This is a genomic window from Martinezella multihospitum (assembly GCF_900094585.1).
Taxonomy (GTDB): Bacteria; Pseudomonadota; Alphaproteobacteria; order Rhizobiales; family Rhizobiaceae; genus Rhizobium; species Rhizobium multihospitium.
This window is the reverse complement of the sequence record NZ_FMAG01000009.1, coordinates 110942-167708: the sequence shown is the minus strand read 5'-3', so window position 1 is coordinate 167708 and position 56767 is coordinate 110942. Positions and strand designations below refer to the sequence as shown.

The following is a 56767-nucleotide window of genomic DNA, read 5'->3' as shown; positions in this document are numbered from 1 at the left end:
ACATGATGACCTCCCCAACCGCACTATTCGCGCGCCGGTAATTGCGGAATTTTCACTTTATCATATGATGACGAAAAAACGAAAGAAAGGGAGCGAAAACCATGTTCCTGTCCGGGCGTCAGACAGAGATCCTCGAAATCGCCAAGGCGGAGGGGCGAGTGCTTGTGGAGGAGCTGGCGATGCGCTTCTCGGTCACGCCGCAGACCATCCGCAAGGATCTGAACGATCTCTGCGACGGGCGCGTACTCTCGCGCGTGCATGGCGGCGCCATCTTTCCCGGCGGAACCGAGAACGTGAAATATGAGGCGAGACGTTCCATCGCCGCGCCCGAAAAACATGCGATCGGCCGTGCTGCGGCAAGCCTGATCCCCAACAACAGCTCGCTTTTCATCAATATCGGCACGACGACGGAAGCCGTTGGCGAGGCACTTCTTGGCCATCACGAACTGATGGTCATCACCAATAATATCAATGTCGCCAATAAGTTACGAATTTTCCCATCCATCGAAGTCGTGATTTCCGGCGGTGTCGTGCGCGGCTCGGATGGCGGTATCGTCGGCGAGGCGGCCGTCGATTTCATCAAGCAGTTCAAGGTTGATTATGCCGTCATCGGCGCCTCCGCTATCGATCCCGACGGCGCGCTTCTGGATTTCGATTTTCGCGAAGTGAAAGTGGCGCAAGCCATCATCGCCAATGCGCGGCACGTCATCCTCGTCGCCGACAGCACCAAGTTCGAACGAACAGCCCCGGTTCGCATCGGCCATCTATCGCAGGTTCATACGTTCGTAACAGACGAATGTAGTATCGAATCCGTGCGCTCCATCGCCGCGGAACATGACGTGCATCTCGTGGAAACCTCTCGCAAGTCAGCCTGATCGGCGCACTTTCTGTCAAGAAACGTTCGTTTGACATTCGTATCTGTTTCGCTTTAGATGGATTAGTTTCGATTTCCATCTTCAGGGGATGGCTGACCTTTGCGGAGGGGCGGGTGAGCGAGCAGGTCTACGACATTTTCGTTATCGGCGGCGGTATCAATGGCTGCGGGATTGCCCGCGACGCCACCGGGCGCGGCTACAAGGTCGCGCTTGCCGAGATGAACGACTTCGCCTCCGGCACGTCGTCAGGCGCCACCAAGCTCATTCATGGCGGCCTGCGCTACCTCGAACACTACGAATTCCGTCTCGTGCGCGAATCGCTGATGGAGCGCGAAGTGCTCTGGGCGATGGCGCCGCATATCATCTGGCCGATGCGCTTCGTCCTGCCCTATCACAAGGGCGGCATCCGCCCGGCCTGGCTGATCCGCCTCGGCCTTTTCCTCTACGATCACCTCGGCGGACGAAAGCTGCTGCCACCGACCGCAACGCTGGACATGAAGAAGGATCCGGCCGGCAAACCACTGAAGGCGCTCTTCACCAAGGCTTTCGAATATTCCGATGGCTGGGTGGACGATGCCCGCATGGTCGTGCTGAACGCCCGCGACGCAGCCGACCGAGGCGCGACGATCATGCCGCGGACGAAGGTGGTCTCGGCCCGGCGCGAGGGCGCCCTATGGGTAATCGAAACGGAGAATACGATCAGCGGCGAAAAGCGCGAGTTTCGCTCGCGCATGCTCGTCAACGCCGCCGGCCCGTGGGTCGATCATGTCCTGTCCGATACCTTCGGCAAGAACCAGGTGCACAATGTCCGCCTCGTCCAGGGCAGCCACATCATCGTCCGCAAGAAGTTCGATGACCCGCGCGCCTATTTCTTCCAGAATCCGGACAACCGCATTATCTTCGCCATTCCCTACGAGCAGGATTTCACGCTCATCGGCACTACGGATCGCGACTACAAGGACGATCCGAAGGACGTGAAGATCAGCGAAGAAGAAACCGCCTATCTCTGCAATGCCGCCAGCGAATATTTCAAGGAGCCGGTACGGCCCGAAGACATCGTCTGGACCTATTCAGCCGTGCGCCCGCTCTATGACGACGGCGCATCGAAAGCGCAGGAAGCCACACGCGATTACGTGCTGAAGATCGAAGGCGAAGAAGGCCAGGCACCGCTGCTCAATGTCTTCGGCGGCAAGCTCACCACCTATCGACGTCTCAGCGAGCATGCGCTGGAAAAGATCGGCGAAGCGATCAGCCTCAAGGGCACGCCCTGGACCGCCGGGAGCTCGCTGCCGGGCGGCGACTTTCCCGTTCGCGGCTACGATGCCGAAGTTTCCAAGCTGAAGTCGCGCTATCCCTTCCTCGCCGATCTGCATGCCCGCCGCCTCGTCCGCCGCTATGGGACACGCGCCGCCATGATCCTTGGCGATGCCAAGACGATCGCCGATCTCGGTCGCTGTTTCGGAAGCGATCTCTATGAAGCGGAAGTGCGGTATCTGATCGAACAGGAATGGGCGCACGATGCCGCCGACATTCTCTGGCGCCGCTCGAAGAAGGGCCTCTATCTGTCAAAGGAAGAGGCCGCAGCGCTCGAAAGCTACATGGCCGACAGCCACGTCCACGCCTGAACGCTCGATTCACTCTCCGGGGTCGAGCAGCCGCGGGCCTACACCCTCTTCGGAAAGAGCATCCCAGGGATTGCGCAAAGGACAGCTATCCAGCGAAAGACAGCCGCAGCCGATGCAGCTGTCCAGTTGATCGCGAAGTCCCTGCAGACGCTTGATACGGGCGTCGAGATCATCCTTCCACAGTTCCGAAAGCGCCTTCCAGTCGGATGCCGTTGGCGTGCGCCCTTGCGGCAGCGATTGAAGAGCCGCCTGAACTTCGGCAAGCGGGATGCCGACCCTTTGCGCTACCTTGATGACAGCAACCCGCCGCAGGACTTCGCGAGGATAACGCCGCTGGTTGCCGCGGCTGCGATGGCTCTCTATCAGGCCTTTCGACTCGTAGAAATGCAGTGCTGAAACCGCGACACCGCTTCGCGCAGCCACCTCGCCGACCGTCAGCAGCTTCGAAAATTGACCAGGATCGATTTTTCCCATTTTTGCTATTGACCTCAACTCTGCTTGAGGTTTTATAACCCTGGCTCCGAACCGCGTAAAGCAGGAGCAAGACATGACAGAAAGAACCCGGCTGGCGATCATTTACGGCAGCACGCGCCCCGGCCGGCTGTGCGACCGGGTGGTCAACTGGGTCGCCCGCGAATTGGCACATTATCCGCTTATCGACATCGACCTGATCGATCCCCTCGAATTCGATCTGCCGTTCGCGCATAATCGCGAGCATCCCGGTGTCGCCGCGCTTTCACAGCGGCTTTCGGATGCCGACGCCTTCATTGTCGTCACGCCTGAATACAATCACAGCTTTACGGCCTCGCTGAAATTCGTGCTCGATCTCGTCTATGAACCCTGGCACGGCAAGCCCGTGGCCTTCGTTTCCTATGGCGGCATCTCCGGCGGCCTGCGCGCCGTGGAACAGTTACGGCTCGTCTTTGCCGAACTACATGCCGTGACTGTTCGCGATACGGTGAGCTTCGCCAATCCGTGGGGCAAGTTCGCCGAAGACGGTACGCTGGAAAATCCGATCGATGCCCGGAAATCGCTGGTGCTTATGATCGCCAGGTTGAACTGGTGGAGCAACGCGTTGAAACCGGCTCGCGAGACACGCCCCTATCGCTCCGCCGCCGCCTGATCCGCTCCGCGAAACACGAATCCGGCCTCTCGTTTCTGGCAGGTGCGAGAGAGCGGTTCGACGCCCGGATTTCGCACCACGCGTCCGGGCGTCATTGATTGCCTTTCGGCATGTGCCTTGCCGAAGCCCTCGCAATGACCTAACGCAATGTTGAGGAAGTTTCGGCGGATTGGGTATGGAAAGCAGCAATCGCCTGGGAGGAGCGGATTTCATGCGCGCTGTCGCATGCCTGATGGTGCTTGTTCACCATCTCGTGCTCCGAATGAATTTCTACAAGATCCCACCGGATCTGGACATGACCTTCATGATCGCGCGCTTCGGCAACCACGGCGTCTCGGTCTTCTTCGTCCTCAGCGGCTTTCTTCTTGCCCGCCCCTTCTGGCTAGCGCTGGATAGAGCCCAACCTTTACCTTCGCTAAAGATCTATGCCATGCGCCGCGCCGCACGCATCCTGCCGGGTTTCTGGTTTGCCCTGACGGTCGGCTTCCTGATCAGCTTCACGATCTATGGCTTTCCGCTGGATGCAGAACTGGTCGGCCGCTACGTCGCCGGCTTCTTCCTGATGAGCCAATGGCACTGGCGCACCTTTTTCCCGGTGCAGGGCGATGGGCCTCTATGGTCGATACCCTTTGAGACGACCTGCTATGTTCTCTTGCCGATCGGCTTCCTGCTGTTGTTTCATCCGAAACTGAGATCGCGCTCCATGCTTATCAGCCGTCTGCTCTGGATCGGCATCATCGCGCTTGCACTTGTCGGCCACTGGCTTGTCGTCACCTATCTTCCGACTGATAATGTCGGACGGGGATGGCAATATGGCTTCCAAGGCGGCGCCAAGGAATGGATGCCGCGCTTCAACCCGATCGGCTTCTTTGCGATATTCGCGATCGGCGCGCTCGCCGCCGGCATCCAGACACTCATCACAGCCCGCCGCTCGGTAATCTATGACATCATCGGCGCGATCGCGATCGCCATGGGTGCGTGGCAGCTGCCGCAGTCCATCGGCGGTGCGGCGGAAGGCTATGCCCGGCTCGGCATTCCCTATCAATTCCCGCCGCTTCCCCTCGCGGTCGCGATCGCACTTTGCGCGCTTCCCCAATCGCTGCTGCTGGCAAAGCTGCTCGACAATCCCGTGAGCCGTTATATCGCCACCGTCTCCTTCGGCGTCTACATCTGGCAGGATATTGTACTCACCTTGATGCCGCAGCTCTTCCCCTCCTCCTTCGGCGCAGGCTCGGACGACGTGCTGGGCGGTTGGATGGTCTCAAGCCTCATCGCAACCGCCATCATTTTTGCCATCGGCACGCTGAGCTATGTGCTGCTCGAACGCCCCGTCATTCAGTGGGCGCGGACACGGGAAAGCAAAGTCATGCGACCCGCCACGGCGTGACGGATCGTAAAAAGAAGCAGCGCCGACGAGAATTGCTGATGCATTCTAGATACGCGTCGCCTTCAGACGTTCCTCATCGAGAACGATGCCGAGGCCAGGCGCCGTGCCGAGATCCAGCCAGCCGGCCTCATGCTTGAGCGGCGAGGCCATTGGATAATCGCGCCGGGTTTCGCTCCACTCCGGATTGTCGTAAGGGTATTCGAGCCAGGCAGCATCCGCGACGCCGGCTGTCAGGTGCGCATTGGCGAGAACCCCGATCCCGTTCGTCCAGGAATGCGGCGTGAACTGCACGCCGGCCTCGCGCGCCTGATAGGCCAGCCGCCGGCAACCGGTAATGCCGCCGACAAGCGCGACATCGGGCTGGATGACATCGAAAGCGCGCTCTTCGATGATGTCACGGAACTCGTAGAGCTCGCGCGTCATCTCGCCGCCGACGATTCTGATCGACGTTGCCTGCTTCAATTCCTTCATGCCCTTGCGGTCCGAGCGGTAAAGCGGCTCTTCCATCCAGTAGACGCCGAGCCGCTCCAATTCCCTGGCGACAGCAAGCGCATCCTTGAAGGTCCAGGGCAAAGTCGTATCCCATGGCATGCGCCAACCCTGGTTGCAATCGACCATCAGCTCCAGCCGATCGCCGACGCGGGCACGGATCGCCTCCAGCGCCTTGACATCCTCGCGCCAGCCGCCACGCCCGCCCGAAGAGGAGGAGAAGCGCACCTTCATGGCCGGGAAGCCTTCGTCGATATAGCGCTCGGCCTGATCGGCCATGGCGGAGGGCTCGCGCAGCACGCCGGAGGAAGCATAGAGCCGCACGCGGCTGGCGCGGCCGCCGAGCATCCGCCAGACCGGCTCGCCGGTGATTTTGCCTGAGAGATCCCACAGCGCCAGATCCATCGGCCAGCAGCGGCCATAATGGAAGTTGATGTGCGAGAGCACCTCATAATGCCGCTCAAGGTGTCGAGGGTCCTGACCAATGAACAGATCCTCGTGGCCTTCGAAACCCTTCATCAGGTCGCCGGAGCCGATGCCCTCACGGCCCTCATCATCCCTGACGCGCACGATGGTCGCATCGAAATGCTTGCGCGGACGCCCATCCCAACTCGCCTTGAACGCCGGATCGAGCGGCAGGCGGTGATGGGTGATTTCGATGGAAACGATCTTGCTCATTGTGGCTCCCCTTTATCCTCCAGGCCTGACCCTTCAAACAGGGTCATGCCGATCTCAATCTATCAGCCGAACTGCTGCCAGATCGTCTTGTAATCGCAATATTTGTCGATCGCATGCACCGAGCGGTCGCGGCCGAAGCCGGACTGCTTGAAGCCGCCGAAGGGCGTTGCGAAGTTCGACATGTCATAGGTGTTGATCCACACCGTACCCGCATGGATCTCTTCGGAAAAGCGATGAGCGCGATCCATGTCCCTGGTAAAGACGGCGCCGGCAAGGCCATAGATCGTGTCGTTGGTGATCTTCAGCGCCTCCTCTTCGGTATCGAAGGGAATGGCTGCCAGAACCGGGCCAAAGATTTCTTGCCGTGCCAGACTCATGTCGTTGGTCATGTCGACGAAGACGCCCGGCGACACATAATAGCCACCGGTTTCGCTCAAGACGCGCTCGGCGCCGAAAGCGCGGCGCGCACCTTCCTTCTCGCCGGCTGCAATCATCGCCAGCACCTTGTTCATATGCTCTTCCTCGATCAGCGCGCCGATTTGAGCCGAAGGGTCGAGCGGATGCTTGAGCACGATATCAGAACGGGTCACCGCCTCGATCTTCGCAATCAGCTTATCTTGCACCGAACGCTGCACGATCAGGCGCGTCGAGGCATGGCAGGTCTCGCCGGAATTGTAGAAGCAGCCCCAGGCAGCCGCGACGGCCGCAGCATCGAGATCGGCGTCTTCGAAGACGACCAGCGGCGACTTGCCGCCGAGCTCCAGTGCCACGCGCTTGACGTTCGATTGCGCCGCATAGCCCATGATCAGCTTGCCGACCTCGGTGGAGCCGGTGAATGCGATCATGTCGACATCCATGTGCAGTGCCAGCGGCTTGCCGGTTTCTTCGCCGTAACCCGTGACGACGTTGAAGACGCCGGCGGGAAGGCCCGCTTCGATCGCGAGTTCAGCGAGGCGGATCGCCGAAAGCGACGACTGTTCGGCCGGCTTCAGCACGACGGAATTGCCGGCGGCGATTGCCGGTCCCAGCTTCCAGGCATCGATGATCATCGGATAGTTCCAGGGCGTGATCGCTCCGATGACCCCGAGCGGCACTTTACGGACCAGCGCGCGGGCATTCGGGCCGGTCGGCGCAATCTCGTCATACATCTTGTCGATCATTTCGCCGTAGAACTGGATGCCATCGGCGCAAAGGCGCACATCGACGCCGAGCGACGCCATGACCGGCTTGCCGACATCGATCGTCTCGAGCATGGCCAGCTCGTCGCCATGGGCGCGAATGAGGTCGGCCCACTTCAACATGATCTTCTTCTTTTCCAGCGGCTCCTTCTTGCGCCAGACCCCGCTTTCGAAGGCGGCGCGGGCCGAGGCGACGGCGGCATCGACGTCGGCGGCATTGCCGCGTGCGAGTTCGGCACCGGGCTTGCCGTCCATCGGCCGGATGCGGGTGAAGGTTTGGCCGGAGGAGGCGGCACGATGGGCGCCGTCGATGAAGTGACGTCCTTCGGGCTTCAGGCCGGAGAGAATGCTTTCCCAATAGTCGCGCGTGTAGCTCTTGGTCATCTCAAATTCCTTTCGGCAGCGCCATGACGGCGGCTGCAAAGCGGTCGATATCGGCATCCGTCACGTCGCGGATCGTCGAGCGCCGCATGGGCTGGTTTTCAGGCGCACGCATCTCGCGGGCAAGGTCGCTTTCATCAAACGGCTTGAAGGCGGCCGGCAGCGACCGCACGATGCCGCAGCGATCCATCCAGTCGGAGACGAAGGCGGGAAGCTCGGCGGCAGTTTCGACGCCGCAAGCCTTGGCCGCCGCATTGAGATCGGCGGTATCGGCTTCAACGAGCCACGACAGCGTCGCTTCAAAGCCGAGCGCCGTTGCAAGACCATGATGGACCGGGCCGAGGCCGGCGAGAGCATGGCTGACATTATGTGCGATCGCCGTGCCGCAATTGTCGATGGCAATGCCGCCGAAGCAGGAACCGAGCAGCACGTCGCCCCGCGCCGCCATATCGTCAGGATACTTGACAGCCGTTTCCAGCGCACCAGTCAGAAGCCTCAATGCGTGATGCGCGTAGAACTGCGCGCCACGATGTGCATTGCGGTTCGTCGCTGCTTCGAAGGCATGGATGAAGGCATCGAAGCCGCACCATGCCGTGAGGCTGGCGGGCAGGGTCTTCGTCAGCGCCGGATCGAGGATGACGAGATCGGCCTTCGTTTCCGGCCCCCAGATCCAGAGCTTCTTGCCCTCAGGGCCGGCGAAGATATTCGTCGCCGAGGTCTCCGAACCGGTGCCGGCCGTGGTCGGGATCATGATCTTCTTCAGCGGGTTCTTCGGCAGCGGATTGGCGGCCAGCGCATAATGCATCGGGTCCTCGCCCGAGGCGATGCAGCAGGCAACGATCTTGCCAATATCGAGCGCCGAGCCGCCGCCGATACCGATCACCATATCGGCGCCCTGCCCGGCTGCGATTGCCGCATGCAGATGCGCAAGCTTCGGTTCACCGGCAAAGTCGGAAAAAACCTGCGTCTTCACGCCCGCTTCGGCAAGATCGGCGCTGACCTTGGCGGCAAGGCCCGACTGCGCCAGGAAAGCATCGATGACAAGCAGAACGGTGCTGACGCCATCGAAGGATTTGACCGCAGCGGCAAGGCCGGAGAGCGAACCCTCGCCGAAATGAATGTCTGGGATGGCGGAAATGGAAAAGGACACGAGGGATACCCTTGGAAAAGCAGCTGATATGATGCCTGCGATCCTGCATCACAATTTCAGATCTTCAAATCCGGGCAATTATCGGGAATATTGATGATCTGAAATTATGGAGAGCCCATGCTCGAGAAAATACCGCTGGAAGCCTTTCGCGTGTTCGACGCGGCCGCGCGCGCGATGAACTTTTCCCGCGCCGGTCGGGAACTGAACATCACCCAGGCCGCCGTCAGCCGCCGCATCAAGGGGCTGGAAGATCATCTGGGCGCAACGCTCTTTACCCGGCGCGGCCGAAATCTGGCGCTGACGCCGGATGGCGAGCGGCTGTTCCAGCGCGTGCGTGCCACGCTGGAATATCTGGAAGAAAGCCTGGAGCCCTTTCGCGCCGGAACCGGTGAAATCATCTCGATCGCGGCAAGCGGCTCGATCTCGCATCTCTGGCTCGGACAGCGGCTCAGGGATTTTGGCAAGGAGAGCCCCGGCATCTCCGTGCGCCTGCTGACGACGGATGTGCACTCCGAACTTGCCTCGGAGAACAACGATCTCATCATCATCTATTCCACCGGCGAACATCCGCGCTGGAACCTGACGCCGCTTTTGAAGGAAGTACTGGTGCCGATCGCCTCGCCGGAATACCTGGCAGTCCGCGGCCTCGACCCGCAGGCGCTGACGGCGGTCGAGATCGCCAGGCTTGATCTCATCGATTACGAACGCGCCAACGCCCACTGGATCAGCTTCCGCCAATGGTTCGGCCGCGTCGGCGACCCCTTGAAGGGCAAGCCGCTGCGACCGCGTCTGTCCTTCTCGACCTATATCATGGCGGTGGAGGCCGCACTCCGGGGCGAAGGTATCGCGCTCGGCAGTTTAGGCCTCATCGAGGAATACCTGCAGTCCGGAGCGCTCGTTACCGTCGGCAGGGACCGCGTCGAGAGTGGCTTTGGATACTATCTTGGCGCACCGCGCTTTCGCGCGCTGTCTCCGGAGGCAGCTCAGCTGTACCGATTTTTACTACAAGGACAGCAGGGTTGAGGCGACTTGGGGGGATCGCCTCAACGCCTTCGCTTCGAGAAATGACAGATGCGGTCGCTCACCACCCGTCCTCGTGGTTCGAGGCTGCAGCCCCATTCGACAAGCGCATGGGGCTTTCGCACCTCACCATGAGGACTGATCTTGCGTGCCTCACCTTGAGGCTCTTGCGTACCACGCCATAGGGCTCGCTCCACCTCATGGTGAGGTGCAGCGCCATTAAGCGGAGCGACAACGGTGATGCCTCGAACCACGAGGTGGCCCCGGTTTGCTCCGCATGTTACTCAGCCCTATCATTGCTCCGCCTTCACCCTGAAGTAAGCGGCCGAAGCCGATGGGCAATCGATGGCCCTGGGGCCATCAAACAAAAAAGCGGCCCACAAGGACCGCTTTCATCTCATTCACGACTCTTGGACCACATCAATCCTGCGGGATCGAGCCGCGCAGATGCGAGAGTTCCATGATGAAATGCTCCAGGCGCGACTTGTGCTCGTGATGCTCGGCATCTTCGAGTTCGGCCTTGGCGGCGTTGATGCGGCGGTCCAACTCGTCGCGGCTCATGTCCTCGACCGGAACGGCGGATTCGGCGAGCAGCGTGCAACCGGTCGGCAGGATATCGGCAAAACCGCCGAAAACGACGTAGTCCTGCTTCTTGCCCGAAGCCGAATGCACCTTCACGACACCAGGCTTGATGGTGGTCATGGTCGGCGCATGATGAGCCATGACGGTCATCTCGCCTTCGCTCGCTGGGATGACGACATCGATGACCTGTTCCGACAGCAGCAGGCGCTCCGGAGAAACCAGTTCGAAATTGAAATTGTCAGCCATGGCCCGTCACTTCTCGATTGTCTTATTCGCAAGGCAAGGGCGCGCGGGCAAAGCCGCGCGCCGATGGATTGGCCTGATTAGGCAGCCAGCTTCTTGGCCTTTTCGATCGCTTCGTCGATCGAGCCGACCATGTAGAAGGCAGCTTCCGGCAGATGGTCGTATTCGCCGTTGACGAGACCCTTGAAGCCCTTGATCGTGTCTTCGAGCGCGACGAGCTTGCCCGGCGAACCGGTGAAGACTTCGGCGACGAAGAACGGCTGCGACAAGAAGCGCTCGATCTTGCGGGCGCGGGCAACCGAGAGCTTGTCGTCTTCGGAAAGTTCGTCCATGCCCAGGATGGCGATGATGTCCTGCAGGGCCTTGTAGCGCTGCAGCGTCGACTGAACCTTACGAGCGATTTCGTAATGCTCTTCGCCGACAACCATCGGGTCGAGCATGCGCGAGGTGGAGTCGAGCGGGTCAACGGCCGGGTAGATACCCTTTTCAGCGATCGAGCGCGACAGAACCGTCGTTGCATCCAGGTGGGCGAACGAGGTTGCCGGTGCCGGGTCGGTCAAGTCGTCGGCGGGAACGTAAATGGCCTGAACCGAGGTGATCGAGCCCGTCGTCGTCGTGGTGATGCGTTCCTGCATCTGGCCCATGTCGGTTGCGAGCGTCGGCTGATAGCCCACGGCCGAAGGAATACGACCGAGCAGAGCCGACACTTCCGAACCAGCCTGGGTAAAGCGGAAGATGTTGTCGACGAAGAACAGAACGTCCTGGCCTTCATCGCGGAAGTTTTCAGCAACGGTCAGACCGGTCAGAGCGACGCGAGCGCGGGCGCCCGGCGGTTCGTTCATCTGGCCGTAGACGAGCGCGGCCTTGGAGCCTTCGCCGCCGCCATGCTTGTTGACGCCCGATTCGATCATTTCGTGGTAGAGGTCGTTGCCTTCGCGGGTACGTTCACCCACGCCTGCGAACACCGAGTAACCACCGTGCGCCTTGGCGACGTTGTTGATCAGTTCCATGATGAGAACGGTCTTGCCGACGCCAGCGCCGCCGAACAGGCCGATCTTGCCGCCCTTTGCGTAAGGAGCAAGGAGGTCGACGACCTTGATGCCGGTGACGAGGATCTGCGCTTCCGTGGACTGCTCGACGTAGGATGGAGCATCCTGGTGGATGGCGCGCTTCTTCGAGGTGTTGAGCGGACCTGCTTCGTCGACCGGCTCGCCGATGACGTTCATGATACGGCCCAGCGTCTCATGTCCAACCGGAACCGAGATCGGCGCGCCCGTGTCCTTGACCGGCTGACCGCGAACCAGACCTTCGGTCGAGTCCATGGCGATCGTGCGGACGGAATTTTCGCCGAGGTGCTGTGCGACTTCGAGAACCAGACGATTGCCGTTATTGTCGGTTTCAAGCGCGTTCAGGATCGCCGGGAGTTCGCCGTCGAAAGCAACGTCCACAACGGCGCCGATAACCTGAGTAACCTTACCGACAGAACCTGCGGGGGTAGCTGCGTCAGCCATATTCTTACCCTCTTTTCCCTAACCTCAGAGCGCTTCCGCGCCCGAAATGATTTCAATCAATTCCTTGGTGATCTGTGCCTGGCGCTGACGGTTGTAGTTCAGCGTCAGCTTGTTGATCATCTCACCAGCGTTACGCGTCGCATTGTCCATCGCGCTCATCTTGGCGCCCATCTCGCCGGCGACGTTTTCGAGCAACGCGCGGAAGATCTGGACGGAGATGTTGCGCGGGATAAGGTCCGCGAGGATCGAAGCCGCATCCGGCTCATATTCGTAGACGGCGCCCTTGTGGGCCGCGTCTTCTTCGACGACGGCGGGAGCCGAAGCCGGGATGAGCTGCTGTGCCGTCGGGATCTGGCTGATCACCGACTTGAATTCGGAATAGAACAGCGTGCAGACGTCGAATTCGCCTTCTTCGAACATCTCGATGATGCGCTTGCCGATGGCGTCCGCATTGTCGAAACCGATACGCTTGACGTCGCGCAGTTCCTTGCGCTCGACGATCAACGATGCGTATTCGCGGCGAAGCACGTCATAGCCCTTCTTGCCGACGGTGAAGATCTTCACCGTCTTGCCTTCGGCCAGGAGCTTGCGGGCATGGTCACGGGCGAAACGCGAGATCTGCGAGTTGAAGCCGCCGCACAGGCCGCGTTCCGCCGTGCAGACAACGAGCAGATGCACATCGCTCTTGCCGGTTCCGGTCATCAGCAGCGGCGCGCCGTCAGCATCCGTGACGGCAGCCGAGATGTTGGCCAGAACAGCGGCCATGCGCTGCGAGTAAGGCCGGGCGGCCTCGGCCGCCTCCTGCGCACGCCGAAGCTTCGCCGCGGCGACCATTTTCATCGCCTTGGTGATCTTCTGCGTCGCCTTGACGGAGGCGATCCGGTTTTTCAGATCCTTGAGTGAAGGCATCCTTGGTCCGTCCTAGAGCTTGGGCCCGATTACGAGAAAGACTTGGCAAAGCTGTCGAGAGCAGCCGTGAGCTTGCCCTTCGTCGCGTCGCTGATGGCCTTTTCGGTGCGGATGGTGTCGAGGATGTCCTTGCCTTCCGAGCGGAGGTACGACAGGAAGCCGTGCTCGAACTTGCCGACCTGGTTGACAGGCAGCTTGTCAAGATAGCCGTTGACGCCGGCGAAGATCACCGCAACCTGCTCTTCCGTCTTCAGCGGCGAGAACTGCGGCTGCTTCAGGAGCTCGGTCAGGCGCGAACCGCGGTTCAGCAGGCGCTGCGTTGCGGCATCGAGGTCGGAACCGAACTGGGCGAAGGCGGCCATTTCGCGATACTGGGCGAGTTCGCCCTTGATCGAGCCTGCAACCTGCTTCATCGCCTTGATCTGAGCCGACGAACCGACGCGCGAAACCGACAGACCAACGTTAACGGCCGGACGGATACCCTGATAGAACAGGTCGGTTTCGAGGAAGATCTGGCCGTCGGTGATCGAGATCACGTTGGTCGGAATGAAGGCCGAAACGTCGTTGCCCTGCGTTTCGATGACCGGGAGAGCGGTGAGCGAACCAGCGCCCAGCTCGTCGTTCATCTTTGCGGCGCGCTCGAGGAGGCGCGAGTGCAGGTAGAAGACGTCGCCCGGATAGGCTTCGCGGCCCGGCGGACGGCGCAGCAGCAGCGACATCTGGCGGTAGGCAACGGCCTGCTTGGACAGGTCGTCGTAGCCGATCAGGGCGTGCTGGGCGTTGTCACGGAAATATTCGCCCATGGCGCAGCCGGCAAACGGAGCCAGGAACTGCATCGGAGCCGGATCGGAAGCGGTAGCCGCAACGATGATCGAATACTTCAGCGCGCCGCGCTCTTCGAGCACCTTGACGAACTGGGCGACGGTCGAGCGCTTCTGGCCGACGGCGACGTAGACGCAGTAGAGCTTTTCGCTGTCCGGACCGTTATCCTGAATGGACTTCTGGTTCAGGATCGTGTCGAGGATGATGGCGGTCTTGCCGGTCTGGCGGTCGCCGATGACGAGCTCGCGCTGGCCGCGGCCAACCGGGATCAGAGCATCGATAGCCTTGAGGCCGGTCGACATCGGCTCGTGAACCGACTTGCGCGGAATGATGCCCGGAGCCTTGACGTCGACGCGCGAACGGCGGGTCGCGTTGATCGGGCCCTTGCCGTCGATCGGGTTGCCGAGCGCGTCGACAACGCGGCCGAGCAGTTCCGGACCGACCGGAACGTCAACGATCGCGCCGGTGCGCTTGACGGTGTCGCCTTCCTTGATGTCGCGGTCGGAGCCGAAGATAACCACGCCGACATTGTCGGCTTCGAGGTTCAGCGCCATGCCGCGGATGCCGCCGGGGAATTCGACCATTTCGCCGGCCTGCACATTGTCCAGACCGTAGACGCGGGCGATACCGTCACCGACGGAGAGAACCTGGCCGACTTCGGAGACTTCAGCTTCCTTGCCGAAGTTTTTGATCTGATCTTTCAGAATTGCGGAAATTTCCGCGGCGCGGATATCCATCAGCCGACCTCTTTCAATGCAAGCTTAAGGGTGGAGAGTTTGGTGCGAAGGGACGTATCGATCTGACGCGAACCGACCTTGACGATCAGGCCGCCAAGGATCGACGGATCGACGGTGACTGATATCGCCACGTCCTTGCCGGTGACGCCCTTCAGCGCCGCCTTCAATTCATCTTCCTGCGCGGGGGTGAGCGCATGGGCCGAGGTGACCTCGGCGGAAATCTCGCCGCGCTGCTGGGCGGCGATGATACGGAAAGCCTTGATCATGCCCGGCAGCGCAAACAGGCGCCGGTTGCTGGCCACAAGCTTCAGAAAATTGGTGACATAGGCGCCGAAGCCGGCCTTCTTTGCCAGCGCTTCAATCGCACCGACCTGCTCTTCAGCCGAAAAGACCGGACTGAGGACGAAGCGCTTCAGATCTTCGCTTTCGTCGAGCATGGCTTGGAACCGATCGAGATCGGCGGTCACTGCCGGTACGGCACCCTCTTCAAGGGCCAATTCGAACAGCGACGAGGCATATCGTTCTGCAACGCCAGAAACATGCTGGGATGTGTCTGCCACGGGCACAAAATTCCCTGATTTCAACCCAAGAACCAGACTTCCGGATGACGGAAGCGATATGTCCTTGAATTCGTTTTGATTTCCCCCAGAAATCAGCAGGAGTGCTCTCCCGCCTCATCCGAAATTCGGGGTTCGTCTAACATAGGATATTGAGACTCGCAACACGCGTATTCGACGAATACGCCATTCGGGCGAATTTATGATGTCAAAATTCAAAAAGCATGGGGATAGCGGAGGCAAAAATGGCCGCGCCGAAGCGCTTTTTGGCTCAAAAATAGCCGAGACCATAGAGAAAAGGTAGCGCGGCCAGAATCGCCTGCACAACCAGGAGGAGAAGACTCAAAAATACGCTGCCCCGATCGGACATGAGCGACAGGATGCGACCGAACGCCGCGACGCCAAAGGAGGCGCCGAGCGCGAGATAGATCATCGGCTGCGCCAGCAGGATCGCGACCAGCCCGAAGCCGACCATGAAGCCGCCGGCCGAGCGCGCCTCGGCATAGGCTTCGGATCGCCCCTCCTTCACCTGCAGCTTGAGGAAGCGGTAGGTGTAACCCGGCGCGAACATCAGGAAGAGACCGATCAGCGCCGTGACTGCGGCCGAACAATAGGCAAGCCGCTCGCCGAATTCGGTCGGAAAATAAAGCTCCATCGGTCGCCCCCAAAATCAGCCGCGCGCAAATCAGGTCAAGTGAGACGGCCGACTTATGGCATGATCCGCGTCGCAAGGGGAAGGCGCAGTCAAGATATCTGCAACGTCAATCACAGAAAGCTTTGCGGATCGATATCGAGCTGCACCTGCACGGAGCCGCGCTCCTTCGGCGATTGCGCCAGCATGGCCCGCAGGAAGCCCTGCATGTCGGAATTGCGCCGGCCATGCACGAGCAGGCGGAAGCGATGACGCCCACGTACCAGCGCGATCGGCGCTTCGGCCGGACCCAACACCGAAATGCCCGAAACCTGCGGCGCCGCGTTGCGCATGCCGCGAGCGTGGGTCTCCGCATCCTGCCTGCTGTCGGCGGAGACAATGATCGAGGCGAGCCGGCCGAAGGGCGGCAATATCGCCCTCTCCCGCTCTGAAATCTCGCGCTCGTAAAAGGCACTGGCATCGCCCGAAACGATCGCCTGCATCACCGGATGCTGCGGCTGGTAGGTCTGCAGCAGACCGTGGCTCTTGAGACCGGTTCGCCCGGCGCGTCCCGTCACTTGCGATAGCAGCTGGAACGTCCGCTCGGCCGCACGCGGATCGCCATTCGCCAAACCAAGATCGGCATCGACGATGCCGACCAGCGTCATCAGCGGAAAATTATGACCCTTGGCGACAAGCTGCGTGCCGATGACGATATCCGCTTCGCCCTTGGCGATGGCATCGAGTTCCAGCCGCAGCCGCTTGACGCCGCCCATGATATCGGAGGAGAGCACAATCGTCCGCGCATCAGGAAAATGCCGCTCCACCTCCTCAGCGATGCGCTCGACGCCCGGCCCGCAGGCAACGAGATGGTCGAGCGTGCCGCATTCCGGGCAAGCCTCGGGCGTGCGTTCCGAATAGCCGCATTGATGGCACTGGATCTGGTTGCGAAACCGATGCTCCACAAGCCAGCTCGAACATTGCGGGCACTGGAAGCGGTGGCCACAGACGCGGCAAAGCGTCAGCGGCGCATAGCCGCGCCTGTTGAGGAACAGCAGCGCCTGCTCGCCCTTGGCGACCGTCTTGCCGATGGCGCGGATCATGACCGGCGACAGAAAGCCGCCACGCTCCGGCGCATGCCGGCGCATGTCGATCAGGTGCAGGTCGGGAAGGGCCGCATCGCCGTACCGCGTCGGCAGGTGGATAGTCGTGTAGCGCCCGCTCTGGCCGTTGACCTGGCTTTCGACCGAAGGTGTCGCCGACACCAGCACCACAGGGAAATCGCCGATGCGACCGCGCACCACGGCCATATCCCGCGCATTATAATAGACGCGATCCTCCTGCTTGTAGGCAGGATCATGCTCTTCATCGACGATGATGAGGCCCAGATCCTCGAAAGGCAGGAACAGCGCCGAACGTGCCCCGGCCACGACCCGAACCTCGCCGGTGACCGCCTGCCGCCAGACCTTTTCGCGCATCTTCGGCGCGAGATCGGAATGCCACTCGGCCGGCTTGGCGCCGAAGCGATCCTGAAATCGCTCGAGAAAGCTCGCCGTCAGCGCGATCTCCGGCAAAAGGATCAAGACCTGCTTGCCTCGCCTCAGCGTCTCGGCGATAGCCTCGAAATAAACTTCCGTCTTGCCCGACCCGGTGACGCCGTCGATCAGCGAAACAGCGAATTCGCCCTTGCGCACATCGACGAGAATCTCGTCGGCTGCTTGCCTCTGCGGCCCTTGCAGCCGGGACTCGATGAATTCCGGATCGGGCTTGGCGACGACGGGCGGCGGCGGCAGAAAAATGGTCTCGAAAATGCCCTGCGAGATCAGCCCGTCGACGACGCTGGTGGAAACGCCGGCCGCATGCGCGAGACCAAGCCGCGTCCAGGAAAGCCCGTCGGCGGCAATCTCCATCACCTTGGCGCGCGCCGGAGTCAGCCGCTCCGGCTGGCCGCCGATGAAGCGCAGGCCCTCGACCATCGGCTCGGGATCGAAGGCGGCGGGCGCCCTGAGTGCCATACGCGCCACCAGCCCCGGCGGCGACAGCGTATAGCCGGCAACCCAATCGACGAAATCACGCATATGCTTGCCGAGCGGCGGGCAATCGAACACATGGCTGATCGGCCGAAGCTTCTTCGGATCGACGCCACCGTCATCCTCACCGTCCCAGACGACGCCGATGACCTGCCGCGGCCCGAGCGGCACCTGCACCACCGAACCCGGCTCCACCGCCATGCCCTCGGGCACGGCATAGGAATAAGCCCGCGGCGCCGGCATCGGCACGAGAACGGGCACGGTACGGCTCATCACAGGCTTTGCGGGCGCCGCCTCGAAAAGCGCACCGAACAGATCGGAAGAATCTTTACTCATTGCGCCAGACCATGCCCCGGACGGGCAAAAAAGGAAACCCGGGAGTGGTGTGCGGCGGCTTGCAAAATGGGGATGGCTTCCCGATGCAGTGATTTATCCGGCCGCTATATACAGCAATGCCACCAATAACCATTGTCGGCCTGAAGAGGCCTTCCGGCCCTTTGCGATCACCTGGGTCTGAACACTTTCAATGCAAGCTTCGCCTGTCACTTGGTCGAAGTGGGCGAGGCCTGCATTAAGACCCGTTCAAGCGGGTTCGGGCATTGACCGAGCAATTTACAAATCTATCGCTCACCAGGTGAAACGAGGACCGAAAGAGCCATAGGAACCCGGTGCCGACCCGCTTGGATCTAGCTGATTATCTCGTTGGACTCTCTCTTCCCATCGCCGCCGCTCAGCCGCTTTTTCTTTGGCGTTGGCGGGATCTGTCGATCTACTCGCGGTTACGGGACCAGATCGACCGCCGGTTCCGCCGACCGTCGAGCAGGAAACAAAGAAAATAGCGGGAAAAACAATCAGCGTGCCTAACGCAACTGCCCTCTTGAGGCTGGAATAGATCGGCTGCATCGACATCCCTAATGCTCACTTTGATCTTCTGCAATAAAGAGAGAAGTTATTCGATTTTGCATCGAGTGGAAACTACAGGCTATTCGGATTTCCGTGTGATAGGCAGTAATTCAATGCCTCGGACCCACGCCGCCCTAACCTACGGTTGCCTTTTCATGGGCAAGGCGACAAATCCGTTTTTCCGTATGCAATGACGAGGCCTAAGGCTGCAAAGCACGGAGACGGGCGGTACGGAGCGGCAAGCAACCGAACACATGGCTGATTTGCCGAAGCTTCTCCGGATCGACGCCAGCATAGGCACGAGAACCCTGCGCTCATCACAGGCTTCGCAGGCGCCGCCTCGAAAAGCGCACCAAACAGGTCGAAAGAATCTTTATTCATTGCGCCAGACCATGCACCGGACGGGCAAAAAAGAAACCCGGGAGTGGTAACCGGCGGCTCGCAAAATGCGGATGGCCTGGAGGCTGCAATGAATATCCGGCTGTATTCAGCAGTGTGACCAATGACCGCTATCAGACTAAAGCAGACATTGAAGATGGGATTACGGAAAGACGGCTTCGCGCCCCATCCTCGCCGTTCCCGGGCAAGGTGAGTTGTCCCGAAAGCGGCCATCTATTCCAGATAAGGCGTCAGCACATCTTCGATCCATTTCATGAATGTGCGAACCCGGCGCGACAGATTGCTCCGATGAGCGACGACTAGGGACACGGCGATCGCCCGACGACGGAAATCGGGAAGAACTTCCACCAGCGCTCCACTCTCCAAATATTGGCCAATCCCCAGGAGTGGCGCTTGAACCAGGCCAAGGCCGGCGAGGGCAGCGGCGTCGTAGGTCTGCGCGCTGTTGACGTGTAGCGCACCCGGCAACTGAAGCGTCGCGTAACCGTCGCCGTCAGGATATTCCCATCCATAGGATTTTGCGCCCAGAATCGTCGAAAAATGAATTGTCCGATGTTCCTGACGTTGAAGATCTTCGAGCGATCGGGGGATGCCATGGTGTGCCAGATAGGCGGGGCTGGCAGCATTGGCCATCCGCAACAGGCCCAGTGGGCGGGCAATCAGCGTCTCGTCCCCGATGGGGCCAAGGCGTAATACACAGTCAAACCCTTCTTGAACCAGATCGACTTGGCGATCCGTACTCGACAGCTCCAGCTCCAACTCGGGGTGAACTGCCATGAAATCCGGCAAGGCCGGCACGATCGTTGTGCGTGCCACCTCGGTCGGAAAGTCGACCCGCAAACGCCCGCGAAGTGCCACACGGTCGTCCGCGAACATCGTGTGCAGGTCATCGACTTCAGCAAGCAGATCGCGGGCGCGGGCATGAAATGCACGTCCGTCCTCCGTCAACTGCACACTGCGCGTCGTCCGGTGCAGGAGCCTGACACCGACATCTTCTTCCAGTTTCCGGACCGCCATTGAGGCCCTGCCTTTTTGGATGCCGAGGCTATCGGCTGCGCGGGTGAAGCTGCCCATGTCCGCGACCGTTACGAATATGAGGATGGGTTCGAGATTCTGCATTTTCGTGCCTCAATATTGTTCTTCCTTGAGAGAACAGTGAGTTCCTTTCCTCGATGTTTATCATACCTGACAGACACATTAAGCTCCGAATATTGGGATCCCCCCAATCGGAGAACAACAAGTGTCCGAAATTGTGAACCTAAACCAGGTGCCTGGAATCATGACCTCGCATCGCGCCCTATGGGTCGGCCGTATGATGAGTGCGATTGTCGTTATCGCCCTGGTGGCAGATGGCGTCATTCAGCTTTTCGCGCCGGCACAGGTTGCGAGCATGTTGCAGGAAACCGGATTCGCGATGGACCTGACCCATGTCGTGGGTCCGATCATACTCGCCTGCGCCATCCTTTACGCCATTCCGACTACCGCCGTTCTCGGCGCAATCCTGGTGACGGGATTTTTGGGAGGTGCCATTTGCGCCCATGTTCGCATCGGTGAGTTCGGGTCGCCGCCGGAACTGATTTCCCTGCTTCTGGGCGCAATGACATGGGGCGGCCTCTATCTGCGCGATCCCCAAATCCGGGCCATTTTGCCGCTCATCCGTTGAACGAACAGGGGCATTGTTCTGTCCTTAAAAATCAGGAGAAAACGCATGTTTTTAGTCATGGGAATTACCGGAAAAGTCGGTGGTGCAACGGCGCGGCATCTCCTGGCGCAAGGCAAGAAGGTGCGCGCGCTCGTCCGTAATCGCGAAAAGGCGTCAAGCTGGGCGAACCGGGGTGTCGAATTGCTGGAAGGCGATTGGAATGAGACGGCCGCCATCGAGCAGGCGCTCAAAGGCGTCGAAGGAGCGTTCGTCATGCTGCCGACTGTCTGGATGCCCTCGGAAGACTACACGGAAGCCAGAGGCATGATCGCGAACTATGTCGAGGCGCTCACCAAGGCAGCGCCATCGCGGGTAGTTGCACTTTCGTCGATGGGTGCGGACAAGACCAACGGGCTTGGGATGATCACTGGCCTGTCGCTTCTGGAGCAAGGGTTTCGCAACCTGATGTCGCCAACCGCATTTGTGCGCGCAGGTGGATTTTTCGAAAACTTCCTCTACGGCTTGCAGGTCGCTCAGGGCGGAATTTTGCCAGTCTACTACAATCCGACAAACCGGCAATCGACCATGGTCGCAACGAACGACATCGGCGCTGAGGTCGCAACCCTTCTGACCGGGCCGGCCTGGTCAGGGCGGCGCGTCGTCGAGCTTGGTTCGATGGTCAGCGCGGACGAAGTCGCCGTGCAATTGGGTGAAGTCCTGAAGCTCGACGTAAAAGCCTTTGCAATCCCGCGTGCAGGTTGGGCGGAAGCATTCGAGCAACTCGGTATCCCCAAGGGCCACACCGGACCTGCCGAAGAAATGTATGAGGCTGTGAATGCGGGCTGGATGGACCTCGGAGCCGAGGGTACGGAACACGTATCGGCTACGACATCCGCACGCGAAGTCTTCGAGGCTGCACAGAACACCTACAAGGCGTAATTCCCGTACGGACCAGACACGACGGAAACTTACCCGCTTCTGCGTCGGACGCGTGCTGGGAAGCATTCAACAGCTCAAGTCAACACGAGGCGCGTCTACTCTCGCTCGATCTTCTGAATCTCAGAATAGCGGATTTTTTGTCTTAGGAAACGTCCGCTATTCGCATCTTTTCATTTCATAGCGGTCCGATTGTTCTCGGCTCCAAGTCGGTCATCTATCGTAGGCAAGCCGATGTCCGCTGACGCATACCTGCCATAAATACCCTCTTCACCGTTAGTGCCACCTGGCATCAAATTCCGTGACCATCGGAGCCTTCACAACACCCCAGACAACCTCCCGGCCTCGCGTACCCGAAGAATCGGCCAGTCGAAATCGTCATTGTTGATAACCGCATCTGCAACGAGCGCAGGCGCAGCCAGACTTTCATAGAGCGCAAAGGCCGGCCGATATCGATCGGCATAGAGCTGGCGGGTCGTCTCCGTTCCGCCCAGAAGCTTCGTGTCGCGCGCAATGCCGCGCTGCTCGGAGACGTGCTCGGAGGTTTCGACGAAGATGGCGAGGTCCCAGCCCTCGCGCAATTCCGGCCTCTGCAGAAACGTGCCGTCGACGATGAGGATTGCATCGGCTGGCGCGAATTGCGGAGCCTGCTCGATCGGCACGTCATTGTGCAGATCGAAGGAGGCCGTGCGATACCATTGATCGCCGCCCGGCCCCAAAGGCTTGAGAAGGAGTGCGTTGATGGCGGGAAGATCGCGCGCATCGTGGTAATAGCCTTCGGGAGAGTGCCGCCCGCGCGCATAGCGCTCCACCTTCGGCCGATGAAAACCATCGATCGAGGTGCGGATGATCTCCCGTCCGCTGGTCTTGAGACACTCGGCCAGTTCGTTCGCCAGCGTGGTCTTGCCCGAAGCCGTGCGGCCGTCGATCGCAACACGGATCGGCCGCGCGGAGTTGAGCTTCGCGATCATGGCAGCGAGGTCGTTCAGCAGCGCGGTTCTGTTCACAGAGGTCATTTCAAAATTCCTTTTGGGATAATTCCATGCCGTCAATATTGAGAGCGCCGCGACACGGCGGCTAATCCTCGTCCTCATCGATTTCGCCGGTCAGCCGCATGCCGTCGATCCAGGTGGAACCATCTTTGCGGATCACGCGGCGCGGCTTGGCGCCGCAGCGTTCGCGCACAGCCTCGGCCAGACGTTCGGAGTGGGTCACGATCCAGATCTGGCTGGTCTTCGCGGCCGCGGCAATCATGTCGGCAAGCGGCACCAGCATGTCGGGATGCAGGCTCGCCTCCGGCTCGTTGAGCGCGATCAGCGGCGGCAGGCGATAGGACATCAAGGCGGCGGCAAGACCAAGAAACCGGATCTGGCCATCCGAAAGCTCGCGCGGCTGAAAGACACGGTTGGGAAACTCGGGCAGTATCAGGCCGAAATCCGCAGTTTCCTGTGGCTCCGGCACCAGGAGCCGGGCGCCGCCGAGCGCTGCGGCAAGAACCTGGTCCAATTCGACGGTATCTTCGCGCGTATGGACGAGGGTTGCGAAAACGGCGGCAATATTGGCGCCATCCTCATCCAGCATCGGCGACGTCACGGCAAGGCAGGGCGCACGCAGCGGCGAGCCACGATCGGTGCGGAAGCCATGGTAGAATCGCCAGGCATCGACGGCGCGCCGGAACGTGCCGATCTCCGGAAAATAGCCGGCATCGCCCAATAGCGCGACCGCGGTTTCGGAGGTCAGGGCGTTTTCGGGATAGGCCTGCATACGGCCGCTTTCGCCGCGCACGGAAATGCCCGGGCCATCGCGCTTCATCATCGTCACCGGCCGCCGCCCCGTCTCGACGGAAAGCTCCTCGGCCTTGACTTGCGGCTCCAGTGGAAATCCGGCGGATGCCACGGGCGGCCGCATGCCCGCTTCGATCCAGTAGCGGAAGGTCGCCGCCCGCTCCATATCGAGCAGCTCGACATCGAAGCGGATACGGGCCGATTCATGCGACCGCCGCTTGCCCGACCACATGGCCGAGAACATGCCGCCTTCGCTTGATATCTCGTGCGCCAGCCTACCGCGGACCGCCGCCTGCACGAGCTGCAGGGAGCGATAGAGATTGGACTTGCCGACGCCGTTCTCGCCGATGAACAGATTGACATCGGAAAGATCCATGCGAATCGAGCGCAGGGAGCGATAATTGCGGGCAAACATGGAGCGTAGCTGCATGCCACGCGGTTTAGCCGATTCCCATATTAAAGAGAATGCGAAACCAAGGTCTCATCCTGGTTCGGAGGGACGAGCGGCGCGAAGGTTGCATTGCCGTCGGCCGCAAGATCGACGACCGTGTGTCTTTCCAGCGCCTTCGTCACCTCGTTGACGTCGCCATCCAGATGCTCGACCGGAATGAGATTGCCGACGAGGAAATCGAACCGGTCGCCGCGCTTGTTGAGCAGCTCGTGGAAGACGGTCATGTCGCGTAGCTCGGTCGACCATTTGGCGAACCAGTAGAACAGGCCGGAATTGCGCGCCGTCAAGTGTACGGGCAGGATCGGCAGATTGTATTTGCGTGCCAGACCCACCGCCGATGTCTTCCACGGCCGCTCGTTGAGCTTGCCATTCGCCCAGTAGGCGATGCGGCCGGACGGGAAGAGCACCGTGACCTTGCCCTCCGCCACGGCGCGGTTGGTGAGCTGCAACGTCTCGCGCGTCTTCGGCTTGCTTTTATATTCCTCGCGCCATTCGACCGGGATGATCATCTCCGCAAAGCGCGGGTTGACGCGCACCGCATCCCGATTGGCAAAGATCATCATGTCGGGCCGGCGCGACTTCAAGAGATCGAAGACGGCGACGCCATCGGCAATGCCTGTGGGGTGATTGCTGACGAGAATGAAGCCGCCGGAAGCCGGAATACGATCGGCATGGGTGACGCCGATATCGAGCCGCAGCAGATCGCTCATATATTCGAAGCACTGGAAGCCGGAGAGCTTGGCGACATCATCGGCGAACTCGATCGCCTTGTTGTAGCGCAGCAGCGTGTAGAGAAACGGGCGCATGAGCGGCCAGAGCGGATTGCGCACGATCTTCTGCCCGCGCTCGGCGATCAGGGTATCGACAATATGTCCGGGCTGGCCCTGAGACACCAAAGCGATCGCTTCTGCAAGTTGTCCCAGTGCAGTTATCGAGCCGCGGCGCGCCATGAAGTGTCCTGAATGGTTGGGATATATTCTATCGCAATCGAATATGATCGAAGCATGACAAGCGCCTCGCATATGGAAGGCGAACCATCCGAGATCCGGAATCGACCCATATGCAGTTTCATTGAAGTCCGGCCACTCCCCACAGCACGAAAGGAAAACGCACCGGAAGCAGCGGGAAAGTTAGCGATTCCATAACCTTCCTTCCTTCAAAGTGGCAGAAGGAATCCGAATTTCAAGGGGTTTTCCACTGAACGAATTGTTGATCATCGCCGACTCCAGGTTGATGGCGGAGCGCAGCCGCTGGCTCGACGCGCTTGGCCGGGAGCGGCGGCTCGCCGCCCATACGCTGAATGCCTATGAGCGCGATACGCGGCAATTCCTAACCTTCCTCACCGGCCATCTCGGCGGTCCGGCGACGATCGAAGATATTCATGCGCTCCGCTCCGCCGACTTTCGCGCTTTTCTGGCCGCGCGCCGCAAGGATGGTGCCGGTGCGCGTTCGCTCGGGCGCAATCTTGCCGGCCTTCGTTCGCTGTTGCGCTATCTCGAAAAGAAGGGCCTGGTGAATGCCGCGGGTGCCGCCGCGGTGCGCTCGCCGAAACAACCGAAATCGCTGCCGAAGCCCCTTTCTGACAAGCAGGCGATCACCGTCGTCAGTGACGAGGCGCAACTGCACGAGGAGCCGTGGATCGCCGCACGCGATGCGGCGGTGCTGACCCTGCTCTACGGCTGCGGCTTGCGCATTTCCGAGGCGCTGGACCTGAAGCCGCAGGATTTTCCATCAGGAGCGACATCGTTGCGCATCACCGGCAAGGGCAACAAGACCCGGCTGGTACCGTTGCTGCCGATCGTCATCGAAGCAGTCGATCAGTATCGCAAGCTCTGCCCTTATCACCTCGAAGCCGGTGACGCCCTCTTTCGCGGCGCGCGCGGCGGCAGGCTGCAGCCGGGCATCATCCAGCACGGCATGCAGAAATTGCGCGGCGCGTTCGGGCTGCCGGATACGGCAACACCGCACGCGCTCCGTCATTCCTTTGCCACCCATCTCCTGGCTGGCGGCGGTGACCTCAGAACCATCCAGGAACTGCTCGGCCACGCCAGCCTCTCGACGACACAGGTCTATACCGGCGTCGACTCCTCGCGCCTGCTCGAGGTTTACGACCGTGCCCACCCACGCGCATAAGAAAAGATTAACCTCTCGCGTTAAGGGAATTTCCGTCTCGTTCGCGTAAAGCAGAACCGTGTCCCGGCATGCCTCCCGAAAGCCGCTTTCCGGCGTTAGCGGTCATGCTCTCTGCGAACGGAAGATTCTGATGATTTCTGCCCTCGGGTCCAAGACGATGCGGTCGATGAAGCCGACGCTTGACGATATGCTGCTCTGGCTTGCAACCGCCTTTCCGCTGATACTTGCGGTGCTGTTGGTCGCGACCATGCTGACGCTGCAGCCGGCCCATGCCGAAGGCGCTGTGTCCGACAGCTGCGGCGGCAAGGATCTCATGGCCGAACTTCAAAAGAACGATCCGGCGAAATACGCCTCCATCATTGCCGCCGGCGACAAGGTGGAAAACGGCAAGGGCATCTTCTGGAAGATCGAGAAGCCCGGCCTGAAGCCGTCATGGCTGCTGGGCTCCATGCATGTTTCGGATTCACGCGTGCTCACCTTGCCGAAGGGTGCCGCAGACGCCGTCGCATCAGCCGATACGATCGTTGTCGAATCGGATGAGATCCTCGACGACAAGAAAGCCGCCGCTGCCCTCTTCGCCAATCCTTCGCTCACCATGCTCACCGACGGCTCGACCATCAGCCAGCATCTGTCGCCCGAAGACAATGCCCGGCTGGAAGCAGGTCTGAAAGCGCGCGGCATTGCGCTCGCCGCGGTTTCACGCATGCAGCCCTGGCTGATCTCGAGCTCCTTCGAGATGACGGGCTGCGAGGTTCGCCGCAAGACGGCCGGTGCGAAATTCCTCGACCAGAAGCTGGCGGGCGATGCCGCAGCCGAAGGCAAGAAGGTCGTTGGTCTCGAAACGCTGGCCGAGCAAGCCAAGGCCATGAGCGATCTGCCGATCGCGCTCCACCTGAAGTCGCTGATGCAGACGCTCGAGCTGGGCGACAAGATCAACGACGTCAACGAAACCATGACAGGCCTCTATCTCGCCGGCAATATCGGCGCGATGATCCCGATGCTGAAAGTGATCGAGCCGGACCAGAAGATCACGGACGCCGATACCGCCGCCTTCGAACAGCGCATCATCCTCGACCGCAACAAGGTCATGGCCGAGCGTGCCGCGCCTGTTCTCGACAAGGGCAACGCCTTCATCGCCGTTGGCGCGCTTCACCTCGTCGGCGACAAGGGTCTCGTGGCGCTGCTGCGCAAGCAGGGCTTTACAGTGACGGCGATGAACTGACGGCTCGCATCCGCTTGCCTAAATTGGCAAGTGTCGTCGCGACGATCAGCCGGTGGAATGGCGTGATGATTGCGAGATAGATCCGGCCGAGCAATATGTTGCGCCGGACGAGCGTCGTTGCATCGACCAGCCGGCATCCCTGTTCGTCGCTCCGCACGTCGATGACGACCCGAAAATCGAGATGCCGATCGTCGAAGCCGACGACGACCTGATTGTCGGACTTGCTGACGACGGGAAAGAAGCCGATCTTTTCCAGCTCGTCCGCCCGATGGTCGCTGCTGGCTCTCACGCCGAACAGGCCCATTGCCAAATCGCGCACGCGTATCAGCAACCGCACCCAGAACGGAAAGCGGCTGAGCATCGTTCGGGCGGCGGCAATTGCCGTCAGATCCGAGTTCGGGATCTTCAGTTCGTAGCAGTCAGCCCAATCGGCATCCGGCAATGCGGGATGCGGCATAAGGGGCTTCACCATCAAAGGCCTTGCAGACATGGTTTCATCCGCCTTTATTCGACGGCTGCAGACTACCACACATTGCAATGCTACCCGACCAACAAAAGCCGGCTGCGGCAATTTGGCCGGGAGATGATGGGCTAACGCACCGCCGATCCGCCAGCCGGCAAGATCTTCAGCCGCCAGGATGTATCGGGCTTCAGATAGGTCGTTGCGATGGCGCGGACATCCTCGGCAGTCACCGCCTCGTAGCCGCTGATGCTCCTGCGGATACGATCGAGACGCCGAGGATCTCTCTGAGCATCGCGAAGATTCTGGACCCAATAACCGTTGGTCTGCTGCGAACGCTTCACCGCTTCGATGATCGGAACCTTGGCCCGCGTCAGCTCATCGGGTGAAACGTCTCCATGACCAAGATCGGCGGCGATCTTGTCCACCAGCTCGAAGAAGTGATCCACCTTGGCGGGCGTAGTCTCGACATAGAGATAGGCAAAACCATAGCCAGGGATCGATCTCGATAGATCGACTTCGCCCTGAGGACTGTAGGTCGCTCCCTCGGCGATGCGGAACTGGTCGACCAGACGATTCTGCAGGATCGCGCCGGCGATATTGGCAGCGGCGGCTCTCGGCAGATCGGACAGGAAATCGCCAATCGGCATGGCGACGGCGGCACCGGCACTGTCACTGCGCCCGTCATGAAGGCGAACGACCGGATCGGTCGTCGGCGCGGGAAAATGCACGCCGGAACCGTCGCTCTGCTTCTCTCCGTCGCCGCGAACCGGCAAGGCGCCAAAGGTCTGCGCCGTCAAGCGAATGGCGTTATCGACTTCGACATCGCCGGCGATGATGACCTCGATCGGCCCTTTCGAAAGAGCGGGCTGCAGGAGGCCCTCGAAATCCTCCGGCTTCGCATCGATCAACTGTGTCCGGTCCGGGAATGCCCAGCGCGGATCGCCGGAATGCAAGAGACCGGAAAGATCACGCCCGACCACGCTGCCCGGCGTCGCCTGAAGCTGCGGAAGCATGTTGAGATAGGCCTGCTGCACCCGCTTGAAGACATCCGGACGATAGGCCGGATCGGAGACGTAAGCCGTCAGCAGCTGCAACTGTGTCTGCAGGTCACTCGGCCGTGTCGCGCCCTCGAATTTGAAGGCTGCGTCCTGAATGGCGAAATCGATGCCAACGGTTTTGGCTGCAAACGCCTTCTGCATGTCGTCGTAGCTGATGGCCTTGAGACCGGACAGCGGCAGCGCCGGCGCCGCCCAGATCGGCAACGGTCGATCATTCGGCAGGTCCAGCCGACCACGGCCGACTTCTGCGCGCACCAAAACCTCGTCAGCGCGATACTTGGTCGGCTTGACGGTCAGGCGGACGCCATTGGCGAAACGCACCATCGTAACGCCGAGATCATCGACCGTACGGCGTTCGACGATATCGCCCGGCTTACCGAAATCGGTGTAGGGCCATGCAACCGAAGCTGTCTGTTCCGGCGCCTTCACCGCCACGGCACGCGTGTCGGCATAGGCCTTCTCGACGGCGGCGTCCCCGCCCTCGGGCATTTGCGGGATTTGCAGAACCAGCTGCGGACCATTGCCGGCAAAGACGCGCTGAAGAGCCTGGTTGACCTCATCTGCACTCAGGTCCTTCATCGCGGCATCAAACAGCGCCAGATCTTCCGCCGGCGAGGTGAAGACCATGTTTTCGCCGACACTCCAGTTGAGCGAACCGGCAATGTCCGGGCTCGTGCGCGTCGCGGCTCCGCTCGCGGTGGCCTGCAGCGTGGAGCGATATTCGGCAATTTCGCGGTCGATCTCGCTCTGGTCGGCACCGAACTGCGCAATGCGGCGCTGCTCCTGATCGATAGCCGCAAGGGCGGTCTGCCATGTGTCGGGATCGCTATCGGCGGCAACCATCGCGACATGGGCCGATTTCAGCAGATCCTGCGCACCGGCCTGCGCGCTGACGAAAGGCGGATTGGGTTGCTGCGCCAGAAGGGATAGACGCCGGTTGAGAACGGCCAGGCCAATATCCTCCACCAACTGCGCGCGGCGCTTGGCAGCCGTATCCGGCGAAGCATCGTAGGCTCGTGTCCAGGCGAGTTGCACGCGGGTCGCGCCACCCGGCACGATGACCGTGCCGACGCGCTCTCCATGGCTTTGGAGAGTGCCGAGATCAGGGTCGGAGGGCGCAGATGCTGCGGTAGTCCAATTGCCGAACCGGTTGCGGATATCGGCTTCGATAGCGGCGGCATCGATATCGCCGACAACGATCAGGGTGGCGCCATCGGGACGATAATAGGTGCGGTAAAAATCCCGCAACAGATCGACTGGGGCGTTGCTGATAATGTCGGTTTTGCCGATGGGCGAGCGCTGCGGCACACGCTGACCCGGCAGCAGTTGAGCGAGGAAACCGGTCCCGCCACGATATTGCGGCGTGTCGCGTAGCTTCTCTTCCGAAAGGATGACACCGCGTTCGCGGTCGAAGGCGCCGGCGTCAAGCGTCAGTTCGCTCGCCGTCTCGCGCATCAACATCAGGCCGGTGGAAACCGTTTCCGGATTGGCTTCAGGCAGATCCAGAGCATAAACGGTCTCGCTATAACTCGTGGACGCATTGGTATCTGCTCCGAAGGCCAGACCGAGACGCTGCAGGGTGCGCACCATCTCGCCTTCCGGCACATGGGTCGAACCCTTGAAGGCCATATGCTCGAGGAAATGCGCCAGACCCTGCTGTTCGTCACGCTCCTGCAGCGAGCCGGCGCCGATGCGGAAGCGGATCGCCACCTGGCCGGCCGGCGTCGCATTGTGCATGACGGCATAGCGCATGCCGTTCGGCAAGATACCGAAGCGTATCCCCTGCTCCACCGGGAGGTCGCTGACCGCTTGCGGCCAGCCGGCATCAGGCGCTTCGGCGTGAACGGGAGCCGCAACGGTAGCGAGGAACGCAAGCGCGGTCGCAACGAAAAGTTTCAGAGATAGGTGAACGGCTGGGATCTGGCGTGACATGCTTGCTTTGTTGGTGAGAACGTTTGGATGATGCGATGCACGGGAGCCCCGTACATCGCATCATCAGGCAAGCATTGCAATCCCGGCGCTTGTCTCGCCGGGATCGTCCGATCTTACATGTGGATCGGCTTGAAGAAGGTCGCGAGTGCGGCTTCCTTGACGGCTTCCGACATCGTCGGGTGAGCATGGCAGGTACGGCCGAGATCTTCCGACGAACCGCCGAATTCCATCAGCACGGCAATCTCATGGATCATTTCGCCAGCGCCGAAGCCGACGATGTGACCGCCGAGAACGCGGTCCGTTTCCTTGTCGGCCAGAATCTTGACGAAACCGTCGGTCGCCAGCATGGCGCGGGCACGGCCGTTCGCGGAGAACGGGAACTTGCCGACCTTATAGGCGATGCCCGCGGCCTTCAGCTCTTCCTCGGTCTTGCCGACGGAGGCGACTTCCGGCTGTGTGTAGACGACGCTCGGAATGACGTCGTAGTTCACATGGCCGGCCTGACCAGCGAGGATTTCAGCAAGCGCCACGCCCTCGTCTTCCGCCTTGTGCGCCAGCATCGGACCCTTCACCACGTCGCCGATGGCATAGATGCCGGCGACATTGGTCTTGAAGTGACCGTCGATCTCGACGCGGCCGCGATTGTCGAGGACAACGCCGGCTTCCTCGAGGCAGAGACCTGCCGTGTACGGCTTGCGGCCGGTGGCAACGAGGACGACATCGGCATCGAGCACGACCTTGTCGCCGCCCTTGACCGGCTCGAAGGTGACCTTGGCGCCATTGCCGGTTTTTTCGACACCGACAACCTTGGCGCCGAGATGGAACTCGAGACCCTGCTTGGCGAGCATGCGCTGGAACTGCTTGGAGACTTCCCCATCCATGCCGCCGAGGATGGTGTCGAGATATTCGACGACCGTGACCTTGGAGCCGAGGCGCGACCAGACCGAGCCGAGTTCGAGGCCGATGACGCCGCCGCCGACCACGATCATCTTGCCCGGAACCTTGTCGAGCGCGATGCCGCCCGTCGACGAGATGATGACCTTCTCGTCGATCTCGAGCGGAACACCTGGAATGCCGGCAACGTCGGAGCCGGTGGCAATGACGATGTTCTTGCCTTCGATCTCGGTGACCTTGCCGTCGTCGGCGGTCACGGAAACCTTGCTGGCGGAAACGATCTTGCCGGTGCCCTGGAAGGCATCGATCTTGTTCTTCTTGAACAGGAAGGCGACGCCGTCGACATTCGACTTCACCGTCGCATCCTTGTGCGCCAGCATCTTTTCAAGATTGAGCTTCGGTGCGGCAACCTCGACGCCAAGCGCGTCCATGCCATGACCGGCATGATGGAACACTTCGGAAGCATGCAGCAGCGCCTTGGACGGAATGCAGCCGACATTGAGGCAGGTGCCGCCATAGGTCGCGCGCTTTTCGACGACCGCGACCTTCAGGCCGAGCTGCGCTGCCTTGACTGCGCAGACATAGCCGCCGGGGCCGGTTCCGATAATGATCACATCGTAGGACATGTTTTAATTTCCTTGTTTTATGTCTTTGTTAGTCAGTCGCCCGTGCCAAGGCGAGGCGGATGCCGAAGCCGACAAGCGCCGCTCCGGTGATGCGGTTGAACCATTTGCCTGACGCGATGAAGCGATCGCGCACCGGTTTGACGGTGAAGAAGGTAGAAACGCCGGCGAACCAGGCGACCAGCGCCGTCGCCATGCCGATGCCGTAGCTGAACTGGATGAGCGCCGGCGTGTCGTGATGGACGAGCGTCGAAAACAGCGACAGGAAGAACAGCACCGGCTTCGGATTGAGCGCGTTGGTAACGAAGCCCGTCGCCAGGCAGCGCCAGACGGAAACCGGCTTGCGGTCCTCCTCGGTAATCTCGACATCCCTCACCTTAAAGCCCGGCTGGCGGAAGGATTTGATGCCGAGATAGACGAGATAGGCCACGCCGGCCCATTTGATCAGGCTGAAGAGCATCAGCGACTGCGACACGATCAGGCCGAGGCCGAGAATGGTGTAGCTGATGTGGAAGAGCAGCGAAAAGCCCATGCCGAGCCCGGTCATCATGGCGGCACGGCGGCCATGCACGATGCTCTGGCGCAGGATGACGGCAAAATCGGCGCCCGGAACGACGATGAAGATGGAAAACACCGCCATCAAGCCGAGAAATTCGAGAATATACTGCATCTTATCGACCCTTTCCGATCAGCGGCCGCCGCTCACATTGAGGATGGAGCCGGTTATATAGGATGCGTGCGGGCTCAGAAGATAGAGGATGGCATCCGCTACTTCGTCCGCCGTACCGGGCCGCTGCATTGGAATAAGAGGGCTCATGTCGCGCGCCCGGTCGGGTAGTCCGCCAGACGCATGAATATCGGTATCGACGATGCCTGGGCGCACAGCATTCACGCGGATGCCCTCGGTCGCGACTTCGCGCGCCAAACCGAGCGTGAAGGTATCGATCGCGGCCTTGGATGCGGCATAGTCGACATATTGACCGGCGGAGCCAAGGATCGCAGCCATGGATGATACATTGACGATCACACCGCCCTTGCCGCCGTGCTTGGTCGACATGCGAAGCACGGCCTGACCGGCGCAAAGGATCGAACCGGTCACATTGATGCGGAACATACGATCGAGCCGCTGCGATGTCATTTCGTCGACACGCTGCACACTATCGACGATACCGGCATTGTTGACGAGCCCGTCGATCCTGCCGAAATGCGCATCGACCTTGGCGAAGATGGATTTGATATCCTCGGGCTTGCCGACATCGCCGGCAATCGCAATCGCCTCGCCGCCGGCGTCAACGATCGTCCCCACCACAGCCTCGGCGGCATCCTTGTTGGCGGCGTAATTGACCGCCACGGCCCAGCCATGCTGAGCGGCAGCGAGGCAGACCGCAGCACCGATGCCGCGGCTGCCGCCGGTCACGAGAAGAACAGGTGCGTCTTCGGTCATTGATTGCATCCTTTCAGACTAAGGACATCCCAGGGCGCGATGGTCGCCTTGCCCTTGCCCCAGAGGGACGACTTCTGGATCGACGGGCCAAGCGCCGGCAGGAACAGCCGGTCGGCCGCGCTCTCGCCTTCTCCCGGCAATGCGCGGATATGGCCTTTCAGATCCGAGGCATAGACCATGCCTTGCCACACGGTGCAGGCTCTAAGATCGGCCCCGGTCACGTCGCCCTCCGGGCATTCGAACATGATACGGCCATCAGCGCGTAGCTGATCGTCGCTGCGCATGACAACGCCTTCGGCGACAAGGGTAGTATTGCGCACGGCAAGCTTGAACTTATTGCTGACAGCAGATTCCGAATCCATGGGTTCGAAGCGCAGCTCGTAGGCATTGTCCATATCGACGTAGACGGCCTTTTCCTGCACGCATTCTTCTGCCTGGGCAAAGACGGGAGCAACCGCGCAAGTCAGCGTTACCAAGGGCATTGAGGCCAGTCGTGCCATCATGTTCTGAGCCGGCATGGTCATTCCCCTCCTGGCTCATGCCGGCCATCGGCATTCTCGGTTACGCCGAAATCGGTGAATAGCACGAGCGGTCGGCCACTGGCATCGAGCCCCCAGAAAACCGGATAGAAACCGTCGCCCCAGCCGCTCCAGAAGATCGCGACATTGCCGCGCTTGCCCGATACCGGCCGATGCATAACGTAGTTGTCGCTGTTGGCGCTCAGTTCCGGCGCAAGGACATCGTCATAATAGTTGATATCCGACGACGCCTTCTCCAGCTGGACCTGCTTTTCGCGCTCCTGGATCAGCGCGAAGGTATCGGCATCCATGTAGCAGCCGAGCCCGGCATCGACCGGATAGCCGAAGAATTCGTCACCCTTCAGCGTGTCGATATCCTGGCCGGGGATCAAAGCGAGCTCCCAGCGCACCGGATTGCCCTCGGCGAAGCGCATGCCGGCAGCGGCGATGCGGCCGAAGGCCTGATAGAGCGTGACGGGATAATCGCCAGGAGGAACAGTGCGGACAAGCGCCGGCCGGTCAGGCCCGACGAGCGGGTCGCTGGCAACGATGCGCCCGGAGGTCAATTCCACCTTGCCGATACGCAGGACATTGATCGAGCGGGCGGCGAGATCGGCGTCGCCAAGCGACGCCAGATCGAGATTGCTGCTGAGCTTGGAAATGTCGAGTTCACCCGCACTGGCGGACGATGGCACCCATGCGGCGACGGCGCACAACAATCCGCGCAGCGTCCGCATGGGCCATGTCGACATGATCCAACGCTCCCCTTAGAGATCGAGAACGAGACGTTCCGGATCTTCCAGGCTTTCCTTGACGCGCACGAGGAAGGTGACCGCTTCCTTGCCGTCGACCATGCGGTGATCGTAGGAGAGCGCCAGATACATCATCGGGCGAATGACGACCTGACCACCGATCGCGACCGGACGCTCCTGGATCTTGTGCATGCCGAGAATGCCCGACTGCGGTGCGTTCAGGATCGGCGAGGACATCAGCGAACCGTAGACACCACCATTGGTGATGGTGAACGTGCCGCCCTGCATGTCGGCCATCGACAGCGTGCCGTCGCGAGCAGCCTTCGCCAGACGGCCAAGCTCCTTCTCGACCTCTGCAATCGACATCTGGTCGGCATCACGGATAACAGGAACGACGAGGCCCTTGTCGGTGCCGACGGCCATGCCGATGTGGCAGTAGTTCTTGTAGACGATGTCGGTACCGTCGATCTCGGCGTTGACGGCAGGCAGTTCCTTCAGCGCATGGGTAACGGCCTTGGTGAAGAAGCCCATGAAGCCGAGCTTCACGCCGTGCTTCTTCTCGAAGACGTCCTTGTACTTGTTGCGCAGGTCCATGACGGCCTTCATATCCACCTCGTTATAGGTGGTGAGCATGGCGGCGGTGTTCTGCGCATCCTTGAGGCGGCGGGCAATCGTCTGGCGCAGGCGCGTCATCTTCACGCGCTCTTCGCGGCTGACGTCCTCGACAGCGGTCGGGGCGCGGGCGGCGACAGGTGCAGCCGGTGCGGCGGCAGGCGCCGAAGCAGCCTTGGCGACAGCGGCGATGACATCACCCTTCAGGACCTGGCCGCGCTTGCCGCTGCCTTCGACCTGATCGGCGGAGAGATTGTTTTCGGCAAGCAGCTTACCGGCAGCCGGTGCCGGCGGCATCGAGGAAGCCGGAGCGGACACGGCGGGCGCTGCAACCGGTGCAGCAGCGGCAGGGGCCGGTGCAGCAGGTGCGGCAGCCTGTGCAGGAGCGGCGGCAGCGCCGTTACCGGCGGAGATCTGGCCGAGCAGTGCGCCGAGGCCTACGGTTTCGCCGGCCTGGGCAACGATTTCGGAAAGCGTACCAGCAGAAGGCGCCGGAACTTCGATCGTGACCTTGTCGGTTTCAAGTTCGAGAAGCGGCTCATCAGCCTTGATGGCATCGCCGACCTTCTTGAACCAGGTGCCGACGGTCGCTTCGCTGACGGATTCGCCGAGGGTAGGAACGCGGATTTCAGTGGCCATTGTTCAAATCCTGATTTTCGTCTTTATGAGTTAGATGGAATTCCGGCGACAGAGGGCCGGGGGACGGGTGATACGCCGCGGCGCAGACACCCGGACGACATCGGCCGGCCGGGCATTTGCCTGATTGTGGCGACAGGCGGCACGTGTCTGCATGGCGGCCATCTTCTCCCCCGTCGCATCATGCGGAAGGCTGGGACGCGACGACACGACTTTCAAACGAAAACCGGTCATCGCGCAACCCCTCAACCGCCGAGCGCGTCCTCAAGGAACGCCGCAAGCTGCGACAGATGCTTGGACATCAGGCCCGTCGCCGGAGAGGCGGCGGCCGGACGGCCGGTGTAGCGAACGCGCTGATACTTGGCATCGATATGGGCAAGCACCCACTCCAGGTAAGGATCGATGAAGGACCATGCGCCCATGTTCTTTGGCTCTTCCTGGCACCAGACCATCTCCGCATTGCGGAAGCGGCTGAGCTCGTTGATGAGCGCCTTGGCCGGGAATGGATAGAGCTGTTCGATGCGCAGCAGGTAGATATCGTCGATGCCGCGCTTCTCGCGCTCTTCCAACAGATCGTAATAGACCTTGCCCGAGCAGATGACGACGCGACGGATCTTGTTGTCCTTCTGCAGCTTGATCGGGCCGTCCTTGATCAGTTCGGCATCGTCCCACAGCAGGCGATGGAAGGAGCTTTCGCCCGCCATCTCCGCAAGCGTCGATACGGCGCGCTTGTGGCGCAGCAGCGACTTCGGCGTCATCAGGATCAGCGGCTTGCGGAAGTCGCGCTTCAGCTGACGGCGCAGGATGTGGAAGTAGTTCGCCGGCGTCGTGACGTTGGCGACCTGCATGTTGTCTTCGGCGCAGAGCTGGAGATAGCGTTCCAGACGAGCGGAAGAGTGTTCCGGACCCTGACCTTCATAGCCGTGCGGCAGAAGGCAGACGAGGCCGGACATGCGCAGCCACTTGCGTTCGCCCGACGAGATGAACTGGTCGAAGACGACCTGCGCACCGTTGGCGAAGTCGCCGAACTGGGCTTCCCAGAGGGTCAGCGCGTTCGGACGAGCCAGCGAATAGCCGTACTCGAAGCCGAGAACCGCTTCTTCCGAGAGCATCGAGTTGATGACTTCGTAGCGGGCCTGCGTCGGCGAGAGATTGGCGAGCGGAATGTAGCGCTCTTCGGTCTCCTGATCGTAGAGGACCGAATGACGCTGCGAGAAGGTGCCGCGTTCGCAGTCCTGGCCGGACAGGCGAATCTTGTGGCCCTCGACGACGAGCGAACCGAAGGCCAGGGCTTCCGCCATGGCCCAATCGATGCCCTCGCCGGTCTGCACCATGTTGGCGCGGTTTTCCATGAAGCGCTGGATGGTGCGGTGCGCATGGAAGCCAGACGGGATTTCCGACAGCTTGCGGCCGATTTCCTTCAGCGACTTCATCGGCACGGCGGTCTTGCCACGGCGCTGCTCATCGGCGTTGTCGGCCGTATGCAGACCGGACCACTCGCCGTCAAGCCAGTCGGCCTTGTTCGGCTTGTAGGACTGCCCGGCCTCGAACTCCTGCTCAAGGTGAGCGCGCCAGTCGGCCTTCATCTTCTCGACTTCGCCTTCGGTCAGCACGCCTTCGCTGATCAGCCGCTGCGAGTAGAGCTGCAGCACCGTCTTGTGGGCGCGGATGACCTTGTACATGTTCGGCTGTGTGAAGGACGGCTCGTCGCCTTCATTGTGGCCGTAACGGCGGTAGCAGAAGAGGTCGACCACAACGGGCTTGTGGAACTTCATGCGGAATTCAGTCGCGATCTTCGCGGCATAAACGACCGCTTCCGGATCGTCGCCATTCACGTGGAAGATCGGCGCTTCGATCATCTTGGCGACGTCGGACGGATAGGGCGACGAACGCGAGAAGGCCGGATTGGTGGTGAAACCGATCTGGTTGTTGATGATGACGTGCATCGTGCCGGCAACGCGGTGACCGCGCAGACCGGAAAGGCCGAGGATTTCGGCAACGACGCCCTGGCCGGCGAAAGCCGCGTCACCATGGATCAACAGCGGCACGACCTTGGCGCGCTCGGACAGCGGGATGATATCGCCGTCCCATTGGGTGGCGCCCATGTCCTGCTTGGCGCGGGCCTTGCCCATGACGACCGGGTTGACGATTTCCAGATGCGACGGGTTTGCGGTCAGCGAAACGTGCACCTTGGCGCCGTCGAAATCGCGGTCCGAGGAGGCGCCCAGATGGTACTTCACGTCGCCAGAACCTTCGACTTCGTCAGGCGCATAGGAGCCGCCCTTGAACTCGTGGAAGATGGCGCGATGCGGCTTGCCCATGACCTGGGACAGCACGTTCAGACGGCCGCGATGGGCCATGCCGAACACGGCTTCGCGAAGGCCGAGCTGGCTGCCGCTCTTCAGGATCTGTTCGAGTGCCGGGATCAGCGATTCACCGCCGTCGAGGCCGAAGCGCTTGGTGCCCTTGAACTTGACGTCGAGAAACTGCTCGTAGCCTTCGGCTTCGATGACCTTCTGGAGGATGGCCTTCTTGCGCTCAGGATTGAACGCGATGCCCTTGTCCGGCCCTTCGATGCGTTCCTGAATCCAGGCCTTTTCCTCCGGATTGGAGATGTGCATGAACTCGACGCCGAGGGTGGAGCAGTAGGTGCGCTCAAGGATCTCGATCATCTCGCGAATGGTCGCGAATTCCAGGCCGAGCACGTTGTCGATGAAGATCTTGCGGTCGAAGTCGGCCTCGGTGAAGCCATAGGCTTCCGGCGACAGTTCCTTGTAGTCTTCGACCGGTGCGGCGATGCCGAGCGGGTCGAGCTTGGCGTGCAGATGGCCGCGCATGCGATAGGCGCGGATCATCATGATGGCGCGGACGGAATCGCGCGTCGCCTGCAGGACGTCGGTGGCGCTCGCCGGCGTACCGGCGGTTTCGGCTTTCGCCTTCAGCTTGGTTTCGATGACCTTCTCGACAACGCCCCAGTCGCCGTCGAGCGCGGAAACCAGATCGCCCTTTGCCGGGATCGGCCAGTTCTTGCGCTGCCAGGAGGCGCCCTTGGCTGCCCTCTTCACATCGTCGGGGCTATCCTCGAGCGCCTTGAAGAAAGACCGCCATTCGTCGGAGACCGATGAAGGATCGTCCTCATAGCGCGCGTAGAGCTGCTCGATATAGGCAGCATTGGCGCCATCCAGGAACGAGGTGATCTGAAATTGCTCGTTGGCTTCTTGCCTTGCCATGGTGAATCTGCGGGCGCTTTCGCCCGTCTCCCAACTTGTTTGCATTGCCGGTTTTCGGGTCCCCGGCGACCGTATTTCGTTCGCGGCCCTTAAGGCCGTAGGTATGCACTTGCGAATTCTGAAACCGGACGGGACAAGGCGAATGCCGCCCCGTCCGGCGTTGCTATAGGTAGGCTCAGCCCTTCAGGACTTCCACCAGCGTCTTGCCGAGACGCGCCGGCGACGGCGACACGCGGATGCCTGCTGCTTCCATCGCCGCAATCTTGTCTTCCGCGCCGCCCTTGCCGCCGGAAATCACGGCGCCAGCATGGCCCATGGTGCGGCCGGGAGGTGCCGTGCGGCCGGCGATGAAACCGACCATCGGCTTCTTGCGGCCCTTCTTGGCTTCGTCCTTGAGGAACTGTGCGGCTTCTTCTTCAGCCGAACCGCCGATTTCGCCGATCATGATGATCGACTTGGTTTCGTCGTCGGCGAGGAACATTTCCAGGATGTCGATGAACTCGGTGCCCTTGACCGGGTCGCCGCCGATGCCGACGGCCGTCGTCTGGCCGAGGCCTTCGTTGGTGGTCTGGAACACGGCTTCATAGGTCAGCGTGCCGGAACGCGAGAGAACGCCGACGGAGCCCTTCTTGAAGATGGAGCCCGGCATGATGCCGATCTTGCATTCGTTCGGGGTCAGCACGCCCGGGCAGTTCGGTCCGATCAGGCGCGACTTCGACTTGATGAGGCGATCCTTGACCTTGACCATGTCGGCGACCGGAATGCCTTCCGTGATGCAGACGATGAGCGGGATCTCGGCTTCGATCGCTTCGAGGATCGCAGCCGCAGCGCCTGCCGGCGGCACATAGATGACCGAGGCGTTGGCGCCGGTTGCGTCCTTGCCTTCGGCGACGGACTTGAAGATCGGCAGCTTTTCGCCGTCCTTGCCGGTCCAGGTTTCACCGCCCTTGGAGGGGTGGATACCGCCGACCATCTTCGTGCCGTGATAGGCAAGCGCCTGTTCGGTGTGGAAGGTACCGGTCTTGCCGGTCAGGCCCTGAACCAGAACCTTGGTGTCTTTGTTGATGAGAATAGACATGCGAGGCCTTTGTTACGAGAGGTTGGAAGACGCGGAGGCAACGCGACGGTACAAGCCGCTGACGACCTCCTGCCATGTATCGCTGCCGGCGGGCGAGAACGTGACGCCCATGCGGTAGCAGTCTTCATTTTCGAACTGGAAGAGAGTGCGCTGCGCACCGCGCGGCGAGACCCGGGTCAGGACAAGCTTGTCGTCGATCCACTCGCCGGAAGCCGGCGCGGCGGGCACAAAGCCCACCGTATCGAACTGATAAAGCTTGTAGGCCTGATCCGCAGCGGCGAAGCCGAGAATATTCCGGGCTTCGAACGAGGTTTCGCCATCGCGCGTCTGGATATAGCGCTGTTCGACGAAAAATCCGCCGAACAGACACTCGGCCGTAAGCTGCGCGGTCGCCGTGCCTTCCTTCGTCCAGGCCGAAGTCGCAACATGCTCTTCTCCTTCCCAGGTGCCGGCAAAGGCACCGAGGCGAAGATGAGCAGCCGTTGGAGCGAAGGAAGCAGCCATCCCGATCAGCCCTTGACTGCCTTGACGATCTTCTGGGCGGCATCGTCCAGGTCATCTGCGGAGATGACGTTGAGACCGGATTCGTTGATGATCTTCTTGCCGAGCTCGACATTGGTGCCTTCGAGGCGAACGACGAGCGGAACCTTCAGACCGACTTCCTTGACGGCTGCGAGCACGCCTTCGGCAATGACGTCGCACTTCATGATGCCGCCGAAGATGTTGACCAGAATGCCCTGGACAGCCGGATCGGCGGTGATGATCTTGAAAGCGGCCGTAACCTTTTCCTTGGTTGCGCCACCGCCGACATCGAGGAAGTTCGCCGGCTCAGCGCCGTAGAGCTTGATGATGTCCATGGTTGCCATGGCGAGACCGGCACCGTTGACCATGCAGCCGATGTTGCCGTCGAGGGCGACATAGGCGAGGTCGTATTCGTGCGCCTGGATTTCCTTCTCGTCTTCTTCCGACGTGTCGCGCAGCGCGCGGACGTCTTCGTGACGGAAGAGAGCGTTGCCGTCGAAGGAAACCTTGGCGTCGAGAACGCGCAGGCGGCCGCTGGTCATGACGATCAGCGGGTTGACTTCCAGCAGCGCCATGTCCTTCTCGACGAAGGCCTTGTAGAGGATCGGGAAGAGCTTGGCAGCATCTTCGCGGGCAGCACCTTCGAGCTTCAGCGCGTCGGACAGAGCCGCCGCATTGGCAGCCGTCACGCCCGTCGACGGGTCGATGGCAACGGTGATGATCTTTTCCGGCGTGTCGTGCGCAACGGTCTCGATGTCCATGCCGCCTTCGGTCGAAACGACGAAGGCAACCTGACCGACGGAGCGGTCGACCAGGATCGAGAGATAGAGTTCGCGGTCGATGTCGGCGCCATCTTCGATGTAGAGGCGGTTGACCTGCTTGCCGGCCGGGCCGGTCTGCTTGGTGACCAGCGTGTTGCCGAGCATGTCCTTGGCGTTGGCGACGACGTCGTCAACGGACTTGGCGAGGCGAACGCCGCCCTTGGCGTCCGGGCCGAGTTCCTTGAACTTGCCCTTGCCGCGGCCGCCAGCGTGGATCTGGCTCTTGACGACGTAAAGCGGGCCGGGAAGCTGCTTGGCAGCAGCGGCGGCTTCATCGGCGGAGAAGATGGCAACGCCGTCCGCGACGGGGGCGCCATAGCTCTTCAACAGCGCCTTGGCCTGGTATTCATGAATGTTCATGGGTCTATCCCTGTTGGAACGCGGAAATTACTTCAGCGACGGCGCGATCGTGGCGCAGGCTTCGCAAAGACCGGCAACGGCTGCGACCGACTTGTCGAAGGCTTCCTTTTCGGCCTTGTTCAGGTCGATTTCGATGACGCGCTCGATGCCGCCCGCACCGATGACGGTGGGAACGCCGACATACATGTCCTTGACGCCATACTGGCCGTCGAGGTGAGCGGCGCAAGGCAGGACGCGCTTCTTGTCCTTGAGGTAGGATTCAGCCATCGCGATGGCGGAAGCAGCCGGAGCGTAGTAGGCCGAGCCGGTCTTCAGCAGGCCGACGATCTCGGCGCCGCCGTCACGGGTACGCTGGATGATTTCTTCGAGGCGCTCGGCCGTCAGCCAGCCCATGGTAACGAGGTCGGTCAGCGGGATGCCGGCAACGGTGGAGTAGCGAGCGAGCGGAACCATCGAGTCGCCGTGACCACCGAGAACGAAAGCGGTGACGTCTTCGACCGAGACGTTGAATTCCTTGGCGAGGAACAGGCGGAAGCGCGAGCTGTCGAGCACGCCGGCCATGCCGACGACCTTGTTGGTCGGCAGGCCCGAGAACTTCTGCAGCGCCCAGACCATGGCGTCGAGCGGGTTGGTGATGCAGATCACGAAAGCGTTCGGGGCATACTTCTTGATGCCGGCGCCGACCTGTTCCATGACCTTGAGGTTGATGCCGAGAAGATCGTCGCGGCTCATGCCCGGCTTGCGGGGAACGCCGGCGGTGACGATGCAGACGTCAGCGCCTTCGATCGCGGAATAGTCGCTGGCGCCGGTGAGGTTGGCGTCGAAGCCTTCGACCGGAGAAGACTGGGCGATGTCGAGACCCTTGCCCTGAGGAATGCCGTCCGCGATGTCGAACAGGACGATGTCGCCCAGTTCCTTCAGGCCGGCGAGATGCGCCAGCGTGCCACCAATCATGCCAGAACCAATAAGTGCGATCTTGTTGCGCGCCATTTCGGTGTATCCTTTGCGATCAAAATCCGTGGCGGGACACCGTGACAGGCATCCACAATAGCCGCCAATCGCATAGACCCAAAGGTCGAAATTGGCAATTGATTATTTTGAGATCAGGAATTTCAATCGGTTAGATCGAAAAATTCTTACGTAAACGTAAGTTAATCTGTCACCGAATTGTTACTCGGCGGCGCGCTTGGCCGGAGTCTGAGCGAGATATTCGGCGCTGCGCATCTCGAAAAGCCGCGATGCCGTGCGGTCGAATTCGAAGCCCTCGGTCCCCCGCCGCTCCTCGAGCAGATCTTCCGGCATGGCAGCCGCGGAGACGTAGAGGCGGATATTATGGTCGTAGAGCGCGTCGATCAGAATGATGAAACGCTTCGTCTGGTTGCGCTTGTCCGGCCCGAGCTTCGGCACGCGATCGAGGAAGATCGTGTCAAAACGTTCGGCGATGGCGAGGAAATCGGCAGGACCGAGCGGCGCGTCGCAGAGATCGGCGAAGGAAAAACGCGCCATGCGGTCGACGGCCAGCGGCACATGGATGGAGCGCCCCTTCATCGGGATTTCCACCGGCTGCGCCTTGCGCCCGTGCAGCGCCTGCATCCAGGAGGCATCCATCGCCATGTCGGTGCGCTGGTCGAGCGGCGTCAGATAGACGGGCTGACTGTTCAGCTTCTCCATGCGGTAATCGGTCGGCGAATCCAGCGTCACCACATCGACATGCTTCTTGAGGAGATCGATGAAGGGCAGGAAGAGGCCGCGATTGAGCCCGTCACGATAGAGATTATCGGGCTCGACATTCGAGGTGGCGATCAGTACGCAGCCGAGCGAGAACAGCTCGGAAAACAGCCGCGACAGGATCATCGCATCGGCGATATCCGTCACCGTAAATTCGTCGAAGCACAGCAGTTCGGCTTCGGCATAGAGATCGGCGGCGACAGGCGGTATGGGATCGGCCTGCTTGGTCTCGCCGTTCTTGAATTTCAGCCGCTGCGCCGCAATGCGATTGTGCACATCGGTCATGAACTCGAAGAAATGCGCCCGGCGTTTCTTCTGGCAGGGCGCCATCGAGAAGAACATGTCCATCAACATGGTCTTGCCGCGCCCGACGCTGCCGTGAATATAGAGGCCCTTGATCGTCTCGACCGACTTCTTGCGTGCGGCAAACATCCAGCCGAGCGCGCTGCTCTTAGCTGCAGGCCGCTTGCGCTTGAGATCGGCAAGCACGCGGTCCAGCATTTTCGCCACATCCATCTGCGCCGAATCCACCTGGAGGGATCCGGACGCCGTCAGCGCCTTCAGCTGTTCGCAGACGCTGATCGAATAGTCTGGCATGGGCTGCATGGGGAAATATCCGCCTGTGCAAAATGAGGGCGCACCCGAAGGGTGCTGCCCCTTTCAAAATAAGCTTATCGGCTGAGGCTGAGCGGCTGGCCGGAGGCAGTCGAACCGTCAAAACGCGAATCGGCCGTCTTGTAGACCGTACCGATCGTCGAACCGTCACGATTCTTCAGGAGAACCTGCTTGCCGGACACTTCCCACGACCCCATGGAGGTGAGTTCGCCCGCACAGCCGCGCGTACCGCCGCGCGAGCCGCTGCCGAGGTTGGTCAGCGTCAGGAACATGTCGCAGCTCGATCCGCCGTTGCTCACCTTCCAGCTGCCGACCATCGATTCCTTCGTGACATCCATGGCCGAAGCCGCCATTGCCTGCTGCTGTGCCGGATTGGCCGCATTCGGCGCGCTCGCCGGCGCCGCCGGGAATTGCGAACCGTTGCCGGCGCCGGGAGGCGGAAGCTGGCTGGATTGTACGGAGGGAACAGGCTGAGCCTGCAGTGGTGCCGGAGACGAATAACTGTCGTTATTGTATGCCGTGCGCTGGCAACCGGCAAGCGACAGGCCAATCACCGCAGCCGTCACTGCATATCTAAACTGCATCATCACACTCCTAAATGATTGTCCACCGCTGACATCTGCAAAGTGATGTTTAATGATGTCCGAATTATCGTATTTCACTTTGGTTAATCAAGTCGATACCGCCACAAATTGCCGAAGGCCATAGCTGGACAAGAATCGGGTGGTTTCAAGGCTCAACTCACCGAACCAGAGGCAAAATAGACGCGAGCGGCGAATTTCGACGCCCCCTAGGCATTGAGGGCGCGTCGAAAAAGATCGGAGCAGCGGGTTAGACCCGCCGCTCGACCATCATCTTCTTGATTTCGGCGATTGCCTTGGCCGGGTTCAGACCCTTCGGGCAGGTCTGGGCGCAGTTCATGATCGTGTGGCAGCGATAGAGGCGGAAGGGGTCCTCGAGATTGTCGAGGCGTTCGCCCTTGGCTTCGTCTCTGGAATCGATCAGCCAGCGATAGGCCTGCAGGAGGACAGCCGGGCCGAGATAGCGGTCGCCGTTCCACCAGTAGCTCGGACAGGAAGTCGAGCAGCAGGCGCACAGGATGCACTCGTAGAGACCGTCGAGCTTCAGGCGATCTTCATGGCTCTGCTTCCATTCCTTGGCCGGCGGCGGCGAAACCGTCTTCAGCCAGGGCTCGATCGAGCGGTGCTGGGCGTAGAAGTTCGTCAGATCCGGCACAAGGTCCTTGACGACGGGCATATGCGGTAGCGGATAGATCTTCACCGTGCCCTTGATCTCGTCCAGACCCTTGGTGCAGGCGAGCGTGTTGGTGCCGTCGATGTTCATCGCGCAGGAACCGCAAATGCCTTCGCGACAGGAGCGGCGCAGCGTCAGCGTCGGATCGATCTTGTTCTTGATGTAGAGCAGACCGTCGAGCACCATCGGGCCGCAATCGTCGACATCGATATAATAGGTATCGATGCTCGGGTTCTGGCCGTCATCCGGGCTCCAGCGATAAACGCGGAATTCGCGCGTATTCTTGGCGCCGACCGGCTTCGGCCAGACCTTGCCTTCGCGCATCTGAGAGTTCTTGGGGAGAGCGAGTTCAACCATGGTCAGTTCCTCTCAGATCAGTACACGCGTGCCTTCGGCTCGATCTTGTGCGGATCGATGCCTTCGGCGATCAGGTCGGTGTGAACCGGACGATAGTCGAGCGTCACGTCGCCTGCCTCGTTAACCCAGGCGAGCGTATGCTTGCGCCAGTTTTCGTCGTCACGGCCGGCGAACTTGCCCTCAGTATAGTCCTCGCGGGCATGCGAGCCACGGCTTTCCTTGCGGGCCTCGGCGCCATAAATCGTCGTGATGGCGTTGGCCATCAGATTGTGCAGCTCAAGCGTCTCGACGAGATCGGAGTTCCAGATCAGCGAGCGGTCGGTGACCTTGATGTCGGCCATTTCCTTCCAGATTTCCGAAAGGCGGCGGCAACCGGATTCCAGCGATTCCTGGGTGCGGAACACGGCGGCGTCTTCCTGCATGGCGCGCTGCATTTTCTCGCGCAGTGCTGCCGTCGGTGTCGAGCCGCTGGCGTGGCGCAGGCGATCGAAGCGATCCATGATCTTGTCGCAGGCGGCGACATTCACAGGCGGAACCGGGCTGTTGCGGTCGATGACCTGGCCGGCGCGGATGGCAGCGGCACGGCCGAAAACCACAAGGTCGATCAGCGAGTTGGAGCCGAGGCGGTTGGCGCCGTGCACCGAAGCACAGCCGGCTTCGCCGACGGCCATCAGGCCCGGCAACACGCGCTCCGGATTGTTGCTGTCGGCGTTGAGCACTTCGCCCCAATAGTTCGTCGGAATGCCGCCCATGTTGTAGTGAACGGTCGGCAGGACCGGGATCGGATCGCGAGTCACGTCGACACCAGCAAAGATGCGGGCGCTCTCGGAAATGCCTGGAAGACGCTCATGCAGCACGGCCGGATCGAGGTGGTCGAGATGCAGGAAGATGTGGTCCTTGTTCTTGCCGACGCCGCGGCCCTCGCGGATTTCCAGCGTCATGCAGCGCGAAACGACATCGCGCGAAGCAAGGTCCTTGGCCGAAGGAGCGTAACGCTCCATGAAGCGCTCGCCCTCGGAATTGACGAGGTAACCACCTTCGCCGCGTGCACCTTCGGTAATCAGGCAGCCCGAGCCGTAGATGCCGGTCGGATGGAACTGCACGAATTCCATGTCCTGCAACGGCAGGCCGGCGCGGGCCACCATGCCGCCACCGTCGCCGGTGCAGGTATGGGCAGACGTCGCCGAGAAATAGGCGCGGCCATAGCCGCCGGTCGCCAGCACCACCATCTTGGCGGCGAAGCGATGGATCGTGCCGTCATCGAGGCACCAGGCGACGACGCCGGTGCAACGGCTGCCATCGTCGGACATGATGAGGTCGAGCGCGAAATATTCGATGAAGAATTCCGCATTGTTGCGCAGCGACTGGCCGTAGAGCGTGTGCAGAATGGCGTGGCCGGTACGGTCGGCGGCGGCACAGGTGCGCTGCACCGGCGGTCCTTCGCCGAAATTCTGCATGTGGCCGCCGAACGGGCGCTGATAGATCTTGCCTTCTTCGTTGCGCGAGAAGGGCACGCCATAATGCTCGAGCTCGTAGACGGCCTTCGGCGCTTCCATGACCATGTACTGCATGGCATCGACGTCGCCGAGCCAGTCGGAACCCTTGACGGTGTCGTAGAGGTGCCACTGCCAGCTGTCCGGCGTCATGTTCTGCAGCGAGGCGGCAATGCCGCCTTGCGCCGCGACCGTGTGCGAACGGGTGGGGAAGACCTTGGTGATGCAGGCCGTGCGGAAGCCCTGCTCGGCCATGCCGAGCGTGGCGCGCAGGCCGGCGCCGCCGGCGCCGACGACGATCACGTCATAGGAGTGATCGATGTACTTGTAGGCTTTCCCGTTCTGGGCAGCCCCATTCTGAGCAGATGAGTTCGGTGCCATGATGCAATTATCCTACGAACGCGATCTTCAGAATGGCGAAAAGACAGAGCCCGGCCATGATGATCGCGAAGAACGTGTTGAGCATGAGAAGGACGATCTTGCCGAACTCGCCGTGGACATAGTCCTCGATGATGACCTGCATGCCGAGCTTCATGTGAATGACGCCGGAGAGCACCATCAAGCCGAAGATCACGGCCACGATCGGGTTCGAGATCGCATGCACGACTTCCGCGTAGGGCGCGCCGGCATAGATGATCAGGAAGATGACGAAGAAGAGGAAGAGGGGAACGTTGGCAACGGCGGTCAGGCGCTGGCGCCAGAAATGATCGGTGCCTTCCTTGGCGGAACCGAGACCGCGGACTTTGCCCAGAGGAGTGCGCATATCCATGAGAAATATCCTTTAAAGCATGATCCCGAAAGGCGCCCGAGCGCTTCCGGGAACGATCATGCCAATCAACCCAGGCGGATGGCGATGCCGATGATCCAGACCAGCGCGGTCAGACAGATCGAGGCGATGAGCGTGAATTTGGCCATCTTCGTCGAGACGGCGGGATCAAAACCATGCCCGAGATCCCAGATGAAATGACGGAAGCCACCCAGCATATGATGCAGCAGCGCCCAGGTATAGCCGAGCAGGATGATGCGGCCGATGATCGTGCCCATGATCCAGTTGACCAGCTCGAAATAGCCCTGTCCCGTCGCGGCGGCGATCAGCCACCAGGCAACCAGCACCGTGCCGAAGTAGAGCGCGCCACCGGTGATACGATGGACGATCGACATGACCATGGTGGGGATGGGTTTGTAGATTTGCAGATGCGGCGACAGAGGCCGGTTTTGTGTGACGTTCGCCATCAGAACCTCGCGGCGTTACGATACGCTTAGAACCCGGATATCCGGGGCAACGCGCGCGCAGAGATGCGCAGTGTGCGTTGCATCATTGCGACCATTAATCACACAGACGTCCATCGACAAGCACAATTGATGCCTGCATCGAATTTAATCGATTCGGATCGCTCTGCACTTTAGCGAGCATGCAACCACGGACTCCCCATTCCGGGCTATTTACCATTTCGGCAACCCTGGCGTGGACTTCGCGGCAGTCTTGGGGCAATCTGCCGTTAAGATTTCATTAACCGATCGGAAGCGGGGCGAATCATGAAGCCGCATCTTTTCAAGGCAGCAGCGCTTATTTTGGCGGCAGCCGCTCTTTCCTCGACGCCGACTTCGGCCAGCGACTATCGCCACTGGCACCATCACGATCGCTCCGGCATCGTGCGCCTGCACCAGATTTCGGAACCGCAGGGTGGCGCACGACAGCAACCAGCCAGAATCGTGATGATGGAGCGCCGCGACGCCGCGAGTGCCGGCAGCTATGCCGGCTCAGCCGACGTCTATCGGGCCGATGGCGGCACCTATGTTATCGGCTATGGCGGCTACAATCCTTATGCCCGGCCCGCTGCGATGCAGCTGCGGCCGAAGGCGAAGGTCATCGATGTTCGCTATGCCGGCAATCCCTGCTCGTATGAAGCGGGCGTCTGCGTCATCCGGCACTGATGATTCTCAACCGGCAAGAAACCGCCAGACCGTCGTTTTCTTGACTTCGCTATCCTCAAGCGCCCGCGTCACCGGCACCTGATAGGTCGCCTGCTCTTCCAGACGATCCTTGGGAAGATAGGCTCTGCCGGGATCGCCGACCAGAATGGTCCTTCCCTCGCCTGCCAATCGCCGGAACCAGGGAACGAGGCTCGCGGCAAAATCGCGATCATAGAAGACATCGCCGGCAAGAATGACGCCCGCATCCACGGCCTGCCCGACAATATCGTCGCCGGAGAAATCCAGGGCCACGCCGTTTTCAACGGCATTGAGCCGGATTGCCGTGCCTGCCCAGGGATCGATATCGATGGCTAGCACATGCCGCGCACCCGCACGCCTGGCGGCAATAGCGACAAGCCCGGAGCCGCTGGCAAAATCGATCACCGTTTTACCGACAACGATCCCCGGGTGATCGAGAATATAGCGCGCCAAGCCCTGGCCGCCTGCCCAGGCAAAGGCCCAGAAGGGCGGCGGCAGGCCGATCTCTTCCAGCTCCTCTTCCGTCTTCAGCCAGAGCTCATGCGCCTCGCTTGCCAGATGCAGCCGGATTTCCGGCACATGCGGCGGCGCCATCAGGCTGGTATTGGCACGGATGAAGCTTTCCGGATCGGTTTTCAACGAACCCCACCCACCGAATCAGGCCGGAGGGTTATCCAGCCCGCCCATGCGGCAGACTTCGAGCCACTCGTCATCGGTCACCGGCTGCACCGAAAGCCGCATGGAAGTGACGAGCGCCATCTGCGAAAGCTTTGTGTTGGCCTTGATGTCCTTGAGGGTCACGGGCTTCGGCATGTCGCGGACGGCGCGGATGTCGACGCATTCCCAGCGCGGATCGTCCTTGGCGGTCGAATCCGGATGCGCCAATGCGCAGACCTCGACGATGCCGACGACTTCGAGCCCGTCATTGGAATGATAGAAGAAGCCCTTGTCGCCGATCTGCATGGCCCGCATGTTGTTGCGGGCGAGATAGTTGCGCACGCCGGTCCACTCGGTTCCCTTTTCGCCGGCATCCTTCTGCTGCTGCCACGACCAGGAGGACGGCTCGGATTTGTAAAGCCAATGCGCCATCTCTCATGCCTCCGGCTTGTTGAAGACCCAGTTGAATGGCTTGACCTCGACGCTCTCGAACAGGCCGGCCTTCGTATAGGGGTCCGAATCGGCAATCGCGACCGCCGCTTCGACGCTTTCCGCCTCGACGATCACCAGGCTGCCGTTCGGCTTGCCTTCTTCATCGAGGAACGGACCTGCCATCTTCAGCGTGCCCTCGGCATTGAGCTTGTTCAGATGCTCCACATGCGCCGGGCGCGTCTCCATGCGGACATTCAGGTGACCGGGCTTGTCCTTGCAGACAAAGGCGAACAGCATTGTTTAATTCTCCCAAGAAAATCGAAAACTATTGATGGTGATGGATAAAGCCTCGATCACGAGAGGTCATCATATTTCTGCGCAGAGCGGATTGATGATATCTAGGCCCCAGAAATCGGCTTCATTATGGGTCGCGATAACGCAATCGTTCGCAATTGCAACGGAGGCGATCAACATGTCCATAGGGTCGCGTTGTCTGCCCGCTATCCTGCCCTCGGCCATGAGTTGCGCCCAGATCAAAGCAGCATCCTCGTCAAAGGAAAGAATGCGTCCCGCAAAATATGCCAGCGGTCCCTGACCGCCGAGAAACCATGCTTCAAGATCATCACGCTTACGTCCCGCCGGCATGATCAGGATGCCGCGCCGAATTTCGGCAATTGTGGACGCTGCTATAAAGAGATCATCATCCACCTGACCCTCTAACCAACGTGCAAGATGGGGCGACGGCTCAGGTTTGATTGTATTGCTGATGATGTTCGTGTCGAGCAAATAGCGTGTCAAAGATCAATCTCGCGCACTTTGCCCTTCACCCTTTCAAGATCGAGATCCGCTCCAACAAGCGGCGAGCTGCGCAGCCAAGCGTAAACACCGCCCTTTTTCGGCGGCTCTCCCGAAACGGTCTTCGTTAGAACATCGCGAATACGGGCCGACTCGGCGCCACCTTCAGCCAACCGTCGCGCAGTTTCTCTGAGGAGAGCCTTGTCACCATCGAGCCCCAGCACCTCGAATCGTGCCAAACCGCGCTCGCCAAGACGGGAGCGGTAATTCTGGACTGCGCGTTTCTGCGAAACGGTCATCGGGGGCCTCCTGTATATCCAGTAATATATCCAGAGCGACGCAGCTATACAAGCTATTCCGTGGTGATCGGCCGTGTCATCAATTGCCCGATGGCGGATGCGATGTCGAGCTTGCCGTCGATGATGGCGGAGACTGCGTCGGTGATCGGCATGCCGACGCCGAGCTTGTGAGCGAGCCGCGCGGCGATGGAGGCGGCATAGGCGCCTTCGACCAGCGTGCCGTGCGCCGGATCGACGGTGTCACCCTGGCCAAGCGCGATACCGAATCTGAGATTGCGGGATTGATGGCTGGTCGCCGTCAGCACGAGATCGCCAAGGCCGGAAAGCCCGCGCACGGTCTCTGCCTTGCCGCCCTTGGCCGCGACGAAGCGCGACATTTCGGCGAGGCCACGGCTGATCAAGGCAGCACGGGCGGAATCGCCGATGCCCCGGCCCTCGACGATGCCGCAGGCGATGGCGAGAACATTCTTCAGCGCGCCGCCGAGCTGCACGCCGATGCGGTCGTCCGAGGCGTAAAGGCGGAAGGTCGGGCCGGAAATCGCCTGTGCAAGCCTTTCCGCGACGGCCATGTCTGCGGCAGCGATTGCCATGGCGGTCGGCAGGCCCTTGGCGATGTCGGCGGCAAAGCCCGGGCCGGAGAGCACGGCGATGGCATGCAGCGGCAACTCCCGCTCCAGCATGTCGGTCAGGAGATCGCCGGAAACCTTGTCGATACCCTTGGCGCAGGTGACGACGATCGCATCCTTGGCAAGATAAGGGCCATAATGCCGGGCGGCATCGGCCTGCGCCTGCGACGGCATGGCGAAAAGAACGATGCCAGCATCGGAAATGGAATCTGCCTCGGCCGAAAACTGTAACGAATCCGGCAGTGCGATCCCGGGCAGAACGGCATCATGCATGCGGTCGGCTGAGAGATCGGCCATCAAGCCTGCATTGCGACCAACGAGAATGACCTCGCTGCGGCCGGTCAGCGCGATAACTGCCGCAAGCGCCGTACCGAAAGCGCCGGCGCCGATGACTGCGATCCGCTCGTTGCCGCTCATGCCTTCGCTCCTCGTTTGCCGTGTCCGAGCAGGGTCTCCGCCTTCTGATCCAGTGGCCAGCGCGAGCGCGGCTGCACATCGAGATCGTCAGGGGCGGCACCCGTCGCCATGCGCTCCAGTCCGGCCCAGGCGATCATGACGGCATTGTCCGTACACAATCTCAATGGCGGCGCGATGAAGCGGAAGCCGTTGGCATCGCAAAGCTCCTGTAGTGTGCGACGCAGCTCAAGATTGGCGGCAACACCACCCGCCACCACAAGCGACGGCTGTTCCGCCGTTTTGGGAAACTCCGTCTTGAAGCGCTGCAGGCCACGGCCGATGCGGTCCTTCAGCGTGCGTGAGATCGCCTTCTGGAAGGAGGCACAGATATCGGCGATATCCTGCTCCGTGACGGGTGCAATGGCGGTTGCCGCCTGCCGAACCGCCGTCTTCAGCCCGGAAAAAGAGAAATCAAGGCGCGTTTCGCCGACCAGTGGCCGCGGAAGGTCGAAGCGATCGGGATTGCCATTCCTGGCCGCTGCTTCCACAGCCGGGCCGCCTGGATAAGGCAACCCGAGAAGCTTCGCCGTCTTGTCGAAAGCTTCGCCGAGAGCATCGTCAATGGTGGTGCCCCAGCGCTCGTACTGACCGACGCCACGCACCAGGATCAGCTGGGTATGGCCGCCGGATACGAGCAGCATGAGATAGGGAAAGGCAAGCCCGTCCGTCAGCCGCGCCGTCAGCGCATGGCCTTCCAGATGGTTGATGGCGTATAATGGCTTGCCGGTGGCGCGCGAGATCGCCTTGCCGGTCATCAGCCCCACGAGCAGCCCTCCGATGAGGCCTGGACCGGAGGTAGCGGCAATGGCATCGACGTCTAAGAGCGACACATTGGCGCGTTTCAATGCCTCGTCGATCAGCGTATCCAGCGCCTCGACATGCGCCCGCGCAGCGATTTCCGGCACGACTCCGCCATAGGCGCTATGCTCGTCCAATTGGCTGAGGACGACATCGGAACAGACCGTGGGCGTGCCGTCATCCCGGCGCTCGACAATGGCTGCAGCGGTTTCGTCGCAGCTTGTTTCGATGCCGAGAATGCGAAGAATGGATGCCATGGAGAAAGTTCGTTGCCTACAGGTCGATTGCGGTAAAGCGGAAATATGGTTACGGGAACTGTCGGTAACAACGGATCAAAGCGGATGCAAACAAAACCTTTCCGGATCGGCACGCGCGGCAGCCCGCTGGCGCTCGCCCAGGCACACGAGGCGCGCGACCGTCTGATGGCGGCGCACGGCCTTCCGGAAGAGATGTTCGAAATCGTCGTGCTCACCACCAAGGGCGACCGCATCACCGACCGTTCGCTCGCGGCAATCGGCGGCAAGGGCCTGTTCACCGAGGAACTCGAAGAGAAGCTGGCCTCGGGCGAGCTCGACTTCGCCGTCCACTCCGCCAAGGATATGGCGACGAAGCTGCCCCAAGGCCTGGCGCTCACCGCTTATCTGCCGCGCGAAGATATCCGCGATTCCGTCATCGGCCGCACTGCGCCGAAACTGATCGAGCTGCCGCGTGGTGCCACGGTCGGCTCCGCGTCGCTGCGCCGCCAGGCGCTGATCCGCCGGCTGCGCCCAGATATCAACGTCATCACCTTCCGCGGCTCGGTCCAGACTCGCCTTCGCAAACTGGAAGAGGGACAGGCCGACGCGACCTTGCTGGCGCTTGCCGGCCTGAAGCGACTGGGTATGGTCGAGGTCATCACCGATATTCTCGACCCGGACGAATTCCCTCCAGCGCCCGCGCAAGGCGCCATCGCAATCGAAAGCCGCATCGATGACGCGCGGATGAACGATCTGCTCGCCGCCGTCAACGACGCGCCGACTTTCGATGCCGTATCCTGTGAACGCGCCTTCCTGGCCGCGCTTGACGGTTCCTGCCGCACGCCGATAGCCGGCTACGCAATTTGCGAAGGCGATCATCTGCGCTTCTTCGGCATGATCCTCACCCCGGATGGCAAGCAGGTGCACACGACCACCATCGAGGGCCACCGCCGCGATGCCGAGGCGCTGGGGATCAATGCCGGCCAGGCGATCCGCGCCGAGGCCGGCAGCACCTTTTTCGAAGACTGGACCTGACGAGGGATGCGCGTCGTCGTCACCCGCCCTCAGCATTCGGGTGAGCGCACCATGCGGCGGCTGGAGCAGATGGGACACGAACCCCTGCTGCTGCCGCTGGCCGAACCTGTCCACGATGCCGAGGAAGCGAGACGAGCGCTCCTGGCCACGCAGGGCGACATCGCCGTCACCAGCGCCGAGGCGATCCGGGCGCTTTCGCTATTGGGTTCCGATCTTGTGCCTCATCTTGGTCGTCGCCTCTTTGCCGTGGGAAAGGCGACAGCCAAGGAAGCGGCTGATCTCGGATTCAGCAATATCGCCATGTCCGAAGGCGGCGGTGCAGAGCTTGCCGCCATGATCTCCAGCCACCCTTCAGGCCTGAACAACGGCCCCCTCCTCTATCTTGCAGGTTCTCCACGGGCCGCCGGTTTCGAAGCCGGATTGGCTGAGCGGCACCTGCCTTTCCTGACCGTCGAATGCTACCAGATGCAGAATATTGTCCCCGACGACAACAATCTTCGCCGGCTTTTCGCCGACACCCGCGCAGACGCCATACTGCTTTATTCCCACGAGACGGCGAAACGCTTTTTCAGCCTGCCATTCGTTCGGCACAACCCTGGCATCTTTGCCGAAACACGGTTTCTCTGCCTGAGCGAAACCATCGCCAGCGCAGTTCCCGAGCCGATGCGATCCCGCGTCGATATTGCCGACATGCCGAATGAAGACAGGCTTATGGCGCTTCTGATCCGCGCGTAAGGTCGCAATTTTGATGTAAGGCCTTTCCATAATCGCCTTGTCTGTCTAACTTCGTTGCAGCGCATGATAAAGAGGACCTCATGGTATCGCGAAAAACGCCTAACCATTCGAAGCCCAACGACGAACCGGTCACGATCGATCTGGAAGCCGAAAAAACTGCGCAGGACGCAGCTCGCGAGGATTTGACCGAGCGCAGCCATGGCGAGCTTGGCGGCTCCTCGGCTGATGAAGTGGAAATGCCGCTTGAAGCGGAGAAGGAACCACTTCGGGAGGAGGCTCAGGAGTCTATCTTCGCTGCCGCGCCGGAAGAACCGCAAACAGCAGCGGCGCAGCAGGCCGATCCTCCGCCTTCCCATGCCGAACATCCGTCTCATACGGAGCGGCCGCAATCGCGTGAAGGCTCGACGTCAGGCCTTATCGCGGCCGGCATCACCGGCGGCCTGATCGCCCTCATCTGCGCCGGCGCCTTGCAGTATGCGGGCTTCCTGCCTGGCGGCCGTGCAAGCAAAGAAAGTTCTACCGAGATCACCGCATTGAATGCGGAGATCGACGGCCTCAAGCAGAGCATCGCCAATCTCGCCGCCGCGCCGGCAGCCAAGCCCGACGAGGCGCTTGCCGCTCGCGTCGCAGCGCTTGAAACGAGCGCTGCCAACGGCGCTTCGGCAAGTGGTTCGGGTGGAGCCGCAAATCCTGCTTCAGAACAGAAGATCGCTTCGCTGACCAGCGAGGTCGAGCAGCTGAAATCGGATCTCAGCAAGGCAACGCAGAGCCAGGCCTCCTCCGATGCCGAAGTCAGCAAGCGTCTTGACGACGCCGAAAAGAAGCTGAGCGGGCCGAGCCAGGAAAGCGCGGTTGCCCGCGCCATCGCGGCGGCGGCGCTGAAGGCGGCAATCGACCGCGGCGGCCCCTTCCAACCTGAGCTCGACACTTTTGCCAATGTCGCGCCGGACGATCCGG

General features: G+C 61.1%; 55 protein-coding genes (2 of these 55 cut by a window edge). 13 read left to right on the top strand and 42 right to left on the bottom strand.

The annotated features are described in order from the left end of the window. Positions 1–4, bottom strand: the beginning of a protein-coding gene (locus tag GA0061103_RS29020) for an SDR family NAD(P)-dependent oxidoreductase (protein WP_092717554.1). 767 nt of this gene lie to the left of the window's left edge; the window shows 4 of its 771 coding nt (coding positions 1–4); it begins with the start codon at positions 2–4; the stop codon falls past the left edge of the window. 97 nt (positions 5–101) lie between these two features. Between GA0061103_RS29020 and GA0061103_RS29015 the strand changes: the two genes are divergently transcribed. Beyond that, complete coding sequence (locus GA0061103_RS29015; protein ID WP_092717551.1) at positions 102–875, top strand: DeoR/GlpR family DNA-binding transcription regulator; 774 nt, start codon at positions 102–104, stop codon at positions 873–875. 113 nt (positions 876–988) lie between these two features. Beyond that, a complete protein-coding gene (glpD, locus tag GA0061103_RS29010) occupies positions 989–2500 on the top strand; it encodes a glycerol-3-phosphate dehydrogenase (protein ID WP_092717548.1) in 1512 nt (503 codons plus the stop codon). Positions 2501–2509: 9 nt separating this feature from the next. Here glpD and soxR read toward each other — a convergent pair whose 3' ends face one another. After that, on the bottom strand, positions 2510–2974 hold the full coding sequence (gene soxR, locus GA0061103_RS29005; RefSeq protein ID WP_092717545.1) for a redox-sensitive transcriptional activator SoxR: 465 nt from the start codon (positions 2972–2974) through the stop codon (positions 2510–2512). Between the two features lie 73 nt (positions 2975–3047). On the opposite strand from soxR, the gene GA0061103_RS29000 reads away from it, so the two are divergent. Both GA0061103_RS29000 and GA0061103_RS28995 read left to right on the top strand, forming a co-directional pair. Beyond that, on the top strand, positions 3048–3623 hold the full coding sequence (locus GA0061103_RS29000) for an NADPH-dependent FMN reductase (RefSeq protein WP_092717543.1): 576 nt from the start codon (positions 3048–3050) through the stop codon (positions 3621–3623). A gap of 175 nt (positions 3624–3798) precedes the next feature. Then, positions 3799–5010: an acyltransferase family protein gene (locus GA0061103_RS28995; protein ID WP_092717540.1), complete on the top strand. Its 1212-nt coding sequence runs from the start codon at positions 3799–3801 to the stop codon at positions 5008–5010. A gap of 45 nt (positions 5011–5055) precedes the next feature. Here GA0061103_RS28995 and GA0061103_RS28990 read toward each other — a convergent pair whose 3' ends face one another. The 3 genes from GA0061103_RS28990 to GA0061103_RS28980 form a co-directional block, all read right to left on the bottom strand. Continuing rightward, complete coding sequence (locus GA0061103_RS28990) at positions 5056–6177, bottom strand: mandelate racemase/muconate lactonizing enzyme family protein (protein ID WP_092717538.1); 1122 nt, start codon at positions 6175–6177, stop codon at positions 5056–5058. Positions 6178–6239: 62 nt separating this feature from the next. Further along, complete coding sequence (locus tag GA0061103_RS28985) at positions 6240–7739, bottom strand: aldehyde dehydrogenase family protein (protein WP_092717535.1); 1500 nt, start codon at positions 7737–7739, stop codon at positions 6240–6242. A gap of 1 nt (position 7740) precedes the next feature. Then, on the bottom strand, positions 7741–8886 hold the full coding sequence (locus tag GA0061103_RS28980; RefSeq protein WP_092717532.1) for an iron-containing alcohol dehydrogenase: 1146 nt from the start codon (positions 8884–8886) through the stop codon (positions 7741–7743). A gap of 117 nt (positions 8887–9003) precedes the next feature. Between GA0061103_RS28980 and GA0061103_RS28975 the strand changes: the two genes are divergently transcribed. Beyond that, positions 9004–9909: a LysR substrate-binding domain-containing protein gene (locus tag GA0061103_RS28975; RefSeq protein WP_092717529.1), complete on the top strand. Its 906-nt coding sequence runs from the start codon at positions 9004–9006 to the stop codon at positions 9907–9909. A gap of 417 nt (positions 9910–10326) precedes the next feature. Here the strand turns inward: GA0061103_RS28975 and GA0061103_RS28970 are convergent, their stop codons facing one another. The 8 genes from GA0061103_RS28970 to GA0061103_RS28935 all read right to left on the bottom strand — a co-directional run bounded on the left by GA0061103_RS28970 (position 10327) and on the right by GA0061103_RS28935 (position 20349). Then, positions 10327–10734, bottom strand: coding sequence for a F0F1 ATP synthase subunit epsilon (locus GA0061103_RS28970; protein WP_075853699.1), 408 nt, complete (start codon positions 10732–10734; stop codon positions 10327–10329). A 77-nt stretch (positions 10735–10811) separates the two neighbouring features. Then, positions 10812–12242: a F0F1 ATP synthase subunit beta gene (gene atpD, locus GA0061103_RS28965; RefSeq protein ID WP_092717526.1), complete on the bottom strand. Its 1431-nt coding sequence runs from the start codon at positions 12240–12242 to the stop codon at positions 10812–10814. 24 nt (positions 12243–12266) lie between these two features. After that, positions 12267–13151: a F0F1 ATP synthase subunit gamma gene (locus GA0061103_RS28960; RefSeq protein WP_092717523.1), complete on the bottom strand. Its 885-nt coding sequence runs from the start codon at positions 13149–13151 to the stop codon at positions 12267–12269. Positions 13152–13180: 29 nt separating this feature from the next. Beyond that, positions 13181–14710, bottom strand: a complete 1530-nt coding sequence (gene atpA, locus GA0061103_RS28955) for a F0F1 ATP synthase subunit alpha (RefSeq protein WP_092717520.1) — start codon at positions 14708–14710, stop codon at positions 13181–13183. Then, positions 14710–15276: a F0F1 ATP synthase subunit delta gene (locus tag GA0061103_RS28950; protein ID WP_092717518.1), complete on the bottom strand. Its 567-nt coding sequence runs from the start codon at positions 15274–15276 to the stop codon at positions 14710–14712. Before GA0061103_RS28950 ends, atpA begins: the two co-directional genes overlap by 1 nt. 262 nt (positions 15277–15538) lie before the next feature. Next, positions 15539–15922 (bottom strand): AGROH133_08824 family phage infection protein, encoded by a 384-nt coding sequence (locus GA0061103_RS28945; RefSeq protein ID WP_092717515.1) that lies wholly within the window; start codon positions 15920–15922, stop codon positions 15539–15541. A gap of 110 nt (positions 15923–16032) precedes the next feature. Next, complete coding sequence (locus GA0061103_RS28940) at positions 16033–18264, bottom strand: primosomal protein N' (protein WP_092717511.1); 2232 nt, start codon at positions 18262–18264, stop codon at positions 16033–16035. A gap of 1179 nt (positions 18265–19443) precedes the next feature. Next, a complete protein-coding gene (locus tag GA0061103_RS28935; RefSeq protein WP_092717508.1) occupies positions 19444–20349 on the bottom strand; it encodes a LysR family transcriptional regulator in 906 nt (301 codons plus the stop codon). Positions 20350–20509: 160 nt separating this feature from the next. Here GA0061103_RS28935 and GA0061103_RS28930 point away from each other — a divergent pair, with 160 nt between their 5' ends. After that, on the top strand, positions 20510–20893 hold the full coding sequence (locus tag GA0061103_RS28930) for a DoxX family protein (protein ID WP_245304896.1): 384 nt from the start codon (positions 20510–20512) through the stop codon (positions 20891–20893). A 45-nt stretch (positions 20894–20938) separates the two neighbouring features. Next, entirely contained in the window at positions 20939–21811 is an 873-nt protein-coding gene (locus GA0061103_RS28925) for an NmrA family NAD(P)-binding protein (protein ID WP_092717502.1), read from the top strand. A 314-nt stretch (positions 21812–22125) separates the two neighbouring features. Here the strand turns inward: GA0061103_RS28925 and GA0061103_RS28920 are convergent, their stop codons facing one another. The 3 genes from GA0061103_RS28920 to GA0061103_RS28910 all read right to left on the bottom strand — a co-directional run bounded on the left by GA0061103_RS28920 (position 22126) and on the right by GA0061103_RS28910 (position 24993). Continuing rightward, on the bottom strand, positions 22126–22824 hold the full coding sequence (locus GA0061103_RS28920) for a nucleoside/nucleotide kinase family protein (RefSeq protein ID WP_092717499.1): 699 nt from the start codon (positions 22822–22824) through the stop codon (positions 22126–22128). Between the two features lie 61 nt (positions 22825–22885). Next, complete coding sequence (locus GA0061103_RS28915) at positions 22886–24022, bottom strand: AAA family ATPase (protein WP_092717496.1); 1137 nt, start codon at positions 24020–24022, stop codon at positions 22886–22888. Between the two features lie 26 nt (positions 24023–24048). After that, entirely contained in the window at positions 24049–24993 is a 945-nt protein-coding gene (locus GA0061103_RS28910) for a GNAT family N-acetyltransferase (protein ID WP_092717493.1), read from the bottom strand. Positions 24994–25240: 247 nt separating this feature from the next. Between GA0061103_RS28910 and GA0061103_RS28905 the strand changes: the two genes are divergently transcribed. Both GA0061103_RS28905 and GA0061103_RS28900 read left to right on the top strand, forming a co-directional pair. After that, positions 25241–26176: a tyrosine recombinase XerC gene (locus GA0061103_RS28905; protein ID WP_092717909.1), complete on the top strand. Its 936-nt coding sequence runs from the start codon at positions 25241–25243 to the stop codon at positions 26174–26176. Between the two features lie 130 nt (positions 26177–26306). Further along, positions 26307–27398, top strand: coding sequence for a TraB/GumN family protein (locus tag GA0061103_RS28900; RefSeq protein ID WP_092717490.1), 1092 nt, complete (start codon positions 26307–26309; stop codon positions 27396–27398). Here the strand turns inward: GA0061103_RS28900 and GA0061103_RS28895 are convergent. The 19 genes from GA0061103_RS28895 to sdhC all read right to left on the bottom strand — a co-directional run bounded on the left by GA0061103_RS28895 (position 27376) and on the right by sdhC (position 49021). Continuing rightward, positions 27376–27888, bottom strand: coding sequence for a DUF2867 domain-containing protein (locus GA0061103_RS28895; protein ID WP_167376664.1), 513 nt, complete (start codon positions 27886–27888; stop codon positions 27376–27378). The genes GA0061103_RS28900 and GA0061103_RS28895 overlap by 23 nt on opposite strands. 101 nt (positions 27889–27989) lie before the next feature. Then, positions 27990–30851, bottom strand: a complete 2862-nt coding sequence (locus tag GA0061103_RS28890) for a M16 family metallopeptidase (RefSeq protein ID WP_092717487.1) — start codon at positions 30849–30851, stop codon at positions 27990–27992. A gap of 113 nt (positions 30852–30964) precedes the next feature. Continuing rightward, positions 30965–32371, bottom strand: coding sequence for a dihydrolipoyl dehydrogenase (gene lpdA / locus GA0061103_RS28885; protein WP_092717484.1), 1407 nt, complete (start codon positions 32369–32371; stop codon positions 30965–30967). Between the two features lie 28 nt (positions 32372–32399). Next, positions 32400–33038 (bottom strand): LysE family translocator, encoded by a 639-nt coding sequence (locus tag GA0061103_RS28880; RefSeq protein WP_092717481.1) that lies wholly within the window; start codon positions 33036–33038, stop codon positions 32400–32402. Between the two features lie 18 nt (positions 33039–33056). Beyond that, positions 33057–33812, bottom strand: a complete 756-nt coding sequence (locus GA0061103_RS28875; RefSeq protein ID WP_092717478.1) for an SDR family oxidoreductase — start codon at positions 33810–33812, stop codon at positions 33057–33059. Further along, positions 33809–34336 carry a hypothetical protein gene (locus tag GA0061103_RS28870; RefSeq protein WP_425349556.1) on the bottom strand — a complete coding sequence of 176 codons (528 nt, stop codon included), beginning with the start codon at positions 34334–34336 and terminating at the stop codon, positions 33809–33811. The genes GA0061103_RS28875 and GA0061103_RS28870 overlap by 4 nt, the downstream gene beginning before the upstream one ends. Continuing rightward, positions 34333–35082 carry a DUF4241 domain-containing protein gene (locus tag GA0061103_RS28865; RefSeq protein WP_092717475.1) on the bottom strand — a complete coding sequence of 250 codons (750 nt, stop codon included), beginning with the start codon at positions 35080–35082 and terminating at the stop codon, positions 34333–34335. The genes GA0061103_RS28870 and GA0061103_RS28865 overlap by 4 nt, the downstream gene beginning before the upstream one ends. Positions 35083–35097: 15 nt before the next feature. Continuing rightward, a complete protein-coding gene (odhB, locus tag GA0061103_RS28860; protein WP_092717472.1) occupies positions 35098–36333 on the bottom strand; it encodes a 2-oxoglutarate dehydrogenase complex dihydrolipoyllysine-residue succinyltransferase in 1236 nt (411 codons plus the stop codon). A 242-nt stretch (positions 36334–36575) separates the two neighbouring features. Next, positions 36576–39560: a 2-oxoglutarate dehydrogenase E1 component gene (locus GA0061103_RS28850; protein WP_092717899.1), complete on the bottom strand. Its 2985-nt coding sequence runs from the start codon at positions 39558–39560 to the stop codon at positions 36576–36578. Between the two features lie 175 nt (positions 39561–39735). After that, the gene (gene sucD / locus GA0061103_RS28845) at positions 39736–40638 is read right to left on the bottom strand and encodes a succinate--CoA ligase subunit alpha (protein ID WP_068388874.1); all 903 of its coding nucleotides are present in this window, start codon (positions 40636–40638) and stop codon (positions 39736–39738) included. Between the two features lie 12 nt (positions 40639–40650). After that, on the bottom strand, positions 40651–41142 hold the full coding sequence (locus GA0061103_RS28840; protein WP_092717469.1) for a DUF1579 family protein: 492 nt from the start codon (positions 41140–41142) through the stop codon (positions 40651–40653). A 5-nt stretch (positions 41143–41147) separates the two neighbouring features. Continuing rightward, the gene (gene sucC / locus GA0061103_RS28835) at positions 41148–42341 is read right to left on the bottom strand and encodes an ADP-forming succinate--CoA ligase subunit beta (protein ID WP_092717466.1); all 1194 of its coding nucleotides are present in this window, start codon (positions 42339–42341) and stop codon (positions 41148–41150) included. Between the two features lie 27 nt (positions 42342–42368). Next, on the bottom strand, positions 42369–43331 hold the full coding sequence (gene mdh / locus GA0061103_RS28830) for a malate dehydrogenase (RefSeq protein ID WP_015341411.1): 963 nt from the start codon (positions 43329–43331) through the stop codon (positions 42369–42371). Positions 43332–43511: 180 nt separating this feature from the next. Then, positions 43512–44675, bottom strand: a complete 1164-nt coding sequence (gene zapE / locus GA0061103_RS28825) for a cell division protein ZapE (protein ID WP_092717463.1) — start codon at positions 44673–44675, stop codon at positions 43512–43514. Positions 44676–44740: 65 nt separating this feature from the next. Continuing rightward, positions 44741–45268 carry a protease inhibitor Inh/omp19 family protein gene (locus GA0061103_RS28820; protein WP_075853829.1) on the bottom strand — a complete coding sequence of 176 codons (528 nt, stop codon included), beginning with the start codon at positions 45266–45268 and terminating at the stop codon, positions 44741–44743. A gap of 247 nt (positions 45269–45515) precedes the next feature. Beyond that, the gene (locus tag GA0061103_RS28815; RefSeq protein WP_075853671.1) at positions 45516–46295 is read right to left on the bottom strand and encodes a succinate dehydrogenase iron-sulfur subunit; all 780 of its coding nucleotides are present in this window, start codon (positions 46293–46295) and stop codon (positions 45516–45518) included. A gap of 17 nt (positions 46296–46312) precedes the next feature. Beyond that, positions 46313–48169 (bottom strand): succinate dehydrogenase flavoprotein subunit, encoded by a 1857-nt coding sequence (sdhA, locus tag GA0061103_RS28810; protein ID WP_092717460.1) that lies wholly within the window; start codon positions 48167–48169, stop codon positions 46313–46315. 7 nt (positions 48170–48176) lie between these two features. Beyond that, a complete protein-coding gene (sdhD, locus tag GA0061103_RS28805) occupies positions 48177–48557 on the bottom strand; it encodes a succinate dehydrogenase, hydrophobic membrane anchor protein (RefSeq protein WP_092717457.1) in 381 nt (126 codons plus the stop codon). A gap of 65 nt (positions 48558–48622) precedes the next feature. Further along, on the bottom strand, positions 48623–49021 hold the full coding sequence (gene sdhC / locus GA0061103_RS28800) for a succinate dehydrogenase, cytochrome b556 subunit (RefSeq protein WP_092717454.1): 399 nt from the start codon (positions 49019–49021) through the stop codon (positions 48623–48625). Positions 49022–49324: 303 nt separating this feature from the next. Between sdhC and GA0061103_RS28795 the strand changes: the two genes are divergently transcribed. Then, positions 49325–49723, top strand: coding sequence for a hypothetical protein (locus tag GA0061103_RS28795; RefSeq protein ID WP_092717451.1), 399 nt, complete (start codon positions 49325–49327; stop codon positions 49721–49723). Between the two features lie 6 nt (positions 49724–49729). Here the strand turns inward: GA0061103_RS28795 and GA0061103_RS28790 are convergent, their stop codons facing one another. The 7 genes from GA0061103_RS28790 to tsaD all read right to left on the bottom strand — a co-directional run bounded on the left by GA0061103_RS28790 (position 49730) and on the right by tsaD (position 54061). Then, positions 49730–50380 carry a class I SAM-dependent methyltransferase gene (locus GA0061103_RS28790; RefSeq protein ID WP_092717448.1) on the bottom strand — a complete coding sequence of 217 codons (651 nt, stop codon included), beginning with the start codon at positions 50378–50380 and terminating at the stop codon, positions 49730–49732. 18 nt (positions 50381–50398) lie between these two features. Beyond that, positions 50399–50830, bottom strand: coding sequence for an EVE domain-containing protein (locus GA0061103_RS28785; protein ID WP_092717445.1), 432 nt, complete (start codon positions 50828–50830; stop codon positions 50399–50401). A 3-nt stretch (positions 50831–50833) separates the two neighbouring features. Continuing rightward, complete coding sequence (locus tag GA0061103_RS28780; protein ID WP_092717442.1) at positions 50834–51127, bottom strand: YciI-like protein; 294 nt, start codon at positions 51125–51127, stop codon at positions 50834–50836. 69 nt (positions 51128–51196) lie between these two features. Next, positions 51197–51628 carry a PIN domain-containing protein gene (locus GA0061103_RS28775; protein ID WP_092717439.1) on the bottom strand — a complete coding sequence of 144 codons (432 nt, stop codon included), beginning with the start codon at positions 51626–51628 and terminating at the stop codon, positions 51197–51199. Beyond that, positions 51625–51924 carry a hypothetical protein gene (locus GA0061103_RS28770; protein WP_092717436.1) on the bottom strand — a complete coding sequence of 100 codons (300 nt, stop codon included), beginning with the start codon at positions 51922–51924 and terminating at the stop codon, positions 51625–51627. The genes GA0061103_RS28775 and GA0061103_RS28770 overlap by 4 nt, the downstream gene beginning before the upstream one ends. Before the next feature lie 53 nt (positions 51925–51977). Next, the gene (locus GA0061103_RS28765; RefSeq protein WP_092717433.1) at positions 51978–52967 is read right to left on the bottom strand and encodes an NAD(P)H-dependent glycerol-3-phosphate dehydrogenase; all 990 of its coding nucleotides are present in this window, start codon (positions 52965–52967) and stop codon (positions 51978–51980) included. Further along, on the bottom strand, positions 52964–54061 hold the full coding sequence (gene tsaD / locus GA0061103_RS28760) for a tRNA (adenosine(37)-N6)-threonylcarbamoyltransferase complex transferase subunit TsaD (protein ID WP_092717430.1): 1098 nt from the start codon (positions 54059–54061) through the stop codon (positions 52964–52966). Before tsaD ends, GA0061103_RS28765 begins: the two co-directional genes overlap by 4 nt. An 84-nt stretch (positions 54062–54145) precedes the next feature. Here tsaD and hemC point away from each other — a divergent pair, with 84 nt between their 5' ends. The 3 genes from hemC to GA0061103_RS28745 all read left to right on the top strand — a co-directional run. Further along, a complete protein-coding gene (gene hemC, locus GA0061103_RS28755; RefSeq protein WP_092717427.1) occupies positions 54146–55075 on the top strand; it encodes a hydroxymethylbilane synthase in 930 nt (309 codons plus the stop codon). A gap of 6 nt (positions 55076–55081) precedes the next feature. Beyond that, positions 55082–55810 carry a uroporphyrinogen-III synthase gene (locus GA0061103_RS28750; protein WP_092717424.1) on the top strand — a complete coding sequence of 243 codons (729 nt, stop codon included), beginning with the start codon at positions 55082–55084 and terminating at the stop codon, positions 55808–55810. An 80-nt stretch (positions 55811–55890) separates the two neighbouring features. Beyond that, positions 55891–56767, top strand: partial view of a COG4223 family protein gene (locus GA0061103_RS28745; RefSeq protein WP_092717422.1) — the 5' portion only. It continues 404 nt past the right edge of the window; 877 of the gene's 1281 nt are visible here — the first part of the coding sequence; its start codon is at positions 55891–55893; its stop codon lies off the right edge, out of view.

Bases quoted from the DNA above. Each gene is read 5' to 3' on its own strand.
- GA0061103_RS29015 (WP_092717551.1), top strand. From the start codon at position 102: ATGTTCCTGTCCGGGCGTCAGACAGAGATCCTCGAAATCGCCAAGGCG.
- soxR (WP_092717545.1), bottom strand. From the start codon at position 2,974: ATGGGAAAAATCGATCCTGGTCAATTTTCGAAGCTGCTGACGGTCGGC.
- GA0061103_RS29000 (WP_092717543.1), top strand. From the start codon at position 3,048: ATGACAGAAAGAACCCGGCTGGCGATCATTTACGGCAGCACGCGCCCC.
- GA0061103_RS28995 (WP_092717540.1), top strand. From the start codon at position 3,799: ATGGAAAGCAGCAATCGCCTGGGAGGAGCGGATTTCATGCGCGCTGTC.
- GA0061103_RS28990 (WP_092717538.1), bottom strand. From the start codon at position 6,177: ATGAGCAAGATCGTTTCCATCGAAATCACCCATCACCGCCTGCCGCTC.
- GA0061103_RS28985 (WP_092717535.1), bottom strand. From the start codon at position 7,739: ATGACCAAGAGCTACACGCGCGACTATTGGGAAAGCATTCTCTCCGGC.
- GA0061103_RS28975 (WP_092717529.1), top strand. From the start codon at position 9,004: ATGCTCGAGAAAATACCGCTGGAAGCCTTTCGCGTGTTCGACGCGGCC.
- GA0061103_RS28970 (WP_075853699.1), bottom strand. From the start codon at position 10,734: ATGGCTGACAATTTCAATTTCGAACTGGTTTCTCCGGAGCGCCTGCTG.
- atpD (WP_092717526.1), bottom strand. From the start codon at position 12,242: ATGGCTGACGCAGCTACCCCCGCAGGTTCTGTCGGTAAGGTTACTCAG.
- GA0061103_RS28960 (WP_092717523.1), bottom strand. From the start codon at position 13,151: ATGCCTTCACTCAAGGATCTGAAAAACCGGATCGCCTCCGTCAAGGCG.
- atpA (WP_092717520.1), bottom strand. From the start codon at position 14,710: ATGGATATCCGCGCCGCGGAAATTTCCGCAATTCTGAAAGATCAGATC.
- GA0061103_RS28945 (WP_092717515.1), bottom strand. From the start codon at position 15,922: ATGGAGCTTTATTTTCCGACCGAATTCGGCGAGCGGCTTGCCTATTGT.
- GA0061103_RS28940 (WP_092717511.1), bottom strand. From the start codon at position 18,264: ATGAGTAAAGATTCTTCCGATCTGTTCGGTGCGCTTTTCGAGGCGGCG.
- GA0061103_RS28935 (WP_092717508.1), bottom strand. From the start codon at position 20,349: ATGCAGAATCTCGAACCCATCCTCATATTCGTAACGGTCGCGGACATG.
- GA0061103_RS28930 (WP_245304896.1), top strand. From the start codon at position 20,510: ATGACCTCGCATCGCGCCCTATGGGTCGGCCGTATGATGAGTGCGATT.
- GA0061103_RS28925 (WP_092717502.1), top strand. From the start codon at position 20,939: ATGTTTTTAGTCATGGGAATTACCGGAAAAGTCGGTGGTGCAACGGCG.
- GA0061103_RS28920 (WP_092717499.1), bottom strand. From the start codon at position 22,824: ATGACCTCTGTGAACAGAACCGCGCTGCTGAACGACCTCGCTGCCATG.
- GA0061103_RS28915 (WP_092717496.1), bottom strand. From the start codon at position 24,022: ATGCAGCTACGCTCCATGTTTGCCCGCAATTATCGCTCCCTGCGCTCG.
- GA0061103_RS28910 (WP_092717493.1), bottom strand. From the start codon at position 24,993: ATGGCGCGCCGCGGCTCGATAACTGCACTGGGACAACTTGCAGAAGCG.
- GA0061103_RS28900 (WP_092717490.1), top strand. From the start codon at position 26,307: ATGATTTCTGCCCTCGGGTCCAAGACGATGCGGTCGATGAAGCCGACG.
- GA0061103_RS28895 (WP_167376664.1), bottom strand. From the start codon at position 27,888: ATGTCTGCAAGGCCTTTGATGGTGAAGCCCCTTATGCCGCATCCCGCA.
- GA0061103_RS28890 (WP_092717487.1), bottom strand. From the start codon at position 30,851: ATGTCACGCCAGATCCCAGCCGTTCACCTATCTCTGAAACTTTTCGTT.
- lpdA (WP_092717484.1), bottom strand. From the start codon at position 32,371: ATGTCCTACGATGTGATCATTATCGGAACCGGCCCCGGCGGCTATGTC.
- GA0061103_RS28880 (WP_092717481.1), bottom strand. From the start codon at position 33,038: ATGCAGTATATTCTCGAATTTCTCGGCTTGATGGCGGTGTTTTCCATC.
- GA0061103_RS28875 (WP_092717478.1), bottom strand. From the start codon at position 33,812: ATGACCGAAGACGCACCTGTTCTTCTCGTGACCGGCGGCAGCCGCGGC.
- GA0061103_RS28870 (WP_425349556.1), bottom strand. From the start codon at position 34,336: ATGACCATGCCGGCTCAGAACATGATGGCACGACTGGCCTCAATGCCC.
- GA0061103_RS28865 (WP_092717475.1), bottom strand. From the start codon at position 35,082: ATGTCGACATGGCCCATGCGGACGCTGCGCGGATTGTTGTGCGCCGTC.
- odhB (WP_092717472.1), bottom strand. From the start codon at position 36,333: ATGGCCACTGAAATCCGCGTTCCTACCCTCGGCGAATCCGTCAGCGAA.
- GA0061103_RS28850 (WP_092717899.1), bottom strand. From the start codon at position 39,560: ATGGCAAGGCAAGAAGCCAACGAGCAATTTCAGATCACCTCGTTCCTG.
- sucD (WP_068388874.1), bottom strand. From the start codon at position 40,638: ATGTCTATTCTCATCAACAAAGACACCAAGGTTCTGGTTCAGGGCCTG.
- GA0061103_RS28840 (WP_092717469.1), bottom strand. From the start codon at position 41,142: ATGGCTGCTTCCTTCGCTCCAACGGCTGCTCATCTTCGCCTCGGTGCC.
- sucC (WP_092717466.1), bottom strand. From the start codon at position 42,341: ATGAACATTCATGAATACCAGGCCAAGGCGCTGTTGAAGAGCTATGGC.
- mdh (WP_015341411.1), bottom strand. From the start codon at position 43,331: ATGGCGCGCAACAAGATCGCACTTATTGGTTCTGGCATGATTGGTGGC.
- zapE (WP_092717463.1), bottom strand. From the start codon at position 44,675: ATGCAGCCCATGCCAGACTATTCGATCAGCGTCTGCGAACAGCTGAAG.
- GA0061103_RS28820 (WP_075853829.1), bottom strand. From the start codon at position 45,268: ATGCAGTTTAGATATGCAGTGACGGCTGCGGTGATTGGCCTGTCGCTT.
- GA0061103_RS28815 (WP_075853671.1), bottom strand. From the start codon at position 46,295: ATGGTTGAACTCGCTCTCCCCAAGAACTCTCAGATGCGCGAAGGCAAG.
- sdhA (WP_092717460.1), bottom strand. From the start codon at position 48,169: ATGGCACCGAACTCATCTGCTCAGAATGGGGCTGCCCAGAACGGGAAA.
- sdhD (WP_092717457.1), bottom strand. From the start codon at position 48,557: ATGGATATGCGCACTCCTCTGGGCAAAGTCCGCGGTCTCGGTTCCGCC.
- sdhC (WP_092717454.1), bottom strand. From the start codon at position 49,021: ATGGCGAACGTCACACAAAACCGGCCTCTGTCGCCGCATCTGCAAATC.
- GA0061103_RS28795 (WP_092717451.1), top strand. From the start codon at position 49,325: ATGAAGCCGCATCTTTTCAAGGCAGCAGCGCTTATTTTGGCGGCAGCC.
- GA0061103_RS28785 (WP_092717445.1), bottom strand. From the start codon at position 50,830: ATGGCGCATTGGCTTTACAAATCCGAGCCGTCCTCCTGGTCGTGGCAG.
- GA0061103_RS28780 (WP_092717442.1), bottom strand. From the start codon at position 51,127: ATGCTGTTCGCCTTTGTCTGCAAGGACAAGCCCGGTCACCTGAATGTC.
- GA0061103_RS28770 (WP_092717436.1), bottom strand. From the start codon at position 51,924: ATGACCGTTTCGCAGAAACGCGCAGTCCAGAATTACCGCTCCCGTCTT.
- GA0061103_RS28765 (WP_092717433.1), bottom strand. From the start codon at position 52,967: ATGAGCGGCAACGAGCGGATCGCAGTCATCGGCGCCGGCGCTTTCGGT.
- tsaD (WP_092717430.1), bottom strand. From the start codon at position 54,061: ATGGCATCCATTCTTCGCATTCTCGGCATCGAAACAAGCTGCGACGAA.
- hemC (WP_092717427.1), top strand. From the start codon at position 54,146: ATGCAAACAAAACCTTTCCGGATCGGCACGCGCGGCAGCCCGCTGGCG.
- GA0061103_RS28750 (WP_092717424.1), top strand. From the start codon at position 55,082: ATGCGCGTCGTCGTCACCCGCCCTCAGCATTCGGGTGAGCGCACCATG.